This is a genomic window from Streptomyces yangpuensis (genome assembly GCF_024666385.1).
Taxonomy (GTDB): Bacteria; Actinomycetota; Actinomycetes; order Streptomycetales; family Streptomycetaceae; genus Streptomyces; species Streptomyces yangpuensis.
Window position 1 is genome coordinate 169950 of sequence record NZ_CP102515.1, and the last position, 55632, is coordinate 225581.

Below are 55632 nucleotides of genomic sequence, written 5' to 3' on the forward strand. Positions count from 1 at the left end.
CGCCCGGCGTTCTTCACCCACATCCACAACGGCGGCCACCAGATCGAGCCGCACATCCACCTCCCGGCCCCGGCTACCGCGGCCGCGCCGGACGACGAAGACGACGCCCCGGACAACGTCCACCCCCTCCAGAAGCGCTGACCCGCAGCTCGTCACCGAACCCGAGAGGCACCCCGATGAAGCTGGACAAGAACGAGCTCTGGGCCGGCACCTTCCACGGACGCCACGACGGCGCCCCGGCGAAGGTCACCGCCACCCTCGACGACACCCGGCCCGAGCCGTACGCCTGGACCTGCACCTGCGGCGCGAGCCGGTCCTTCCCGACCCAGGACGACGTGTTCGACACCGCCTGGCGGCACACCCACCCCACCCGCCTCGACCGGCTGCGGGGCTGGGCCGCCCGCCTGCTCCGCACCCGCGCCGCCCGCTGACCCGACGCCCTGCCTGGCCCTCGCCCACCCGCCCCGCGGGCGGCGAGGACCGGACAGGCCGCCCGGACGCCCACGGCCCACAGCCTCGCCGCATGACCGAACTGCCTGCTGCGCCCCGCCGACACCAGCACGACGTCGGCGGGGCGCAGCGCTGACCGGATCCGGAGACCTGATCCGAGCACCGCCCCACTGACGACTGGAGGAACTGTTCGTGCTCATCCCCCGCCCGTGCCGCCGGATCGGCCGGCCCCGTCCGCAGCGCCCCGGCCCCGCTACCCGCACCGCCCCGACCGTCTGCCCACCGCCTGGAGCAGGTGATGCCGCGCCCGCGGAGGAAGCGCCGCTGCCGCGAGGTGAACCGGGTGCCGCGCTGTGACGCGTCGCTGCCCGAGTACGACCGCAGCACGGTGCCCGACGGGCTCGTCACCCGCAGGCAGTTACGGGAGATGGGCCTGAGCCCCGGCGGTAACTGCGGCCCGGTCGCGATCCTGCGCTGCAAGCTGTGCGCCACCCGGCCGCAGTGGTCCTGCACCCACCCAACCCGCGGCTACCTGCTCCGCGTTGACCTCGCCAAGCCCAAACCTCACCCACCCCGACGGACTTCCGGAGAAGGAGCGACTGAAGCTGAAGTCCGTCCTGGCCGGCTGCCCCGAGCTGGACGCCCTCGCCGGGCACGTCCGCTCCTTCGGGCAGATGCTCACCCAGCTCCAGGGAGAACGGCTCCCCAAGTGGATGGCGGCGGTCCGGGCCGACGACCTGCCCAGCATGCACACCTTCATCAACGGCCTCGAACGCGACCTCGCGGCCGTCACAGCTGGCCTGACCCTGCCCTGGAGCTCAGGCGTCGTAGAAGGCCACGTCAATCGCATCAAGATGATCAAGCGGCAGATGTACGGACGCGCTGGCTTCAAGCTCCTGCGCAAGCGGGTGCTGCTTGCTTCGTGACCTCGTTGTCGGTGGCCAATGCGACGATCCCCAGACGGCCACGCAAGGAGAGACATGGGCACCTGGGATACCGGCCCCTTCGACAACGACACCGCCGCCGACTTCGGGGGTGATCTGGACGAGGCAGCGCGGGAAGAACGCAAACCCCTGATCCGCGGCGTGCTCGTACTAAATTTGGATCATGGGTTGGCGGGGCAGCGGGATGGGTGCGCCATGCGGGTGATGGGGGATCATGTCTGACCGGGCAGTGGGCCTCGTTGAGACGCATCGGCGATCCAGACTCGGCGGCCGCGACCTGCTGGACGGCCAGTATCGCAGGGACGACGCCCGCCCCACACCCGGTGATGTAGAGCGACTGGATGCCTTCCTGAGGGCCCGAACGGAGCGGCTCGCACAGGCCGACCGTGGGACCGATGAGCGGCAAATGGCACAAGCCGTGCAGAACGCACTAGTTTTCCCTGAACCCGTCGGCAACGATCTGGCGCATCTGCCGGTCGCTCATGCCTGCCTTGCGGGCTTCGAAGAGGCGCTGTGCGTAGTACGGGGGAGGTGGACGGTCAGGCGCGGAACCGGCCGTCGTCGGTCGTGCCGACCGGGGCGGTGTAGCCGAACCGGGCGCGGGTCTCGACGGTGATGCCGGCGGTGGTGGCGGCGTGCTTGCGGCGGCGGCCGCGGACCATGAGCTGCCAGCGGGCGCGGACGGCGTCGTCGATGCGGTCGGTGATCTCCTTCGGCGGGGTCTTCCGGTTGCCTTTGCGGTAGCGCTCCACGGAACGCTGGCTGATCCCCAGCTCGGCGGCGACCGCGCGGGTGGACTTGAGCTTCTTGACCAGGAAGTTGATGCGGCCCTTGAGGGTCTTGGGGGGCTCCTGGGTGAACCCTTCCCGGTCGGCCCGCTCGATCGCGTCCTCGATCTCTCCCACGGTGGGACTCCTCTCTCAGCAGGGTGTGCCCTCCCCCGCTGCGGCAGGGCGGGGGAGGGCCGGGCGTCGGGGTACGCGCGTCTCGCGCGGACCGGGATCCGCCACGAGCGGCTGTGACGGGGTAGGGAACAACGCAGAGCGGCCGCTAGCGGCACAACCACTCTCGTTCGTAGGGGACGGGATGGTGGTACCTCCGCTGCCGCCGGCAGGGCTGCGGAGGGCGCTGTCGTCGGTGAGGGCTACTTGCCGTCGTCGAGAACGGCGTCGCCGCCCTTGATATGACGGGCGGGGTTGAGGCCCTTCTCCATCAGGTCCACCGCCCACGCCATCTCCCGTACGCCTTCGAGTTTGGCCAGGCCGGGGGTGGGGCCGAGGCGGAAGCCGCCCATGAGCGGCTTGCCGGACTCCGCGTACGGCAGGAAGTCCAGCGGGGACGCGCCCGGGGAGGGGTAGACGACGCAGTCGGAGAGCACGGCGAGGGGGTACAGGCCGGTCAGCTTCACCATGTTGTTCAGCTTGCGGTGCATGTTGACGCGGGCCTTGGAGATGACGGCGGCGCGGATGTCGGGGCGCCAGGTCGGACGCTGCATCGCGGGCCACGGATCCCCGGGCCGGTAGTTGCGGCCCTGGGGGTTCTCGAAGAGCTTGCCGATGCCGCCCTTGACGGTGGCCTTGATCGCGGCGAGGACGGCGGCCATGGCCGGGTCCGTCTGCTGGTGGTGCTCCATCGCGGCCAGGTACTCGGCGTCGGTCAGGTCCTTGGTGACGCCGAGGTCGGCGAGGGTGTCCAGGTAGGCGGTCTTCAACCGGTCGTGCCAGGGGTCGAGGTAGGCGCCGGTCTCACGACGCAGGTAGGCCTCGATCGGGTGGACGTCGTGGCCGAGTTCCTGGGCGTAGGCCAGGGTGTGGGTCTGGTACCAGGCAGGTCCCGTCGGCCGGGTGCCGTCCGGCGTGAACGGGGAGGGCAGGCGGGGGTCGAGGTCGATGTGGGAGAGGTCGGCGAGCCAGGAGCCGGGGATCTTCTTGCTGAACACCGGTGCGTGGAAGTGGTCCGGGGCGGACAGGCCCACCATCAGGCGCGCGGCGGCCGCGAGGAACGCGGTGTTCAGGTCCAGGCCGACCGCGTACGGCAGCAGGCACTCGGCGTCGGAGAGCAGGGCGGGGTCGCGGACCCATTGGTAGGCCTCCTCGTTCAGGAAGCCGCCCTTCCAGCCGGAGCGGAAGACCGCGGGGTGTTCGGGCTGGCCCTCCGGCGGCGCCGGGTCCATCGGCTCCGTCCCCAGCGAGCCGGGGTTGTGGCCGGAGACCCAGTTCCCGCTCTCCTGGTCCTGGACGGCCCGGGTCGGCGGCCGCAGCGCGGTCATCAGCTCCAGCCCGGTCACCGCCGTCGACCCGCGCGGGGTCATCACCCGCTGGGCGTAGACGCCTAGCACGTGGGCGATGTCGGCCGGGTGCATCGAGGCGACCCCGGGCCAGGAACGCGTGTCGAGGGCATCCCAGGACAGAATGGCGAGCTGCACGCACTGCCGCGCGCCGCCCTCGGTCTTGCGGTAGACGCGCGGCCACGGGCCGAAGCCGCGCTGGGTGAGCTTCCACCTTGCGCGCGCGATCTGCTTCACGACCGTATGGTCGTCGGCAAGGCGCAGCGCCCGGCGTTCCTGAGTGCCCTCCAGGCGCTCCGGCAGTCCCAGCTTCACGGCCGCCGCCGCAGTGAGCACGATGAGGGGGTCGGAGTCCTTACCGTTGCGGTTCAGGCGCGGGGCACCCAGACCGGACTCCTTCAGCGTCCACTCCACCAGCTCCACCACGGTGGTGGCGGGGCAGTCCAGCACGATCCCGTCGACGCCGTACGCGGATCCGTCACCGTCCAGGACGGCCAGCGGACCGTGCTGGAACGGCGCGGCAGCAATGTTCGGCACCACGCGCTTACGGGCCGGAGGACGCGACGAGGCCCGCGCCGGCGAAGACGACGGCGCGTCCACCGGGGCGGGCTGTGCGGCGGGCGCGGAAGGGGGTGGGGCGGCGAGGGCGGCCGCGACGCTCTGTTCCGGCGCTGCGGCAGCCGGGCCGGTGGACGTCCGCCTGACGGGCGTGGTCTTCGGCGCGTGTGTCGGCGCCGGAGCGGAGGTGGCTGGGGCCGGGGTCGGGGCGGGGTACTTCGCGGCCCAGCCGTCCAGCAGCCGCAGGTAGGCCTGCAGCCGCGGCGGACGCGGCTGCGAGCGGCCGTTCTCCCAGTTCTTCACCGTCTGCGTCGTCGACTTCAGCGCCTGCGCCAGCCTCGCCTGCGACACCCCGGCCGCCTCCCGAAGCCGCGCCCGCTCCGCCGGCGGCGGCAGCTCGGGCTCCCCCTCCAACAGAGCGTCGACCAGCTCGAACAGCTCTTCCTGACTTGTCATCACATCCACCTCCACTCCCTCACACTAGCATTATTTAACCTCAGAATTAGCCCTAGATTTAACCCGTACGGGCGACTCGGGAAGGTGAGCGTTGACCGTAGAAACGCCGACCTGACACGGACCCGTGATTGATTGTTCAACTTGGCCCGGGTGAGCCGGCCTCCTGCGGGGCCGAACCGACGCACCGACACTCGCCGCGTGGGTGTGCGGCGTTCGTATGCTCCAGGCATGAAATTCTTTCGGCGCAACCGAGACGAAGCCGGTCGGACCCCTTTGGCCCAGGCCACGGCCCTGTACCAGGCGGGGCGTTATGCGGAGGCCGAGGCCGAGGCACGCTCCGTGGCTGCAGCCCGGTCACGGTCGCGCGGCGACACGTACGCGCCGCTGGCCCTGGGTATCGCCGCGCTCGCCGCGGGCGCTCAAGGCCGCCATGCCGATGCCGTCTCCACATACGACGCACTGCTGCCGGTCGCCGGCAGGATCTTCGGCGCCGAACACCCGCAGACCCTCAAACTGCGCTCGGACCGCGCCCAGGCGCTGAGCTCACTCGCCCAGTACGCGGAATCCGAGGCGGAGTGCGCGGCCGTCGCCCGGATCGCCGCCCGCGGCACAGGGCCGGACATGCCCCTCATAGCAACGGCCGCCCGCAACGGGCAGATCTACGCCCTCACCGCGCTGGGACGCCACCCGGAGGCGGAGGCGCTGGCACGCGAAGCACTTTCCGCCCGACGCGCACCGGACCGCTTCACCCTGGTCCTGCGGCTCGGTCTGGCCCGCAGCCTCAACGGCCAGAACCGCCACGAGGAGGCCCTCGCGGAGTCGGAGCGCGCCGAGGAGCTGCACCGTCGTCTGCCCCAGGAGCAGCGCCGCCCTGAAACCGGCGCCCTCGAGCTGGCCACGGCCACCGCCCTCCTCGGCCTGGGGCGTGGCACCGAGGCCCGCCCCCTGGCCGCAGCCGCCCACGACGCCTGCCTTACCGCCTTCGGACCGGACCACCGCCGCACCGCCGAGGCCCAGGCCCTGCTCGCCCGCATCGACAGCGCCTGAACAGCCGCGCCGCGGCCCGCAGGTGTGGCTCCTCAGCGACCTCGTCCTGTCGCCGAGTCCGTTCGGCTCGGTCGACGGCCTCGCCCCAGGCTTCACGGGAGACAGTCGCGGCCGCCGCCTGACCCATGCCAAGCTCACCTCGCCCACCTGGCGAAATTGGCCTGCGGCTCACAGACCTCACAGGCTGACGGGTGGGTCGGCCGCATGGCCTCCGCTGCGCTCTTCCCGGTGGCTGGTCGGGATATCGAGCGCCTGCCCCAACACGGCGAAGCCCACATCAACTGGACACTCATCACCCTCATGACCAGGCGACTTACCCGCAAGGGCCCCCGCACCGACGGCTGGGCAAGGAAACCCGCGGCGAGCTCGGCCGAGCCCCCGACTCAGCCCGCCGCCGGGGCCGACGCCAGCTGACGTTCAGCCTTCTCAAGCCACGCCAGATACCAGTGCGTGAAGGTCATCGGTGCGCCGGTCTCATCAAGAAGCGGTTTCAGGTCCTCGTCATCTGCCCTGTTGTCGAACCAGATTCGCCCACGCTCGGGGCCGCTGATGATCAGCCACTCGCGGGCGGCGCAGCCCAGCGTTGAGATCACGATCGCGCCGACCGTGCGGTCCGCCGACCACATCAGGGGTTCCCAGCGCTCTTCCCAGGCCTCAATGGCGTCATCGAAGTCCTCGATCTCCTCGAAGTCCTCCTCCTCCGGATGCTCGGACAGCAGCAGCTGGACAGCTTCGGGATCGGCGCCTTCACGCGGGAACGGCTCGGCCAATCGGGACAGGTCAGCCAGCTCGGCTCCGTCTCCCTCCCACCGCCAGCGCCCCTGAATGAGTCGAACCGGATACACGCCATATGAGGGCCCGGCGCCACCGGCGCCGACAAGGAGGAGGAAGCCGCGGTACTCCCCAGGCAGCGACACACCCGTCTGACCTTCGAGATCGGCCAGCTCTGCCGGAGTCAAGGGGTCCGCAAGGAAGAACTTGTGCCCTATCGCGCCGAAGACGCGGTCACCACCTGGCGCGGCGATGAGGGCCTGCACCCGCTCGCGCACCCCCACCCATATCGAGTCATCCATGCGCCGAGCCTATGCGCGACGAGCCTGGCCAACCGGGGCGGGGTTGGGCTACGAAGAACGGCAGGTCAGCCATCAAAAAACAGGCACTGAGGATGCCGAGCATGACCAGGCGCCGGTGAAGCAGGATGCGCACGGCACGGGCTGGCAGACCGAGGCCGGCCTGGGCGGCCGATGGCGTGGGGCGGCAGGTGGGGTTGGGGCGGCCCGGTGGTACTGCTTGCCCCCAGAGCGCTCTGGGCACCGGGCCTCACCCGGCGCGCCACATCGGCACGGGCTACCCGGACCATAGCTTGATCCGCAGCTCGCCGAGGGGACCGTCGATCTTTTGCCCCGGCCACCCGATGCCGCCACGCGCGGCCGCGCCCAGGTCAGCCCGACGGGGGGACGGAGCACATACAGGCGGCCAGGGCCTGGGCCCGCTCCGGCCAAGGGCAACGTGGTGGGATTCGAACCCACGACCTCCGACCGGCGCCGAAAAGCGCCAGCCGTGCGAGCAGGTCCTACTCCTCTGGATCACTGCGCGTAGGAGACCAACTGCAGGGGCACCCCCAAAGCGAGGCGGGCCTCCTTGAAGGCCTCCTCGGCGGGGTCCGGCAGCCGGTAGGCGTGGCGGAGGGCCACCTGCCTCTCCTCCAGCCCGTCGAAATTCTCGTGCAGCGAGGCCTTGTCGGGGACGGCCGTCCGGGCCGCCCACCCCCGCAGCGCACGCAACGCGGTCTCGGCTTCGGCCGCGGTCGTGTTCGCCGCGTACACAGAGCAGCCCTCGCCCGCGAGGAACTCACCCGCCTCGGACTCGGGACACCGACACCCCTGCCGGCCTGTCCGTACCCACGAACAATCCGTGTCCGCCGCCGCGGGCGAGGAAGACCACGACATGGGAACGGTCCTGCCCGGCCGCGACGTCCTTGGCCGCGGGGACAGACGCACCGCTTTGATGGTCCACAGCGGTGTGTGTGGGGCGGAAACGGTCAGACGTCTTCCGCCCGTGCACGCAGCTCAGTCAGGCGCATGGGCCCCTCGGTGTCGCTCAGTGATCGTCCCGTCAGCTCCGTCAGGGCCTGGCAGGGTGACAGTCCCCGATCGGATGCGGAGCGCGGGCGGTCCAGCCACGTGAGCGCGGTCCGGTAACGCTCGTCGTCATCGAGGTCACGGGGCTCGAAGCTCGCCGCGGGCTCGGACTCGGAGGCCCAGAAGTATCCGAGCACCCCGCGGTCGTCGGTCACCGGCACGTAGCGGACCTCGCCCGACACCGAGCGTCGGTATCCGATGTGCCCGAAGCCGGGGGCGTGGGTGAACTCCTCGTACCGCCGGGGGATCTCGAACCGGGCCCAGGAATCGGACGGAGTTCCGTCCGGGTCGACATGGGGAACGACACCCGTCGCGGTCGGCGTGCCGAAGTAGGTGGGGTCCTCGGGGTCCATGTCGGATCCCAGTACCTCGGTGAGCTCCTCGAGCACGGACGCGAGGCGGGGCGCGTTCGCCTCGTACACGGCGGACTGGGCCCGGCCTCGGAGGTCGTACGGCATCCAGGTATCGGAGTAGGTGATCAGATCAACTGTGGCGAAGCCGGTGTCCACAAAGGCGGCCAGGTCGAACACGCCTTCCGTCCGGATCTCCTGCGCACCGGTGGACAGCGAGCCGGCCACGGTGCATCGGGCATCCACCGATCCGATGGGACCGGGGCGCATGGCAGACCTGATCGCGCCGGCCAGCTCCTCAGCGGATCCGGCAGCGGAGAGCTCGCTTTGGAACAGCATGTCGGCCTCTGTGCCGGCCTCGGAGATGGCGAGACGGAAGGTCGGCTCGCCGAGTGCGAGCCGGTGCGAGGCCAGCACGGACCGAGCCGCCATCAGGTCTCCGAGGCACCGGAACAGGGGGTCCACGTCCTCGACGAACTCGCCCCACGTCCATCGGGCAACTGGCGTACTGGCGATCACGGTGCCACCTCCGGCAGGAGTTCGTCGGCCTCCAGAAGGTGGGTAAGCGATTCGACGGTCGTGAGCGCGGCCTGGACCACCATGGTCAGATCGGTGGGCCAGTAGATGTGGGCGAGACGTAGCGCTTCACGTCGGTACTTCAGTGGCACCGAGGCAAGCCGACCGGTCAGCGGTCCGTGCGTCGGCAGCCTGGCCGCCGAGGGGAGGTGCCGTTCGTCGTCAGCCTCGATCGTTTCGCGGCTCAGGCGCTCTGCTACTGCGGCGCCGGTTGCATGGTGGGCTGACCATGGCATGCGGGCAAGCGTCGCGGGGGGGTCCTGAAGGTCAGGAACGCCTCCCTGCGCTGCCAGCCGGTCGAGGACCGCCCTGCCGACGTCCCGGTGCAGAGAGACCAGCAGGGCTTCCAAAGTGCCGCTGTGCGCGCCGGCACCGCTGCGGGGTGCATCGCTGCTCATGATTCTCCCTTCGGCGCTTCGTCGTCTTGGTATTCGCTGTAAAGCTGGAACTTCGCCTTCAGCGCCGTGCGGGCGCGTGAGAGGTTCTGGCGAACAGCCACCTGCGCGGTGCCCATGGCCCGCGCGCTCTCCTCGGTGGTGAAGCCGTCGAGGTTCCACGCCAAGGCAGCGCGGGGAGGGCAGTTTGAGGAGCTGAGCCATCACCTGCCGTCCTTCCTCCCCGATCTCGGCCGCCTGTGCTGGCGTGTGCCATCGCAGGCTGACCTCGGGTTCGGGTAGCTCCGCGAAGGCGTCTTCCGGCCTGACCTTCTGGCTGACCCAGGACCGCCAGGCGACGGTACGCAGCCAGGCTATGGGACGGCTGATGGTCAGGCCCGGCGTACACATCTTCGTGAACGCGTCTTGCGCGGCATCCTGGGCTTCCGGCCAGGACGCCCCGGCGAACAGCAGGAAGCGGACGAGCGCGGGGTACTGATCATGATGCAACGCCTCGGCCAGCTCGCGGCCCGGCAGCGCTATGGCCGGTGCTTCCAAGGGCTGCACATCGGGCATCCCGTCCACGAGCAGTTCAGGGCTGGCGGCATCCTCCATCACAGCCACCCCCGATCCCGTGCGACTCAGGAGCGAACCAAATGCGCCGGTTCCTGGCCGGCTCCTGCATCGCTCCCCGCGGCGCCGCATACCGGATCCTCGCTGTGATCCCCTCACCCGCGATACGCGCGAGTTCCACCTCCGTCCTCAACCAGCGGTGCGCGATCTTCACCGCGCCACTCACCAAGCTGACGAGAACGGTCACCGCCGCTCCTGTCACAATCGGATCCACCCTGCTCCCCTTCGCTTTTGCCGTTGCCGTAAGCCACATGTGCAGCAACAGAGCGCAGAATCTCGACAGTTGCGACACTGCGCAGGTCAGAGAGACGGGTCTGATCTCGTCAGCGTCCGGTCCAACCTCGTGACGGACCGTCGCTGGGCGCCCTGCGGGTCTCCCGTCCGCACGGAATCCCCCGACGCGAGCCGTCCGTCCTGAGCGGCCAGGAGCAGAACCAGAGCCCTGGAGTGGGTGGTGCCGAGCGCGGTGGCCACCGCTTCGGCCAGCCTGCATACCGTCGTCGCACAGCGCGCCGGCGGCCTTCGGCTCACCGGGCGGCGCTCCGCTCCAGCCCTCCGGCAGCACGCAGCGCGGCCAGCTGCGTTTCCGCAGCCGTGGCGGTCAGCTGCCCGGCGATCTCGAGACCAATAGTGCGGCTAGCGGCTCGGGCAGCGGCTAGCACCGCAGCCCCTTCGATGGTCAGCGCCGAAACCGCACCGCCCTAAGCGCTGGGTACGGCATCTTGCGTCCTACAGTGTCCGGGCTGAGAGCTGGATCGAACCTCCCCAGGCTTACTCACGACGGCTTGACATCAGCGGTTGACAGCGCGTATTGACACATTTACGCTGTTCAGAGCGAAGCGTTGTTTCGACGGATCGGGATGCGATGAATACTCCGGCTCCCCACGTACAGGCGTGGCCAGTGGTGCGCTGGCGAGACATCGTGCACGCCTTCCGGCCTGATCACCCTGCGCGCGAGGCACAGGTCAGGACGTTGCGTAGCAACGAGGTCCTCTCCCCGGGGATCCGTTTCACGCGGCGCAACAATCACCGTCTCGCTGGCGTTGGCACCCTGTACAGCAGCCTGAATGTGCGTGCCGCAGTCATGTACCGGAGGGACGACAAGGACGCTGCCCGTGCCTACTGCTCAGCAGCACAGAGGATTGAGGAGGAACTCATGACGCTGTTGAAGAACCAGCAGCTTGACGCCTCCGAGCTGGAGCCGCTGGCCGCCCCCTCAGAAGGGGCTTGGAAGGTGCTGCGGCCACTGTGCGAACTCACCCGTTCCGCCTTGGCGAGCCTGCCTGGTGTGCCGGAGGAGGAGAGCATCGCCGGCATCCTGCAGAGCACGGACGGCAAGAAGGTCCGATTTACCGAATCTGGCCTTGCAGGACTGGACCACGAGCTGCCCTACGCGATGATGGAAGCAGCAGGCCTCTCGATTGGTGACCCTGCACTCCTGCTGAGCGAGTTCACCGGCGCCACCATCATCACGCGCTTGCAGCCCGGACTCCTGTTCGAGAACTGCGGGGGCGACCCCGCACCCGCAGTTACTGACCCCCAGGCAGAGGACGCCAGGGTCCAACGGCCGCTGGACGATGCGTTCCGCTCCGCGCTCTTCGCCAGGCTCCATTCGGAGTAGCTGATCACCCGTAAGATTCAAGGGTGGAACGAGTCTCCTGGTCGTTGGGCACCAAGGCCAATCGGATAGAGCTGCAAAATTTCGACTGCTGTCCCGGGTGCCGGATGGATATCGTCCGGCACCCGAACGACAGTCGCCGCTGTCTGACCGAGTGGGCGCACTCCGTTCAGAAGTACATCCATCAACATGCCATCTCAGCGACCAATGGTCGCGCTCGTACTCACGACCAGCGCTTGATCCTCCTGCGCGATGGAGACGTGCTTGTGGGGGTCGGCGTCCACTATTCGGAGGAGCTGCCTGCCGAGTCAGGGGCAGTCTTCGAGCGACGCATCGACGCCTACGCAACAGCTCTCGAAGTCCATGGACAGAAGCTGTCCAATGGTGAGTACGCGTCAAAAGCTCTCCTGAGAGCGATCGTCAGCGACATCACCACACGCCACAGCTCACGCGACCGCGTCTTCCTTACCGCCCTCGTCCTTCCCGAGAACGGTGCCTCGCGGAAGTGCTTGGAACGCTACGGATTCCGTGAGGGGGGCCAGGATGGCCCGTACCTGGTCTACGCAGCCACACTGCTGAACGCCCAGAACCATCTCGGCGTGGAACCAACCGCGGATATCGACGCCTTCCAGGATCCTGAACCCTAGGAGGGAGCGCACCGCACAACGCGCATGCGCAAGGACGAAGGTCACCCGGGCGCGGGAGCGGGCCGCAGCCGCCGCCGACGGCCCCGCAAACGCCCGATCGGGAGCGACCCTGTCGGCTCGCTCCCCGCCGCAGTGGGCTCCACTCCGCGAAGGCGGGCAGCCACTCCACCTATCCCGACGCCAGCCAGCAGTGCGCCAGCCTATCTCCGCGCCCACAGGGTGCAGTTGCGGTGGGCCACCGGGGCCTCCGAGCTGGAACTCGGGCAGGGGGACGGATCTGGCGGGTGTGAGGAATGGCGTTCCCATCGCTGCGGCTCTGCCGGAGCACCTGCCGGGTCCTCCAGGTACAGGGTGGCCGCGCCACCGACCAGGACCAACCCTGCCCAACCACCCCACAACCACCGTCGCTTCGGCGTTGCCACCGTACGCCTCCCTACTGCCGCCTGCGGCGTCTCTTTCAGTCACGTTGCTGGGCTGTTTAAGCCTCAGCAACCACACACCACCCCAAATGCACGAAATGACCGTTCGTTCGTTCGCCGGCGTCCATGACTTGTACGCGTGCAAGTTCTCCAGGGACCGGCGCCTGACCAGCGAAAATGCGCGGGCCGGACCCGTGCCCTACCCGCACGCACCCCCAGAGCGACCCACGATCGGAACGCTGCTGTCGCCATTCGTCCACAACCGTCCAAGCTCCGGTTGTGTTTCGGTCCGCCGGCAGGGCACCGTGGGGGTGCAGAACCGACCGGGCGACCGGCGGAACCCCCTCGAATGCTGATGGCTTCGCAGACAGGGACAAGAGCAGCACCGCGTTGCAGCGCGAGTGCTGCACGCGACAGGGCCGACCCGCACACGCCGGGCCGGCCCTGTCCGCATTCCCGGCCGCGCACCCGCACCGCTCCGTAAGTCCCTGTTTCGGATCCCCCGCGCGAGTTAGCTTTGAGTTCTAGGCCGGGCTGGTGTTGAAGGACGCGAGCAAGGCCTCGGAGAGGGCTTGTCGGTCTTGCGGTGACCAGCTTCGGCCGGGTGCCAGACCGGACGCGGTGTTCTGCTCGGCTGCATGTCGTTCCAGGCAGTGGCGGGTTGAGCGGCGGCTGCGCCGGCTCCTGGCCGCGGACCCCGGTCCGCACCCGGTGCAGGATCCCATCGATCACCTGCCGGTGATCGCGCCACCGCCCGCACCGGCCGTTGCTCACCGGCAGGCACGGCCGCAGCCTCTCCCACTCCGCGTCCGACAGATCACCGCGTTCTGCCCGCCCCATGTAAGGGATAACGATCCGACCGGACGACAGTCGCATGATCGGACGGACAGCATACACCCAGCGAACTACCGGACACCCGACGTAGTATCTGCGGCGCCGGGGCATCCGGCACACTGAGTTCCGGCAGCATCGAGGGCGCCGTGAACCGCATCAAGAAGATCAAGCGGCAGCTCTACGGCCGAGCCGGATTCGGACAACTCCGCAAGATGATCCTGCTCCAGTGACACTCCAAGACGCTCTGCCCGTCATCGGTCCGACCAGTGTCCGACGGGGCGGTGGGGAGAGGTGCGGCACTCAAAGACGTAGACGTTGATGCCGCAGGTGTCCAGGAGGGTGGGGTTGAACGCCTCGGATTCCCACAGCCAGCGGGTCTCGGTGCTCTCGGCCGTCCGGTCTTCCTCGGGAAGCCACGTACGCCAGGACTCACTGTCGAATTCTCCCTCTGTCACGGTCAGAAGGTGCTCCATCCGGCCACCGCACGTTTTGCAGTCCGGCCAGCAGGGCTCCTGTCTCCATCCCGGGTAGCCGCCCAGCTTGATTCCCGGTGCGTCGGCAAGATGCGACGAGTACCGAAGCCCGGTCTCGGCCAGCAGTGCCTCGACACGGTCTTCGAGTGCGTCCTCGAGATCCCGGGGACAGTCGTTCCTTGGGTATTCGGTCACCTGCTCGGGGTGAACGACGCAGGGGGCCGGGTACCAGCCTTCGGGAAGCCCGCCCGCCGACGGTGCAGGTGTTGCCTCCACGTCCCCGATCGATCGGGAGTCTCGCCAGTACACCTGGGGCAGCGGGTAACAGTAGGTACCGTGCGCGTAGGGACACCAGAGGACTTGAAGCAGATCGGTGCCCTCCGGAAAGGGCAGGGTGGGTACGTCCTCCTGGCGGATCTGCACGATGGGGGCCAAGGGCGCAGCAGGTTCGAGGAAGCTCGTGGTCTCCGGGTCGTAGTGTTCCGCGTCGCACACCGGCCATGCTTCACCGGCGGGCCACATCAGAGGACCTCCGACAGAGCTGTCCCGGAACGTCGGAGAACCGGGGCGCGGATGCAAGCGGACGGACTCAACGCGGAGGGGAAGCAGCTCGGGGAAGAGGCTCTCCACGTTGACCGGCCGGGCAGGTGTGTGACGGGGCATGTGCCGAACTCTAGAACCTGAGTACGACAGCCAGCCGCACCAGCCTTGTCGTGCTCTGGATCAGGGCACTGGATCCCTCGCAAGAAGATCGAGCTCTACGCTCGATCCGGATTCGAACTACGCCGCAAGGTGTCCCTGCCTCTGTAACGCTCCGTGGCAGCTCCCCAAGATCTGTGCCAGAACCTCGTTTTCACCTACGCAGCCAGAGGGCCGACGCATGAAGGATGGATCTCTCCTGGCCAATGTCAAGACGGCACTGGCGATCCTCGCACCCCACCTGGCCTTTGCCCTTCGCACGTCTGTAGTTGGTTGCTCCGTTCAGCTTTTCGGCCATCCGCTGTCCGTGCCCGATGGAGCGAGATCTTCCGGCATATGTTCGATTTTGTGCACACCTCGGGGCTGGTGCATCGCTGCCCTCTGCCCCTGGGGCATCGGACGCGGGAGGGATCAGTGAAGGTCAATTTTCAACGCGCTGCCAGCGTCATGGCTGGCGTGACACTGCTGTGCGTTGCCGCCGTGACCCCGGCGCACGCCGAGGGGTCCTTCAACACCTACATTTCCAACTGGTACGTGAGCAACGAGTCGCGTCACTGGAAGGACAGCAACGCCGACGGCGCCTGGACCGGTGTCTATTTCGAGGGCTGCTCGACCAATGGCGCTTTCAACCAGGCGGGGCTCATGCTCCGCAAGGCCGTGGATTGGCAGCCGGACCCGAGCAAGGGGTCTCGCACCAATTACTGCGGTTGGGTCGACTGGAAGGACCCCGACGATGTCGGCGTCCATTACTTCCGGCTGGACAGCCTCCTCAACGGCGGCTACCTGTGGGTCGACTACGTGAAGATCGGCTGGTAGCAGCAGACCTGGCACGACGGGTGTCCCGGCGATCTCAGCGCCGGGACACCCGCGCTCACCATAGTCCCACTACTTGCCGCCCCCAGGGCGGCGGATTGCGCGCTGTGAACATGGCTTTGGTATTCGATGACATCGCCTTCCGGTACGGGAGGCAGGCCTCGGGGTTCACCGGGTTAGCCCTGACGGTCGACGCCCCCGCAACGGTGCTCCTCGGCCCGAACGGAGCGGGCAAGTCGACCCTGATGGCCATAGCGGCCTCGCAGCTGACTCCAGCGAATGGGAGCGTGAGCTTCAACGGGGCGCGCCCCGATCGCCGCAGGCAGGCCGCCTACCGCAAGCGCGTCGCGTGGATACCCCAGCACATCACACCGGTTCCCGGCCTTACCGTGCGCGAGCAGGTCGCCTACGCGGGTTGGCTGAAGGGGATGAGCCGCGGCGCGGCCTGGGAGGCCTCGGCCGGGGCGGTCGAGCGGGTCGGGCTGGGCAAGCTGGCGGACCGCAAGAGCCATCAGGTCAGCGGCGGGCAGCTCAGGCGCATGGGCATTGCCGGAGCTTTGACCCATCGCAGCGAGCTGATCCTCATGGATGAGCCGACCGCCGGACTCGACCCGCAGCAGCGCCAGATGTTCCGCCAGCTGGTGGCAGAGCTCTCCCAGAGGGTGCAGGTCCTGGTCTCCACCCACCAGACCGAGGACCTCGCCGACCTTTACCACCAGGTCGTTGTCCTGGACCAGGGTGCGGTCCGCTTCCAGGGAAGCCCGGCAGACTTCCATGCCCTCGCCCCTGCTTCCGGTGGGAGCCGCGAACGGGCGGAGGCCGCCTACGCGCTGCTCGTCGGGCAGGAGATCTAAAGCGATGCTGACCCGCACTCTCGTACGATCGTCCTCCGCGACGGTCATGTTCTTCCTGCTCGCCGCGTTCGTGGCCTTCCTGCTCAACGACACGCTGACCAGCTTCGTGACCCGCGGCTACGGCCCCTCGGCCTTGGGCAAGGCGTCCATGGCGCTGCCGTTCGCGGCCGCGGCATGCGCGGGGAGTGCCGCGTGGGAAGCCGCCCGTCTCAAGCGCGGCCGGATCTTCGACCAGGCCCCTGTACGCAGCCGGCTGGGCGTTGCCCTACCTGTCCTCGTTCCGGTCTGGCTCATGGGCGTCGGCGGCATGGCAGTGGCACTGGCCATCTCCTCCACCGCCGTCGGCGCGGCCCCGTCCCCTTCGCATCTGGGCATGCTTGGCGCACAGGGGCTGCTGCTGGCAGCCAACACCCTCGCCGGATACCTTCTGGGCTCCTACCTGCCTGGCCTGGCCGCTGCGCCCCTCGGCCTCGTCGCTGGCTTCTTCCTCATGGCCTTCCCCGCCTCCTGGGAAAGCTCGTGGCCTCGCCAGCTCGTCGCCGGCGGCTTCGGAAGCTGCTGCTCAGTCGGGACCGTCATCAGCCCGCGGGCCGTCGGTGTGGCAGTGCTCTTCGCAACGGCAGTGTGTGCCGCTGCCCTGGCCGTCATCCACCGCGCGACGCGGGGCACGGCTGCGCTCGCGCTGGCCCTGGTCGCCGGCGCCGTTGCCGTCGCCATACCGGTGGCCAAGCCCCTCGGCTACGACCCGGTCGTCGTCCGAGATGCCTCCGATCTGGTCTGCGACACACGGCAACAACCTCAGATCTGCCTCTGGCCCGAGACCGCCGATCACAACAAGGTCGTACAGCAGACCCGTACCTACGCAGCCCGCATGATCGAGGCCGGATTGCCCGTCCCTGCCACCCTCACTCAGAACCGCAGGCCCAAGCCCGGGGAGACCACCCTCGGCATCAACGAGGTCCCACGCCTTGAAGACCTCGCAGCCAACATGGCGAACGCCGTCCTGCCCCCGCTTCCGGAGTGTGCCCGCACCACGGGCAAGTTCGCCGCCTACCCCGCTCGTGGACCCCTGGTGGCCTGGATCACGGCCGTCGCGACCCAGTCCCCGCCCCAGCCGGGCCGGTTCAGGCCCGATGAGGCTGCCCTCGCCCAGAAGGTGCTGCAACAGCCTCGCGATGCGCAGCTGGCTTGGTACGAAGCCAACCGCCAGGCCCTGACCACCTGCGATCAGCCGCCACGTCTCGACCCGACGGGGCCAGCCCGGTGATCTGGTGGCTCCGCTCACGCGCCGCGGCGGTACTGATCGTCAGCACCCTGTTGACAGCCCTTGCCAGCCTCGTCATCGGCAACGTCGAGCTCCCCATACCCGTTCTGGCCGGCCAGGCAGGAAAGTTCCTCCTGGCCGACCTGATCACGGTCCTTCCCGCAGTGCTGTGGATCAACGGAACCGGCCGCGCCACCACATCGACCGAGATCACCGCCGTGCGTCCGGTGCACCGCTGGGACACCGCCCTCGCCATCGGACTCGCCACAGCGGCCCTCGCCATCACCGGCCTCGCGCACGTCCTGGGCTTCACCGGCATCGCGGTCGCGGTCGGCCGCAACACTGCCGTCTACCTGGGCATCGCCCTGCTGCTCAACCCGATCGTCGGCCACCGCATCACAGCACCCCTCACCGCGGTGTTTCCACTCGTCTGCGCCGCCGCCGGATGGCGCGCCGGCGGCGGCGCCGAACCATGGGCCCTCATCTTGCACCGCCCGAACTCAGGCCCGGCGCTCGCTGCCGGTGCCGCCCTCCTGGCCGCAGGATGTGCCCTCAGCTACGTGAAACCACCCGCAACAGGTCCGGTTCGGTTCCGACGCGGCTGACCGCTCCGTACCGGTACCCCCGCCCAATCGAATGCCAGGCGGGGGCGGAATCAGTCGTTTACGTCCCCGCCTGGCATTCGCCCGGAGGCAGTGCAGAGGCGCCCATCGCGCTCCACCTCCGGCACGGCGCGCTCCAGCTGCGCCACGGGCACAAAGTGTGAGGACATCCCGATGCTGCCCCCGGACGGATCTGCCCTCAGCTCAGAAGCGGCTGCTCACGAAGTGGGCGGTGTACCGGCCATCGCCTTCTCGTACCAGGCCCAGAAGTCGATCAGGCTGCCATGGTCTGCCTCAAGTTGAGGCACGATCTTCGAGTCGTGGCCTGGCAAGAACTTTCCGCCAGCGGGAACGCCCCCGCACCGGCAGCCACACGGGCGGCTCTCGTTCGTCGTCATGGCCAGCATCCTCCCGCGTGACTATCCGGTCGCGCCACTGGCCAGCATCATGCACCCCGCCCTACCGCTCGTACGGGGCGGCGGACCGCTTGCGGGTCAGCGCGCGGAGCACGCCTGGTCCTTGTGTCGTGCGGGTACAGGGCGCGCAGGTCGGCGCTCGCTGGCTGGCCGGATGGGGGTAGCCACCGAGCGCCGCCTGGACCATCTCCTCGTCCAGGCCAGGTCGATGGGGTTGCCGACGGACATAGGCGAGGTGGCGGCGGGCTTCGGCGAGGAGGTGGTGGTGCTTGCACCCGCCGCGCATCCCGGACACCACGGCGGCGACGTTGACCGACGCCAGCGCTATGTCGACGGCTGGGCGCGCCCGCGCCCATGTCGCCGCGGCGGCTGCTCGGGCGCGCTCCGCCAGCCGGCGACTATGTCGGCTCCGTACGCCCGGGCCACCGAATCCCGCCAAGCGGCGCGAAGCTCGGAGGACGAGCGCAGCTCTGCGCGCTTGGGCGAGCGTGTCTGTTTGGCGGCCTGGCAGGCCAGCCTGTAGGCGGCCCGCTCCCCCGGCTGGTGCCTCTGCTGCTGCTCGTACGTGGCGCTGAGCACGGGCAGCTCGTCCTTACGGGCTTCTCTCAGTGCTTCAGAGGGTCGTTCTTCGTGCTTCGGTCGCTCGGAAGAACCTGCATTTCAGAGCCCCATAGTGGGAGATTCAGCGACTGAAGCGACCGAACACTAGACATCGGTTCTCGATTTCCGAGTCCAGCTCAATGCTAGACGTCGACTGCCTGCACAGGCCCAGAAGACGCGGCGGCGGAAGGTTCCACTGGAGCGGGAGGGTTTCGCTTGGGGTCCCAGTGCGCGTACCCGACCAGGCGTCCGTCTCGGTGGTAGGCGGGTTTGCCGCGGCGGGTGGGGAGTCGGTCCAGGGATTGGCGGACGTAGTCGAGTGCGGTGACGTCTTCGAGCCAGACGAGGCCGACTTCGTGGTGGATCTCGTCGTCGGAGATGAGCGAACTCATGCGTTCTCCTCCTCTGCGAGCAGTCCGATGCCGGGGTAGTACTTTTTCGAGCTGGACAAGATCATTTCTTTGGGTGAGGCGAGGCCTACGAGCTCTCGTCCGGGTCCCAGCCCGTGCCCGGCCCTCGCACAGTGTGCTCGTCCAGCAGTGCGCGGCCCTGCCCGTAGGAACGGCGGCCATGCCCGGTGTCCGGGCAGATGTCGCGCGAGCTGAACCACCTTTCCGCGACCGAGACGGCGGTGGGTCACGAACACGGGCCCGCGAGTGCGGCCCCTGAGCAGCCGGGGCAGCAGTCGGGCGGTCCCGGCGTCCCAGGACACCGCCTTCAACAGGTAGTCCTTGCGGGGCGCCACGGCGGCGGCCTTCAGCTGAGCACCCTTCTCCCTCACCGGGCAGCGGCGGCCAGCCAAGGGCAGGTCCTCGATATTGATGTCCAAGACCTCCGCACGTCTCGTAGGCATGCACGACCGTCCTGTGCGAACTCAGCCCAGGCTCCCGTCGCCGCGTAGTCCGGCTGCTCGAAACAGGGAGGCGGCGGATATACTCAAGCCACCGTTTGTTACTCAGGCAAAGAGGGCCCCGCCACGAAGGTGGCGGGGCCCTCTTTTCTGGCCGAGTTCAGGCGACCTGCAGCTTCGGCCGGCCGGTAGGGGCCGGCGGCGTTTGGTGGTAGGTCGGTAGCTTCAGATTCGCAAGATCCCCGGCCTGGATCCGGACGAGTGCGTCCCTGAACGCGGCCTCCATGGCCTCGTGAGTCTCGTACTTGGCTGCGAGAGGGTGGAGGCGGTAGGAATTGCCGTTCCGCTCCTCGCTACGCGGGCGCAGCACGATGTTCAAGGCACAGAGAGGCGCCATGAGTCCGCTGACGGCCTGCGGCGTGACGCCGTATTCCGTCGCCATGTCCCTCTGGCGTACAGGGAGTGCCCCTCCGAAGTCACTTCGGTAGAGGAGGTACTGGAGGAACTTGACGGCCGACCCGGACAGGGGCAGGGCCCAGATGCGCTCCGCGACGATCGGAGACATGACGTTAGCCATGGGGTTGCCTTCCTCGTGTTCGGTTGCCGAGAGTCGGACCTTGTAGCGCTATCACCCGGTTCGTTTCCTTCCCCGTACCCTCGTATCGGCTCCGAAGTCGAGGTCGAGTTCCTCCTGGTGGGCGCCTTCGGGCCCTACTGCATAGGGGAAAGCCTCGGGACTGCGGTCGTGCCGTTCAGCGATCTCTGCGAGGACCTCGTGCTGTGCGGTGCTGTTTCCGTGGAACCACAGACGTACGTTGATCTGGATCCGGCCGTTGCCGGCCTTCTCCACCCAGTTGTAGCCGCAAAGTGCCTGGACTGCGCGATTCACGGTGGAACGTGTGATCATCTTGCCGCCCTTCTGCGCGGCAACCTTGTTCAGTCCGTCGGTGATCTCCTGCTGTGTGTACTGCGCGATTCCGGTACCAGGTACTTGGCCGCCAGCCACGAACAGGAAGACGCACAGCTGCGACTTGGTGATGCTGTTGGCAACAGCGAGCTGGGCGAGGAGCTGGGTGAACCAGTTGCTCGCGAGGCTGTAGCCGGCGCCGCCCGCCATGTCGTGGACGGCTCGGGGATCCGCTGCGTACTCGAAGTGGACGCCCTTGAGCCGACGGCGGCCGCTGGGATCGGCGGCCTGGGCCACCTTTTCCCCGAGCTGCTGGCCGAGCACGGCCAGGATGTCTCCGAACTCGGCTTCGTTTCCTGCTGCTTCGGGTACAGGCCGGGGCCCGCGCGTTCGACGACGGGCGGGCGGATCAGTTGTCACAGGACCTCCCTCGTTACTCAGGCAGCCTGAGACTATCCAAAAATCCACGCCTGGTTGTCTTTTGGCTCATCGGCGCGCCGCTGAGATCTGCAGGCGCGCCCGCGCACGACTGGAAGCCCTAAAGTCCACGCATGCTGAAGTTTCTGCGTCTCCGCGCAGCATAAGTCCACGACTCGTTGACTTTACGTGTCGCAATGAGGACACATCTCCATCACGAGCGACAGGCGCAATCCGCCCTACCCATGCTTGACGGCAACGCTCTGACCTGCGGTGATCCGAGGCGGCGCCGCGAGGCTAGAAAGTACACGCCTCCTGGACTTTCTAGCCAAATGTGCTCTGCAGGTTCACATTTCAGATCTCTGACTGTGCTGTAGGCAGCACACTGGGAGGCCCATCGTTGCAGGTCACAGGCTTGGGAAAGCTCCGGCCTCTTCTACAAAGAACCACCGGCCCTCGTACTTGCTGTCCAGCAGGTACGACTGACGCACGCCCAATGGGCACACCGGTCTGACAGTGACGACGTGTCGTTCAGGGGCACAGGGGTGACAAAGCTGGACCAGTGGGACAGCTACTGGGGGCACGGTCAGCCGCGTTTTCGAGGCAGCCGATCTGCGGTCGGCATCCGCTGTTGATGTTCCTTGGTGCTGGGTGCCCAGCCTGTCGCTGCACGATAGCCCGCTCGAACCCGCACCACCGAAAGTCAGCCACCGTGTTCGGAACGCCGAACTCTCAGGGTCAGTGGTCACCCGCACCTCCCCCAGCATCAGCCAAGCCTCTGCCTTCCCAAGCGAGTCCGGCCCGCGGTCGCCAGTGAAGGCTGGCTGACCCGGCGGGGCACCGCAAGCCCGCCAGGGCTGAGGAGCTACCGACCCTTGCGCGTCAGCATGAAGAAAGGCAAGAGCTGCTTGAGTTTTAGGGCGAGATGATGGATCAGGCAGTCAACCCAGCATGGGACACCTGCTACGTACCCTCGGGATCGGCGGCATTGGCGCGCATGGCGACTGCCGCGTCAAGCAAGGGCCAACCGTCGATCTCCACCGGCCGCCGCTCCTTTGGCCTCCACCCGTGAATCAACGCGACTTCGAGTAGGGCTCGAACTGCACCGGGTTCATGAAGGTTCAGGTCCGAACCGGAGATGAAACCCACGTCGCCGGAGCCGGAGTACCCCCCGCCCGGAACGTACCGTCCAGGCCCCTCTGGAAAGACGATGCGCAGCGAGCCACCGGTGCCGGCAGGCTGAGGGGTCAGGGTGAGGATCTGGCGGCACCCCACGCCGCGGCCGGTTTCGTCTTTGCGGTGGGCGTGACGCATCGTCCACATGTATATGCGTCCGTCGGCGACCAGTCGGCGGGGCTTTTTTGAATGGCGAGGCACGCAACCAAGGGTACGGAGTCCGACACACAGGCCCCTAAGTGCAATTGAGAGGCGGGTCCGGGAGGGGCATCAGGAGACCACTTTTTGCACATTAGGAACTTAGCGAGCAAAACCGACGCTCTCCAAGGGTGTCCCAACCGCCGACCGCAACAGCCCCTGTGTGATCAGGCCTTCCCTGTACCGGCAGGCGCTCAGAGAGCCGTACAGCCGTTTTCTCCGCGGGGGTGGCCGCTTTAAAATGGCCCAACTGGGTGAGTTCACCCGAGTGTGACTGAGCTTTTCAGTTGGCCCATGAGCGGTCGAGTTGGCCCGTGAGCGTCTGGGGTGGCCCGCAGGGTAGCGGTCGCCGCTCTCACCTACGGGGTTTCCGCAGCGGCTTTGAGCGAGGTCCTCGACATCCGCGACCGCGGTGACCGAACTGCCATGGCCGTCTACCAGCCCAAGTACGACATCCTCGCCGAGGGCAGCCTGGACGGCTGGCAGGAGACCGACTCCGCAGCCGAGATTACGTCGGCCGAGTTCGAACGCGTCTGGGCACCAGCACGCGAGGCCATCACGAACTGGCCCGCCTGAGCTCTAGGCGCTGCGCAGCAAGGCCGGCCAGCATGTGGGTGCCGACAGGTTGCACCGAAGCCGAGCACTAGGCTCCCGTCATGACCACTGATCTCGGATTCGCCTGCTCGTGCTGCGGCGCGCACCACCCTGAGCTGCCCATGAACTACACGGCCGAGGCCCCAGCTGTCTGGGATCCGACCTTCGCTGACGCCGACGACTGCCTGCTCTCGTCAGACCAGTGCGTGATCCAGGCGCAGCACTACTTCGTCAAAGGCCTGATCGAGATACCGGTGATCGGTAGCGACGAGGTGTTCTCCTGGGGTGCCTGGGTGTCTCTCAGCCGCGAGAACTTCTCCCGCGCGGCGGACGTGTGGGACACGCCAGGCCGGGAGTCCGAGAAACCTTACTTCGGCTGGCTCACAACCGACCTGCCGGTCTACTCGCCCACAACCCTCAACCTCAAGACCAACGTCCACACCCGCCCGATCGGCCAGCGCCCCTTCATCGAGCTCGAACCTACCGACCATCCTCTCGCCGTTGAGCAGCGCACGGGGATCACCCAGGACCGCGTACGGGAGATCGCCGCGGCAGTGCTGCACCCCTCCCGTGGCAGGAGGCAGCAGTGACGGGAGACGCACGAGTGCCGCTGACCCCTCGGGTGCCAGAAGGCCTGAGCCGCCGAGCCCGATATTTCGTCGAGGGGCATGGGCTGCGGGTTCCCCGCCGCGACCTCACGCTCTGTCGGGAGGTATGGCTCAAAGAAGGGATACCGGCTGCCGAGATCGACCGGGCCGTGGCCTTCCAAGAGTGCTGGGGCGGCATCGCTCTGCCCCCGGCCCCCGCATACGAGGGTGGCCCGCGCGTTCTGGAAGCCGATGTTCCCGAAGGCTCGGCCGCGGACGGATGGCGGTTCCCGGCCGGCGGCTGTCGCGTCTCCATGGCTCACGGATTCATGATCGGGCCGGGAGGAGAGTTCGGGATCGACGCTGCCCACTGGACCCCGCTCCACGCCAGCACAGAGGGATGGGTGGAAGCCCTGGCGCTGGCCCACCACGCGGGCTACTGGGCCAAGACCATCACGAAGATCAAAGGCAGTGCCGTCGATGAGCTGGACCTTGGCGGATTCGAGCCGGTACCTGAAGTCCAGGGCCTCGCTGACACCTGGTGGCGAGGCAAGGATTCGCTGATCGCCGTCTACCGCGGCGAAGCCTCAGGCTTTGACGCCCCCCACTGCCTGAGGGCCCATATCTACGGCGGACTCGATGCATGGGGCCTCAACGGCAGTTAACACGCGGATGACCAAGACTCTCCGGCCCGGCGCCGTCAGCTGAGCAGCTACCTGGCCGAAGGGGCCAACTGAAGTACCAAGTCACACGAGGCGAGCATCTCTTTGCTCCCCTCCCGTCGAGGCAGGCACGGAACACATTCCACGCGCGTGGCCGAGCCGGCGTCACACCGCCTCGTGTCACATGACCCGGCCCGATCCCCTCCTCACTGCGCTGAGCTGGGAGCTACTCGTCGAGCACGCACACCAACTGGCTCGGGACATCGACCCTCAGAAGCTCGGCTCCCGGGGTGGCCGGCCACCACGCTTCGACCCGGTCGACTACCGCGAGCGTCACGCGGTCGAGTGCGGGACCAACCGCCTAAGAGTCACCGTACCGTCGCCACCAGGTACGACAGGCTCGCGGTCCGATACGAGGCGACGGTCCTGATCGCAGTGATCAACGAGTGGTTGTGACGTCCTGGTTTCACCGGGGCGCGACGCCGGTGGGGAGGAGTTCTCGCAGGAGTTCCACGATGAGGTCAGGCTGCCCCACGAACGGCGGGTGGCCTGTCTGCCATTCGCGTAGGTCGGTGCGGCGCGAGGCCATGGTCCGCTGGAGGCCAGGGTCGATGGCCTGGTCCTGTGCGCAGATGACGTAGGTGGAGGGAGTTTTCTTCCAGCTGTGCTGGGGGGCTCATCGTCCACAGCCCGGGGCTTGAGTACGCAGCAGGCCGACCGCCCGCGCGGCGAGGGGTTCAGGGCAGTCGCCGTAGAGGGTGTCGTTGGCAGGCCGGGGTGCAGGGTGGTCGAGCCATCCAGCTCAGCGACGATGGCGTCCTTGAGCTGTTGGGACGCGCCGCCCAGCGTAGGAGTGGCCGAGGACGACCGGAGGCTCGAGCAACGCGTCGATGACGGCCTGGACGGCGGCGGTGTCAGCAGCCACGCAGCCGTGCTGATGCTCCGAGCCAACGCCGCGGCGGGCCCGGCCGTGCTGAGCACCGGCCTGCGGCGGGTGCTCACCTGCTACGACCTCACCGGGCACCGGTTCCACGAGCTCGGCCCTGCTGACTGTCCCGGCTGGACGCAGTCGGAGCCCAGGTCCTTGGCGTCCTCCCCGCCGCCCGCCGCGAACTCGCCCCACCAGGCGACCGCTGCCGAGGGCGAACTCCGCTGGGGAGCGCAGGGCCGGCCGAGGCGGCCGCGGCCTCGCTCGCGGTTGCCCTGGCTGTCTAGGGGGCCAAGGAGGTACGCCCGATGCCTCGCTTCCGGACAGATGACCGCCGGTCTCTCCCCGACGCCGACCCGGCAGGTGACCGAAGCACTGAATGACCGCCCGGCACCATCTGCCCCGCCCCCGCGGCCCCGTCGTTGCAGGCTCAGAAGCGGCCGGAGGGCATCGACGCCCGACCGCTGAGCGCCAGAAAAGCTCAGTCGCCCGGGGCCAATTTCCGGTTGGTGCCGGTCCGGCCGATGTCCAGGTCGAGAAGCGTCGACAGGGCTGTTCCGCTGTTCCAGAAGCCGAGCAGGTCGACGTCGACGAGGACCAGGGCGTGACGGGCTGCGAATGCTCGGGCCTGTTTGGTGAACTTGCACGAAGTGACGAAGAGCGGGATGTCCGCTCCGTGTTCGCTGCGGGCGGTGCCGTTGGACTTCTGGAGGTCCGGGCTGCCGACGGTGCGGTGCTTCGCGTAGCGCTGGCACTGCACCACGAGCTTGCGGCCGTCCGGCAACCGGCCGATTACGTCGGCGCCCAAGTCCTTTGCCGCACCCACACGGCGGACCTCTGTACAGCCGTCCCGGCGGCACAGGCCCGCGACGTACTCTTCGAACTCCATAGGGCTCATGGCCCATACCGCTTCCAGCGACCGCTGCGCCTGGATCCGCGCCTGCTCCGCGAGCCGAACCTTCTCCGCAGCGGCCTCACGGCGCCCCGCGCGTACCAGCGTCCCGGTCATACCCCCTGCTGGCAGGACCGCTAAAACCACCAACAGCACCGTTCCCGTTCCCGTTCCCATCTTGCCCCTCGCTGAGGCCCGTGCTTCCCCGTTCCACACCGCCCCCTACGCTGTGTAGATTCACCCAAAAAGAGAGGCCGGGCCCGCTACCGGGTCCGGCCTCCGCAGGGAATCCCCCTGCTCTGGGCGTTCAGAGCACGCGCAGGTCTGCCGCTACCGCTGCCAAAATCGCGGCGAGCTGGAGGCGTCCCTCCTTGGGGAGACCCCGGGCGAAGTCAGCGACCAGTGCCTCCTTGTTACCGCTGCGCTCGATGTAGCGGTGCAGGAAACGAGTTCGCTGCTCATCATTCAAAGCTGCGATAGCGAGGTCCATGACCGCGTTTCCGTCATGCCACGGCAGTGGAGGAAGCTGTGCAGAGAGGCCGTGCTCGGCTGTAACCGCGTCATCGGTCGGGCGGGCCTCAGCGCTCCGCTCGTCGGACTGAGTGGTGATGGCGGCGATATGGGCCGGCTCCGGTTCACCACTGGCAGCGTGCGGGGTGCTAACGGCGTTAGCACCCCGCAGGGTCTGCTTACGACGTTTCGCGTCAGCCCGCTTCGCGAGTGCTTCCTGTGCCGCACTCTGCTGCTGCTGTGCGGGCAGCTGGCCGATGTTGCGCGCGATCTCGACCGGGAGCCTTCGATCTTCGACGGCGTCCTGGAGCTCCGGGGTGAGCTTGAGGAGGGCGATGCGCTGGGTGACCCAGGGGCTGGACTTACCCAGCGCGCGGGCAACTGCGCGTTGGGAGCCATGGACGTGGACCAGGCGCTGGAGGGCTTTCGCCTCCTCGAGGGGGTCGAGGTTCTCGTGTTGGACGGCCGCTGTGAGCGCTGTCTCCAGGAGGGTGTCGGCGTCCTGGGCGAGGGAGTCGTCGACGTGGATGGGGAGGTCGTCCAGGCCGGCGAGGTTGGATGCGGCCAGTCGACGGTTGCCATCGACCACGACGTACGTGGCTTGGCCGATCCGGTCCTCGTGGCCGGGGTGGGCTGCGAGGAATGCCTGCCGTGTAACGACTGCGAGGGGCTGGATGACGCCTCGAGAGGTGAGGCTGTCGGCGAGGTCATCGACCGACTTGAGTTCCTCGCGCGGGTTGTAGGGGTTGTGGGCCAGGGCGTCCAGCGGTACGCGGAGTGTCCCGGTCGGCGCGGCGGTCGGATCGGGGGCGGGGCCGTCCTGCCCGGCGAAGCGTGCGAAGGAGGCCGCACGGCTGCTCATCGGCTGTGCCACGGCGTTGAACGTGGGGGAGTCCCCCAGCATGTCCGCCTTACTCATGCGGTCTTCACTCCTCGCGCGATCTGCCGCATCCGGTGGGCCTGCTCGCAGTCGGGCGCGTAGTCCAGCAGCGGGCGCTGCTTTCGGACGGCCTCGCGCTGCTCCTTGACGTCGGGGACCACAGCCAGGACCGGGGGAGAACCGAGCGACTTCCACTTCTCGAGGGACGAGGTCGCGATGTAGCCGCGCCGGCTGTCGAACTTGTTGACGACGAGTCCGAGCTGCTCGATGGCGAGGTCGTAGTCACGGGAGAGGGAGTCGATCTGCTGGATCAGCATCCCGTAAGCCTGTGCTGAGGTGTCCTCTGCTTCTACGGGAATGACGAGACCGGATGAGCCTGGCTTCTCGTCGTCGCGCTGGCGGCCGTAGTTGAGGGCCGCGTCCATGGCGAGTCCAAGACTGGGCGGTGAGTCCACGACGATGACGTCGAAGTGCTCCTCGAGCGGGGCAAGCGCCCGCTCGAGGGTGGCCTCGCGTGGACCGCGGAACATGGTGAGCCCTGAGTCGAGGAGGAACGCGTCGAACGCGGCGGGCAGGATCCGCAGGCGTCCGCCGAACCGGTCACCGCTTATGACAACAGTCAGGTCGAGAAGCGGCTGCTTGGCTTGCTCACGGTGGAGCATGTGCGTGATGAGGCTTTCCTCGCCCGCTGGAATGGCGGTGAGGCCGAGCTGATGGGTGAGGTGTCCCTGCGGGTCGTAGTCGACGAGAAGGACTCTCAAGCCACCGACCGCGGCATCGGCGGCCGCACCGACAACGGACGGATCTTCGGCGAAGGCCTGGGCGAGGCCTGCGGATACGGCGGTCTTGCCGACGCCGCCCTTCTGGTTGCAGACGACGATTCTGCGGGTGGTCCGCTGTACGCCGGCGGGGTTGTCGGCGAGCCAGAGAACCACGGACTGCGCCAGCCCCTGGATGTAGGAGACGCCGCGTTCGCGGCAGTCGACCTTGAAGTCCTCGTACAGGCCTTCGGGGAGGTAGGTGCCGAACGAGTCCGCTCCGGCGGTGTTGACGGTGGGGAGGTCGTCACTGCAGTTCCGCCACGCCTGAATGCCGTTCGTAACGGCGTCCTGCATGTCGATCTGGAGCTGCGCTGCACGAACCTTGAGTGCTTGCTGGAGGTGGGCGGGCAGCTTGGACACGAGCTTCTCCCGCTCACCTCCCGAGTTGGGAGATGACATGGACGGCAGCATACTGCCGTCATGTGAGGTGGCGGTGATCCCATAGGACCGTTTTGCTGAAATCTCGCGACAGTTGCTCCGTGAGTGCTAACGCCGTTAGCACTCACAGGCAAGCTAGGTCCCGGTCGAGCTGGTCCCAGACGCCGATCTGGTGCAGGGCGCCGACGGGCACGTGGACACGGTCCCCTCGGCGAGCTCGCGGGCAGCGGCCAGGTACGGCGCTTCTCCGGCGTCGACGTGTCCCCTGGGCTGTGCCCAGGCACCCTCGGAGGGCGGCCAGCCGTGCTCGATCAGCAGGACGTGGCGGCTCGGGGTCACGGTGACCGCGTCGGCCGAGTTTCTCAATGGCCCCGGTCTTGGGCTCAGTCATGTTCGCCTCTCGGTCAGGGGTGGGTGATGTCGGTGACGACGAGGAACTGGTCGCTGGCGAGGTTCACGAGGACGTGGGCGTCGGTGCCTTGGGCGAGCTGGGCGGCGGCGTATTCGTCGGCGGGCCAGGAGCCGCGGGGGTGGCCGGCGGGGAACCGCTCCAGCACGGTGCGGGTCTGTGTGGTGATGGCGCTCATCAGGCGTCGCCGCCGTTCACGCGCTCGTGGATGTCGATGAGGCGGGTGATGGCGTCGGGGTTGTCCGCCGGGCCGACCCATGTTCCGTGCGCGGTGAAGACGGGGACCGGGTCGCGGCCGGCGTCGAAGATGACGACGTAGTCGCCGTACCGGTCGAGCACCATGTCGCGCAGGACCGGATGAGGGCGGTGCCCAGGACCTGGAAGGCGTCGACGGTGAACCCGGCGGGCTCGCCGGGCGTGAACCGCGGTGCCAGGGTGCGCTGGTCGCGCGGAGCAAGTCGCCGGGCTATGTGGCGGTCAGCAGCGCGTGGGTGATCCGCGGGCCGCTGGTGCAGGTGATAACCGTGTCGGGGGCGTCCTCGTCGGCGGTGTCGAAGTCAGCGGGCCGGACGACCAGGCCGAAAGCGGCGGTGCCGTGCGGGCCGGGGACGGGGTCGCGTCGACCCACCCGTCGACGGCGCAGTGCTTGGTGTCCATCAGCTGGCCTCCGCCAGGAGCTCGGTCGGGCGAGGAGAGCGGGGTCGGGGGGTGTACTGCGCGAGCAGCAGCAGCTCACGGTTGCGCTTCTTCTCCGCCTCGGTGAGGGGCCGGGCCTGCACGCGGCCGTGGCGGTGCCACGGCGGGGAGGCGGGCGGCTCGGCGTAGGCGAGAGCTGGTCGACGTGACGGTCGGTGCTGCTCACGGGGGCCTCCGGTGGGAGGGGGCAGGCATGGGTGGCGCGCTGGCTGCTCTTGGACTGGGTGTCAGAGGCGAACCGGCCGAGGCGAGCCTCAACCGGGGTGGCGGCGATCCAGGCCTCTGCACACGCCTTGTGTACTCCCCGGTATGGGAGCGCATCGGCGTGGGCTTGTCGCACAGCACGCAGGGGCGGTCCTGCCAGCAGTAGAAGTGCTGGCTGTCGCGCCACTCGAGGAGCGCGCCGGAAGGCGGGACCAGGCCCGGCTCGAAGGACGTCTTCTTTCCTCAGGTGCGGGTCAAGGCCGGGGGTCGGGCCGCGGCTGAAGTACGCGGTCGAGCAGGGCTGGCGGCGGGGTCGGGGGCTCATGCGGCCTGTCCCCACACGCCGGTTCCGGGACGGCGGGCTCGGCGGCCGTTGATGGACGGCACCATGAGGTGCCGGCGGGTCGCGACGATCGCCCGGCCGGAGTGCCTGCCGTCGTACAAGGCGGCGTCAGCGGCCCGCTGCAGCAGCCTCAGGTCGTGCGAGCCGACCCGCGCGGGACCGCGGCCCCGACCGAAGCGCCGACGTCGACGGCACGGCCGTCGTCAAGGACGACCGGGGGTGCAGCATCCGGACCGGCTGCGCCAGGCGCTGCCCCGGGCTGTCGGCGGGGAGCGGGACAATGACGGCGCACTCGTCGCCGCCCAGCCGCGCAACGACGCCGCGGGGCCCGTCCAGGCGGTGAGCCGGGCGGCGACGGCGGCCAGGACAGCGTCCCCAGCCGCGTGGCAGCGTGTCGTTGATGGACTTGAAGCGGTCCTGGACTTCGACGACGGCGACGAACTCACCCGGCGACCACCCTGACAGGCTGCTCTGTACGATCACCGAATACTGGACGCTGGTCCGCCTGTCCTGTGCGGAGATCAGCAAGTGGTGCCTAGTCCGGATAGTTGAGGGAGTTGGCGGGTGTCCGCTGTGGACTTCTACGCTCACGTCGCCGTTTGCGGTGAGGTCCTGGGAGTTGGCCTCGGTGCCGACCCCGAAGCCTGGGAAGCCGCCCTGGGGGCGACATGCCTCGATGTTCCCGGTGGTGGCCTTCTGCGGCGGGACTACGGGCTCGTGGAAATCAACTTCTCGCCGGACCAGCCAGGGCGGCAAGGGCAGATGTCGTGCTTTGGCTTCGGCGTGAAGATCCAACGACTGCTGTACGACCAGTCCCCGACCCCCGACCACCGTGCCGTCCCCGCTCTCGCGGGAATACGGGGGATTCGCACCCAGAGTCCCCTTCAAGGAACTGCAGACCGCCATCCTGGCCCTGGGCCACACGATCGAACTCGACAAGCACAACACGTCGAGTGACATGGACTGCTACCGCGTATCCGCGTCCGCCGCCCGCATCCACGTCGTCGCTGACCCTGACCCGTACGGGTCAGGCGACCCGGATCCAGACGGACATCAGAGGGGCGACGTCTGGTCCGTCGACGTGTGGTGACGAGCCGGCGACCTCCCAGCAGCGCCCGTGACATCTCTTCGCTTCGAGGAGCGCCGGGCAAGGATCACCTGCGCGGCGGGAAACGCTCTGAAGAGCGCGCGCCACAGGGGAGCACAGACCCCAACAGCGCGGGCTGCGTGATCACAACAATCGCTGCCAACCAGGAGGCACAGAATGCTGTTGCGCAATGTGGTGCTTGATGACGTCGACGCTTACATCCGGATGCGATGCGATCCCGACATGATGAAAGATCTCGGGGGTCCACTGCCGCGAGAAGGCATGGATGAGAAGGTGCAGCGCGATGTCCGCCGAGCTGCCGAGGACACCGCCTGGACCAAAATGATCATCCCCGAAGCGGCTGCCCCCTCGGCGGTCGCAGGAACTGTGTCGCTGTGGTCCCACGAAGCCGACAACCATCACATCTCCGAGATCGGTTGGATGGTCCTGCCCGCCTTCCAAGGCCAGGGCTACGGCAAGCGAGCCGTGCGGACGCTGCTTGAGATGGCCAGGGAGGACGGCCGCTGGGAACTCATCCACGCCTTCCCCGCAACCAGCAACCTGCCTTCCAATGGCATCTGCCGCGCTGTCGGCTTCACGTTCGTCGAAGAACAGAGCCTGGAGTTCGCCGGTCGAGTTCTGGACACCAATCACTGGATCATCGACCCACGCACTGATTTGACCTGACCATCACCGAGCAGTGGGTGCAGAGAAGATCGGTCGGATACATACCGTTCATCCCCGCCGCCTTCAGCTACGGGAAGCCCTTGGACCCGACGTGCCCAAGAAGCCAGCGGACCGGCCAGCGGCGGTCAAAGAACGCGTGCGTCACCGCGGAGACGGCGAACCCTGCCGCCAGGCCGGTGAAGGACATCTGAAGCGGGAGGACGGCCCGGACCAGGGCCAGCATCATGGTCATCACCAGGTGGTACTGGGCGACGTGTCCCAGGCACGCGCCCCAGCGCCGCCTCGGGCTCACGCCGTCAGCGACCTCGGCCCGCCGACGGCGCAGCCTTCCCTCCTACCTGGTGGTCGGTCTGCCCGATCACGTGATCGGCAAGGTTGTGACCGACCGCGAGGGCCCCCACACCGCGCCGAACGTCGCCAAAAGTCGCGACCTGCTCGATGCTCGTCATCGGGCACCCACCAGAAGTCCGTGAGGTGAGCGCTCGGTAATGTCCTGCGTCGAACCCGCCGCCGTTAGTCCAGCGGTCAGCCACAGGAGAGCAATCATGCCGTTCGGTGACTTCGACGCATGGCGGCGAGAACTGCTGTTCACCGGCGGCTTCGTCCAGGACGGTGACGCCTTCGAGTACGGGCCCGAGGCCCAGGCCCGTTTCGACCGCTACATCGAGCTGGCGGACATGGTCGACGGCACCGAAGGGCCCACAACGGTTAAAGCCCTGATCGCCTCGCTTCACGCAGAGGACGACCACGGTGCCCACGAGGCTGTCTACGGCGCGCTGGAACGCTTCTCCGGTCGAGACCTTGTCAGAGGCGCCGCCATGGCAGTGATCAACCTCTTGGAGATCCCCCGAGACAACAGCGGCCACGTCCTTCAGCTCGTGACCGTGCTGGCCAGCGATGAGGACCTTCAGGCATTTGGTGCCGCCTTCGGTCGGCTGCAGCCCGAGATCCGAGCCGACCTGGCGACACTCATCGCGCACCATGAAGCCGATGAGTGGCTTGCAGACAAGCGCTCCATCGGACGGCTTCGGCTTACGCAGGACTAACCTCTCGCGTCAGCGTTCAGCACCCTCCGAGTTGCTGCAGAGAAGGTCCAGCTCCGTCAGCGCGTCAGCGTCTCCTCGGTCGCCCGTGCCGCCGGCGTTCACCGCAGCCTGATTCACCGCCACGGTGATCTGCACGCCGCCGTCATCGCCCGCGCGGGCCAGCCCCTGCCCAGCACGACTGCCGGAACGCAGGTCAGCCGCAAGTCGCTGCTGGCCGACGTCGCGAACCTCACGGCCCGCATTGGGAAGCATCCGGCCTCGGCGCCCCGGCCGACGTCGAGACGCTCACACGCCGCGCCACCGAGCTGGAACAGCAGATTCTCGACCTCCGCGGCGAACTTGCGGAACGGGACGAAGACCTCGAAGCCGCCCGCGCCGCGAACCGTGAGCTGATGGCCCAGCTCAACCGCTGACCGCATCATCGCCGTCAGCGGTCACCCGACGACGGTGTCCCAGACGACCGACCTCTGATGGACTCACGCCATGACGACACTGCTGCCCCGCATCCTTCGAGCACTCGAACAGTTCCATGCCACCCATCCCTGGGACCACAACGCCCACTACCACCAGTGGATCCTGCGCCAGCTCCCGAGACGCTTCAACAGCGCCCTGGACGTCGGATCGGGCAGCGGTGACCTTGCCAGGCTCCTGGCCGCACGGGCAGGAGTGGTGCACGGCGTCGACGTGGACCACGACATCGTCGCTCGCGCGCGGGAGCTCACAGTCCCGCCCGCCCCGGTGACCTTCACCGTCGGAGACGCACTGAACGAGATACCCCCTGGCCCCTACGACGTCATCACATGTGTCGCCACCATCCATCACCTGCCGTTTAGCGACGCCCTCACCCGCTTTCGACAGCACCTGGCGCCCGGCGGAAACCTGGTCGTCGTCGGTCTCTACCGCCCACAGTCTCGGAGCGACTACCTGATTGACGCCGTCGCCATTCCGTCGAATGTCGCCATGGCATGGATCAAGAACAAGGGCCGCAAGTCACCGCGACCGACCTCGATGACTGCCCCTACCCGACCGGCGACCATGAATTTCGCAGACATCGTGCGCGAGGCTCGCCATGAACTACCCGGCGCACGGCTGCGCCGGCGACTGTTTTGGCGCTACACGCTGGTCTGGCACCAGCGCTGAACAGCCAACGCGCCACGGTCTGGCATCGGAACGAGCCTGTATCCACGACACCTGTCGCGCACACGGCACCGAACGAGTCATGCCACTGAGCTGGGGAAACGTGGCGCCCGTCGCGTCCACCCGGCTTCAAGCCCGAGAGAAAGGCAGTGGTGCAGGCACGCCTTGCAGCCGTCGGCCGTGCCGTGGGTGGTCTTCTCCTTCGTGGCCGGGTCCTCGTAGGTGACCGGGTGGTCGTCGGAGGCGCCCTTCAGCCGGGCGTAGAAGTTGTTCTGCACCCAGAATTCACCGATCGCGCTCCCGGCGCGGGCCAGTCCGAGCAGGGCGGCGAAGACTGCGGGGCGGTGCGTCATGCTGGGTGTCTCCTGATCGCGAAACGGGGGAGGGAGCGGGCGGCCGGCCTTTGCCGGTGCTGCGGCCGCCCGTGTGGTGCGGGCGCCGTCCCGGCCGGTGCGGTCGGGACGGCGCGCGGCTCACGCGGCCAACCGGTGGACGGCCGGGGCCGGGAGCGTCATGAGGCTGCTGGGTCGACGGGGCTGCCATCGAAGCACTCAAGGCAGCAGCCGAGCTTCTTCGAGAGGCAGATGTAGAACCGCCTCCGGCCTGGGCACCGCCAGGTCGATGCGGAGCAGGTAGCCGCGGGTGGGGTGGCGGCTGGACCACTGCGGGAGACTCGCGCACAGCTTGCACCGCAGGATCGCGACCGGGCCCTCATTGCCGCCGAGGCTCACCTGCATGTCCCGTAACTGCATACGCGTGACGAGCCCGGTCTTCTCCGCGCGAGCGGAGGTGCTCCGGTGGCGTGGAATATGTCGGCCGGGCCGGAGGCGTCTTCTCCCGCACGAGCGGAAGTACTCCAGACCCTTTGCCGACCGGGCGGTTCGCCGGGCGAGCGGGTCCGCGGACCGCCTCGGACTGCTGATCGTGCTAATGACGGGCTCGCATGCTGGCTCCAAATGTGCGCCAGCAGGTGCGATCTCACACAGGGCGAAGTGAACGGTCTCGATGGTGGTGTTGCGCTCGGCCGTGTCGGTCGCGGAGGGGCCACTCGGCGGGCGGGACGGTGGCCCCGCCGGTCAGGTCGCGTACGGCGTCAGTGCCGCAGGGGAGCAGATGGGGAGCCGTCGGTCGACGGTGAGGCGGGAGCGGGTGGCAGTCCATCGGAGAAGGGGCTGGGTGCAGCGGGGGTAGGTGGTGGTCGTGGCGGTGGCCATGGGCTATCTGATCTTTAACCTGTGCGGCGGATCCAGCGGAGTCGCCTCTTGAGCAGCCTCGATGCACCGATGTTCCGGGGGTGTGCTGAGATGGGCTCTTCGACCAGGGAGGAGGATGGACAGCAGCATGCACGAAGGTTGTGGGCCGGTGCAGGGTCTCTCCCCTGATGATCACGTGTTTGTGTCCAGCGCGTGTTCCGCGGGCAGCCGGTCATGCGGGTGCACCTTGATCAGGATGGAGACTGGCAGAACGAGCGGGACTGTCAGATCCCGGCGCGGTGTGAGCGTGCCACGGGCAGGCGTGCTGGATGGATCGAGGGCCCAGCTCGAAGTGGCAATCAACCCCCTGCTATTGCAGGCCACCGCAAGCCCGCGAGGAACCCGACCTGGGGAGGGCGGCGGCCGTCTGGTGCAGCGCGGCTCTGAGCCGCTGCTGCTCCAGGCTGTATAGGGTGCAGGGCTCGGATGGCACACAGCTCCTCTGTAACAAGGCTGGCCAAGCCACTTCGGTGAGCTCGCCGGGCATGCGTCCATGCTCGCTTACCTGACCCTGGTCGGGAGGAGCTGGGCCGACCAGGCCGCATTCGCGCGCCTCGGAGGGAGTGCTCACGCGACGCAAACGCTCGCTATCTCGCAGAGAAACCCAGCGCCGCCGAAGGTCACCCGAAAATCAGCGACTGAAGCGACCGGACTGCGGACACATTCTCGTCTTCGAGTCTCAGCGGAAAGCGTTAGACGTCAGCACCTTGCACCGGCCGCTCCGACCGTTGAGTCTTCCGGCCCTTGCTCCCGGCAGTCAGCGTGGTCGGGTCGACTGCTTCGGCGGGGGCGCCGGAGGCGTAGAGGCCGTCCGGGACCGTGTCGCGGTCGTGGGGCAGGAGCCAGAAGACACGGCGGCGGAAGGTCCCGCTGGAACGGGAGGCCTTTGCCTGCGGCCCCAGCTGGGCATAGCCGACAAGGCGCCCGTCGCGATGGTAGGCGGGTTTGCCTCTGCGGGTGGGGAGCCGGTCGAGGGACTGGCGGACGTAGTCGAGTTCGGTGACGTCCTCGAGCCAGACCAGGTCGACTTCGTGGTGGATCTCGTCGTCGGAGATGAGCGAGCTCATGCGTTCTCCTCCTCAGCGAGCAGTCCGATGCCGGGGTAGTACTTCTTCGAGTTGGACAAGATCATTTCTTTGGGTGAGGCGAGGCCTACGAGCTCTCGAGCCCGGGCCGCGAAGGCTCGGGACGAGATGGTGGGCGCGCCTTCATTCTGGCACCAGGTGCGGTAGACGCTGTAGAGGCGGGCTTGTTCGGCCCGGTGGTCGGCGTGGAAGACGCAGCATTCGTCGAAGAAGCGGCCGGTGTGGTCTTCGGTTTCCGCGTACGCGGTGGTCGCGATCCGGACCGGGGCGGGGCCGGTGAGGTCCTTCTCGCCTGCGAGGTAGCGGCGTGCGCCGTCGATGAGCCAGGCGAGGATGCCGGGGCCTTCCTCGGTGACGAGGATGTCGGCGAGGTTGTCGATCTTCCGGTCGTCGGAGACGACCTTCTCGAAGGGGACGAGCCTCATGCGGCGCCAGAAGGCGAAGCCTCCGGTGCCGACCTCGGGGCGGTGGTTACCGATGAGCCAGAGCTTGTGAGTGGGGGCGAAGGAAAAAAAGTCCTGCCTCATTCGGCGGGCCTTGATCCGGTCGCCACCGGTGAGGAGCTTGACGCGGGCTTCGTCGAACTTGTCGCCTGGCTTGACCTCCGAGCAGACGATCACGCGCCGGCCGTGGAGCTCGGCGAGTTCCGTGGGGTGACCGTCGAAGGTGCGAGCCATCAGGAAGCCAGGTGGCGCGGCGTCGGCGTAGTCGCCAAGAAGCTTCATGAGGACGTCGAGGAGAACGGACTTGCCGTTCTTGCCGGCTCCGAAGAGGAACGGCATGACCTGGGCACCGACATCTCCGGTGATGGAGTAGCCCAGCATCAGATGCAGGAAGTCGATCATCTCCCGGCCTTCGGTGTCAGCGCCGAAGGTGTCGGTGAGGAAGCGTTCCCAGCGGGGGGTCGGTTGCTGCTTGGGGCCGGTGGAGGTCGAGCGGGAGTGGAAATCCTTGTCGGGCTGGGGCGCGCGGATGAGTCCGGTGTACAGGTCAACGATGCCCGCTGGGGTGCACAGAGCGTACGGGTCGGCGTCGAGGAGCTCGGCCCGCAGGACCATGCCGGGGGCCGACTTGGCCTGGGTGAGCATCGCGTTCATACCGGAGGTGCTCAGAGCCCGGCGGCGGTGCTTCTGCAGCGACTGGTTGCTGTGGATTCCGCGGGGGTCGGTCGTTGCGATGGCCTCGGCAAGGTCCCCGGCGGCCCAGACGACGGTGTCGTCCTCGTCGGCCTGCCAACGAGTGGTGTCCCATCGGTACCAGCCCAGGCCAGGGACGTGGCGATAGTCCCCGGCGTACAAACGGACGAAGAGCTTGGCGTTGCCGCGGTCGCTGAGGGTGTCGGGCAGAAGCCCGGCAGCAGTCGCGTGATCCCCGTGCACCCTTTCGCCGCCCTGGGCAGGCAGCGCCGGCGGGGCCTGGGCAAGGATCTGCGCGGCCACGGCGTCAGGGTCGAAGGCGAAGAGAAAACCGTCGGTTTCGGGCGTGGGGCTCACCGGCGGCCTCCAAGGTACAGGGGGCGCTTTGCGCCGGCGGACATGCCGCTGCGGATGATCTGAGCCGAGCGCTGCTCCTGGCCGGGACGGGCTGCGCCTGCAGCTTCCCTCAAGGCTTCCTGGGCGGCGGAGTCGGTGAGATGGCCTGCGGCAACAAGCCCGCCCAAGCTGTACGCCGCCCTGTTGAGCTTCTCGGTGAAGCCGGCCCCTTCAGAAAACTGGGCGCACGCCGTGACCTCGGCAAGGAGGGCGCTCAGAAGACGTGCAGTTCGGTCCTGCCCTCCGCCGGCTGCGAGGACAGCCTGGCGGGCACGCGGTGGAACAGGGCGCGGCGCGGGAATGTGCGGAGCCGGCAGATGACCGGTGCGCTGGAGTTCCTGGGCCAGCCATGCGGGCAGTGGGGCCGGCTGCCGGACCTGCCCCAGCGGCCTGTACATCCCGGCGGATGTACTCGTCCCCGGGGCAACGATGTAGCCGCCGTGCGCACGGACATCAACCTGCCAGGCGAGAGCCCTCTTCCCGGATCCGGTGGAGCACTGCCACTGACGGCCGTCGGTGGCCCGATACCAAACGTGCATGCCGCCCGACGGGGTCCGTACACGCAGGGTCGAGTCGTCTTCGGCGGGAGAGGTCTCGCCGCGGAGAGCCGCCAGCACGGCCAGGGAGTGAAAGCCCGTCCGCAGGCCACGCAGATCGACAGCGTCCCCGACCGGGATTCCCGGAAGGAGCCGGTCACGGGACGGCAGTTCACCTGCGTGCGCATCGATGTCGATGACGACCAGGTCCGCGGGCCCGCAGGCAACACCGACACCCAGAGCGGGGGTGCCGGTCCACCAGTTCTCAATGCGGGAGTAGTCCAGGGTCGCGGCATGGAAACCGTGACACCAGCGGCCGCCCTGCAGGCACGTGCAGTCGGCGTGAGTGTGACCCGGTTCGGCACAATCTCGGCAGTTGGCGGGGGGCGTCTTGCGACCAGGAGCAAGCGGGTGAACGGGCCAGCCGTTACTGGCGCACCACCGAGCCAGTCTCAGACCAGCGACGGAGCGCTCAGAGGTCGACCGCCCTGAGTCGCTGCGAGAAAAACGCAGCTCAGAAGGCATGTACTTCCCCTAACAGCGACCGAAGCGACTCAACGACGAACACAGACTAGCGAAGTCGGCCAGGAACAGTGTGCAGCGTGTCTGGGCTATCTGGCCCGGCGTGTCGCTTCCTGGCTGCCTGTGGGTCGGAAGCGACTGACGAGAAGACCAGAGCGACGGAAACGCTTCAGTCGCTGTGTGTCGTTCCGAGAGAACCTGCAGGTCAAGCCGCCTTTAGCCTTCCATGCAGCGACTGAAGCGACTCAAGCTGCCTATATATGACGCACACGCACACACAGGAATGCTCTCATATACCGGAAGTTGAGTCGCTTCAGTCGCTGCATGGGCTCCCTGAAGCCCTCTGACCTGCGGTTTCATGGAGCGACTCAAGAAAGCGACTCAACGCGGCAAGCTCGCTTGTCGGCCTCTAGACCCGAGTCTCGCTGGTACCACGGTTAGCCCGAGCACCATGAACCGGTGGGAGCGGGTCACGCGGCGAATAGGAGGTCGGAACGGTTGACGTCGTTACGTGAACCCGCTGCGAAGTTGAGTCGCTTCAGTCGCTGAAGTGCGGTTCAGTGAGGGTCTGGTGCAGATTCGGGTGACAGGTTGAGTCACGCGGCCCGAAGGGACGGTGTGGTTCCACGCAGCCGGGCACGTGTCGATGCCGCTGAAGCCGGGATGCGGTGTGTACACGGCCAGGCTCCGGTCCGCCTGGAGCTCGAGTGTTCCGTGCTCGGGATTCCCGACGATCGTGATCTCCAGCGCGGGTGGTGTACGAGGCGGGCACGGGGAGGCCGGCCGAACACAGCACGGCGCCAAGCGGCCAGGAACGGGGGCCGACTGCGCTCCCCGCTCGACGAGCGCGCCCGCGTCTTCCTCGCCCACCACCTCCGAGCAACGCCCCGCCCGGCCGAACACCGGGCGGATGTGGAGCGAGAGTTCCAGACCTCGTTCATCGCCGCGCTCAGAGAACCGCCGCGGACTCCGCGTACCGCTTGGCATGGTTCAGGGTCGCCGTGCTGTTGCGGCCGAGTGCCTCTCGTACGTATGACCGGGCCCAGGCGAGGTCCGTGCCCGCCCCCAGTACCCGCTCCACCGCCTCCTCCCGCAGTACGACGTTGTGTCGCGAGGTGGCGATCGTGGTCCCGGCCGGGCCGGGGGCCACCGTCCAGGCTCCTGTGTGGGCCGACATGAGGACGGGGGTGACGGTCTGCTTGTAGACGATCCGTGCGGCGTCGGGGAAGCAGACCCGTACGGACTCGGTGGTGTGGGCGGCGCCGTCGGCGGTGAGTGTGTCCATGGACATGACCTGGACGCCCGCGGTCTCTTCGGTGAGGTCGAGGCGTGAGACGTGCGGCAGCCGGTCGGGCCACCGGCCCGCGTCCTCGAGGAACGCGTAGACCAGCTGCGGCGGGGCGTCGATCCGGACCGAGTCCTCGAAGGACAGCACCAGTTCGTCCAGCCGCGCCCACTGCCCGGCCAGGGCGGCGAGGCCGGCCAGCTCGGCGCGGCTGTTGGTGTCCGTGGCACGCTCCACCCAGGCCGCGTCGGCGGCCCGGTCGCCGGCCACCGAGAACGCGTGGAGCAGGGTGAGCTTCGACCTCTCCGCTCCCAGCGCTTCGACGATCCAGGTGCCGGACATCGCCGTCAGTGGCGCCGACGGGATCTCCTGTCGGAACTCGATGCGCCGGGCCGCCGCGTCCAGCACGCGGCGGGAGGTCCAGGACTTCACCTGGCCGTTCGCCGTCGCCCACATGCGCAGGCGCTCGTTCGCCCCGTCGAACTCGAGTCGGTCCACGTGCACGTTGGGCAGGAAGAGCAGCGGCCACCGGGCCGCGTCCGCGATCATCCCGTAGACCACGCCCGCGGGGGCGGCCACCTCGGTCTCGTGCACCGTGCGGTGCACCTGCTCGCCGTCCGCCATCGTCAGCCCCTCGGTCATCAGAAGTTGCCCAGCCCACCGCAGACGTTGAGCGCCTGGGCGGTGATCGATGCGGCGAGGTCGGTCGTCAGATAGCCGACGAGACCCGCCACCTCCTGCGGAGTCGAGTAGCGCCCGAGCGGGATCTTCGACTCGAACCGCTCCCGTACGTCTTCCTGCGTGGTGTTCCAGGCAGCCGCGTAGCCGGAGCGCACCCGTTCGGCCATCGGAGTCTCGACGTAGCCGGGGCAGACCGCGTTGACGGTGATCCCGGCGGGGGCGAGCTCCTTGCCCAGGGCCTTGGTGAAGCCGACGACCGCGTGCTTGGAGGCGGAGTAGGGGGCGCCCAGGAGGACGCCCTGCTTGCCGGCCGTGGAAGCGATGTTGATGATCCGGCCGTAGCCTCCGGCGGCCGCGGCCTGCGTCATCCCGCCCTGCTTGAGTACTTCCCGGGTGAGCAGGAAGACGCTGTTGAGGTTGGTGTCGATGACGTCGTACCAGAGTTCGTCACTGATCTCGGCGGTGGGGCCGCCACCGCTGCGGCCGGCGTTGTTGACCAGGACCGTGATCGGCCCGTACGTCGCGACGGCCGCGGCGACCAGCGCCCGCACCTGCTCCTTGGAGCGTACGTCGGCGGTGGTGCCGGCCGCCTGGAGGCCTTCGGCCCGCAGCTTCGCCACGGTCTCCTCGACCGCGTCGGCGTTACGGGCGCACAGGAACACCCGGTGTCCGCGGGTGGCCAGGTCTCGCGCCACGGCCAGGCCGATGCCGCTCGTGGCTCCGGTGACCAGCGCCACCGGATTCTCGGGTGCCGCCGTCGATGCCGTCATCCTTGTGCCTCCAGTTCGGGGGTCGGAACCTCGACCGTGTCCGGAACGGCTCGAGGAACGCCTGACGGGTACTGGAGGGTGGGCCGTGGGCGGCCGGAGCCGAGCGGGGACAGGGCCCGGTCCAGGTCGTGCCGGGTCAGCCGGGAGCCGCCGCTCGCGACGTAACCGTCGGGGCGGATCAGCAGCCAGCCGCCGGCGGCCAGGCCGAGCGCGCGTCGCAGGCAGCCGCGCGGGTCCTCCATCGGGTCCGGGCCGGTGGCGTCACCGGGGGCGCGGATCGTGCGTACGGAGAGCCAGGACGCGTGGTCGGCGGCGGTGTCGGCCGCGACCGAGACCGCCGCTTCTCCCCCGCCCGCCGCGTGCAGCAGGGTCCAGCGGGTGTCGCGCAGTTCGGTGCGCAGCTCTTCCGCCCCGAGTGTGCCGGGCCGGCCCGCCGCCGCGACGGCGGCTGCGGCGCGGCTGCCCGGGGAGATTCCGGCGCCGGATCCGGTGGCGGTGGTGAGGGTGCTCTGCGGATAGCCGAGGCGCAGTCCGGACAGCCCGCCCAGTACTTTGCGCTGGATGGTCCGGCGCAGGGCCGGCACCCGGCGCACGATGCCGAAGACGACCGGCAGCATGACGCCGGCGAGGGAGTTCTTGAACTGGACCAGAAAGGTCGCCCTGCGGGTGGAGCCGAGCAGCGCCCTGCCGACGGGGACGCGTTCCTCGCCGTAGGTGGTGAGCAGGTCGCGGCCGGCGTGGCCCTGGGCGACCATGGCGAGTTTCCAGGCCAGGTTGTACGCCTCCTGGATGCCGGTGTTCATGCCTTGCCCGGAGGCGGGGCTGTGCACGTGGGCGGCGTCTCCGGCGACGAAGCAGCGGCCGTCGTGCATCCGGGGCACCATGCGCTGCTGGAAGGTGAAGACGGAGGACCAGGTGGGTTCGCCGACGTGTACGCGGTGGCCGAGGCCGGCGCTGAGTTTGGCGCTCAGGCGGGCGGCCGCCCCGGCGGGGTCGGCGCCGGGGCGCGGTGCGGTGTCGAGGAGTCGCCAGCGGCCCTCGTCCTGGTAGGGGACCATCATGAGGGCCTGCCCGCCGGTGTGTATCCAGTGGATGCTGTCCTGCGGGAGCTGTGTGGTGACCGTGGCGTCGGCGAGTTCCCAGGTCTCGCTGGACTGGCCGATGAGGGGCAGCTTCAGCTGTTTGCGTACGGTGCTGTGGCCGCCGTCGCAGCCGATGAGCCACGGGACCTCGTACTCCTCCGTGCTGCCGGCGTGGTGTTCGAGGACGGCACGGACGCCGTGGCGGTCCTGGGTGAGGCCGGTGAGCTTCACTCCCCATTCGACGGTGACGCCGAGCCGGGCGACCGCCTCGCGCAGCACTTCCTCGGTGCGGGTCTGCTCGATGATGACGGTGTACGGGTAGCGGGTCGGCATCGTCGAGTAGTCGGCGTCCAGCCGGACCAGGCGACGGCCCCCGGCGTGCATCGTGAAAGCCCGGTTGTGGCGACCGCGTTCCAGTACGGGGTCCACCACGCCCATCTGGTCGAAGGTCTCCAGGGTGCGCGGGTGGACCGCGACCGCGCGGCTGGTGGGCGCGGGCCCGGGGGCCGCGTCGATCAGCCGTACGCGCAGGCCGCGGCGGGCCAGTTCGTGGGCGGCGGTCAGGCCCACGGGGCCGGCGCCGACGACGAGGACGAGGTCGTCGTGGGCGGCGTCCGGGGTGTGGTTCATGCGGCGGCCTCCTGGGCGGCGCGGGTGCTGATCTGCCGGCGCACGGTGCGCCGTTCCGGTTTGCCGACGGGGGTGCGGGGGACGGCGTCGAGGACCTCGACGCGGCGGATCCGCTCGTACGGCGCGAGGCGTTCGTTGGCGCGTTCGACGATCGAGTCGACGACGTCGAGGAGGCCCGGCGCGGCCGGGTCGCGCAGCACGATGCCGGTCCAGACGACCGCGCCGTGGACGGGGTCCGGCCAGCCGGCCGCGACGCAGTCGGCGACCTGCGGGTCCTCCCCGACGATCGCCTCGACGGCGCTGGGCGAGACGAGTTCGTTGTCGTACTTGAAGACGTCGCCGAGCCGGTCGACGAGGAACAACAGCCCGTCCTCGTTGCGGTAGCCGACGTCGCCGGTCGAGAACCAGCCGTCGGCGTCCACGGGCGAGGGGCCTGGGTCGTTCAGGTACCCGGCCATCACCTGCGGTCCGCGGACCTGCACCTCTCCCGTGGCGTAGGTGTCCAGGGGTGTGCGGGTCTCGAGGTCGACGATCCGGCACTCGGTTCCGGGTACGGCCGCTCCGACCGATCCGGTCCTGGCGCCGCGCCACTCGTACGGGCTCTGGCAGTGGGAGAGCGGGGAGAGTTCGGCCATCCCGTAGCCCTGGAGGACGGGTACTCCGATGCGGTCGCGCAGGACCCGGGCCGCGGAGGGCGCGAGGGTGGTGCCTCCGGACAGTACGGCCGTCAGCCGCGGGCCGCCGGGAGCGCGGCCCGGAACGGCGGTGAGCCGCTCGTCCTGGGCGAGGCGGTGCAGGCGTGCGGGCAGCCCGTAGTAGTGGGTGGCGCCGGCGTCCGCCGCGTGCCGGAGCGAGGCCCACGGGTCGGGGTCGGTGCACAGGACCTGCTCGGCGCCCGCGTACACCGCCGAGTTGAGGTGCATGACGTGGTAGAGCGGCAGGTGGTTGAGGGTGACCGAGTCGCTGCCGAGGTGGTGGGCGGCGGCGGTCTGGGCGGCGTTGGCGACCAGGTTGCGGTGGCTGAGGCGGACGCCCTTGGGCCGGCCGGTGGTGCCGGTGGTGAACTGGATGCAGGCGTCCGCGTCGAGGTCGTCGACGCGGACGGGCAGCCCGGGCACGTCCGGTACGGAGTCCAGGGCGCGGGCGAGCGGCACGGTGTCGGAGGGCACGATGCCGTCGGCCGCGTCGGTGACGACGACGGTGTGCAGGGCGGGCAGCCGGTCGGCGATCTTCACCAGCAGTTCGGCGGTGGTGGTGGGCACGAATGCCACCTCGACGGCCGCCGTGGTGAAGACGTGCTCCAGGCCGTCTGCCGTCAGGAGCGGGTTGACCAGCACGACGGTGTTCCCGCTGCGCACCGTCCCGTAGTACGCGGCGGGGAAGACGGCGTCGAGGGTGTTGGCCAGGCCGACGCGGGCGCCGCGCCGGCCGCGGGTGTGTTCGAGGTAGGCTGCGACGCGGTCGGCCTGTGCGTCGAGTTCCGCGAAGGTGACCGGGCCGGCGGCCGTGCGCAGGGCGCAGCCGGCGGGGTCGCGTACCGCTGCCTGACGCAGCAGTCCGTCCAGTGGGAGTTTCGGGTACACGAACGTCATGGTGCTGTCCTCCTGGCTCCCGAAGAGAACGGCCGCGGTTGCGGCGGGGCTCACACACCTTCGGCGGGGGCGCTTGAGGAATCTTCGAAGGCGGCTCGATCTCGAAGGCGGAAGCTGTCCTGAACCGAGGGAACGGAGTCAGCCCATGACCGCGCTTGCCGCTGAGAGCCATGACGTGAGCCGTACGGAGCAGGAGCCCGGCCGGTTCGGTCTGCTGTATGCGGAGGTCCAGCAGTTCTACGCGCACCAGATGCAGTTGTTCGACTCCTTCGAGGCCGAGGCGTGGGCGGGCACGTTCTCGCCGGACGCCGTGTTCGACGTGCCGACGCTGCCGCGGCCGGTCCGTGGCCGGGAGGAGCTGGCCGCCAACGTGCGGCGCAACGAGGAGGCGCAGGGCCGTACGGGTGAGCAGCTGCGCCACTGGCTGGGCATGGTGGACGTGCAGCCCCAGCCCGACGGGACGCTGCGTACGCGCGCGTACGCGCTGGTGTATCTGACCCCGCGGGGCGGGGAGGCGCGGGTGCACCGGGTGTGCGTGATGGAGGACTCACTCGCGCGCTGCCGCGGGCAGTGGCGGGTCGTCCACCGGCTCGTGACGCGCGACGACCTGGCGTGACGCGCCGCGGGCGCGGGGGTCCGGGCGGTGGGCTCAGTGCCGGTGGGCCGGGACCGGGTGGAACAGGTCCTGGCGGACGCCGGCGGGCCCGCTGCCGTAGGCGACCTTCCGGGTGATCTTCGCGCCGAGGCGGGTGCGGGTGACCACGGTCGCCGCGCGGGCGCGGAGGTGGTCGGCGAGGGGGCCGCCGCCGCCGAACATGGCCTTCGCCTGCATGCGCTGCATCCGGTGGACCGCGGCGGCGGCGGGGGCTCGCAGCCGGGCATAGGGTGCCAGTCGCTCGCGGGTCGGCTGCCCGGCGGCCAGCGCGTCGACGAGGACGGGGTGCAGGGCGGCCGCGTCCTGGAGGGCGAGGTTGATGCCCTGGGCCCCGATGGGGCCATGGGTGTGGGCGGCGTCCCCGATGAGGACGAGCCCGTCGCGTACCCATTCGCGGGCCTGTGAAGCGAAGACGTCGAGGAGGTTCAGGTCGGCCATCGATCTGACCTGCTGGTGCAGGAGGTCCTCGAACTGGGGCAGGACGTCGGCCAGTTCCGCACGGATGTCGTCGATGCCGCGCCGTACGGCGCGGCGCCAGCTGCCGTGCGGCAGGGTCCATCCGATGCGCAGCCGGTCGGGGTGGGTGTCGTGGACGAGGATGGCGCCGCCGGCCGCGCGGTGGACGCGTACCCGCCCGGTCGCCCGGCCGGGTGCGTGGAGCGAGAACCAGGCGACGTCGTGCGCGAAGGACTCGGAGCGGCCGGGTGCGATCCCGGCGAGCGCCCGTGTCTTGGAGAACCGCCCGTCGGCCCCGACGACGACGCGTGCGTGGACGGTGAGGGGTGCGCGGTCCGGGCCGTTGGCGATCAGGCCGGTGCAGGGGCTGCCCGGGCGGCGTTCCAGGAGGGCGGCGACCCGGTGGCCCTCCAGAAGGGTGAATCCGGGCAGCTCGCGGCAGGCGGAGAGCAGCTCGGTCAGCAGGTGCGGCTGGGGCAGCGCCAGCAGGCTGCCGTACGGGGCGGGCAGCCGGGAGTAGTCGATGTCGAGGAGTACACGGTCGCGTTCCAGTACCTGGAAGCCGGCCAGCTGTGCGGCTCCGCGTGCTCGCGCGGAGCCCAGCACTCCGAGCTCGTCGAGGATGCGTTGCCCGCCAGGCTGCAGGATCTCGCCGTGGAAGGCGCGGTGGAGGGCGGTGGAGCGCTCGACCAGCGCCACCCGGATCCCGGAGCGAAGCAGCATGAGGGCCAGGGCGAGCCCGGCGGGCCCCGCCCCGACGATGCAGACGTCCGTCTCGGTCGATTCCATCGGTTCGCCGTCCGTGCCGATCAGGCGGTGACGCGGGCGGCGAGCACGTCGTTGACCATCGTCAGGAAGCGGCGCGGGGTGTCGGCCTCGTCCAGGGTCTCCTCGTCGAGGAGAACGCGGTACTCGCGCTCGATGTGGCCGATGGTCTGCAGCACGGCGAGCGAGTCGTAGCCGAGTTCCATCCAGTGCAGGTCGAGGACGTCGCCGTCGAGGTCGACGCCTTCCTCCTCGCCCGCGCACTCGCGCAGGATCCGGGTCAGGTCGCTGAGTTCGAGCCGGTCCATGGGTATCTCTTCTCCTCGGTGTGGCGGTCGGTCAGGCGATGGTTTCGGGACCTCGGACGACGACGGCGGAGTTGAAGCCGCCGTGGCCGCGGGCGAGCACGAGTGCGGTGCGCAGCGGCAGCCCCATGCTCGGGCTGGGGGCTCCGGTGACCAGGTCGAGCGGGCAGTCCTCGGCCGGCAGCGCGGTGCCGACGGTCGGCGGGATCATCTGGTCCCGCAGGGTGAGCAGGGCGGCGGCGACGTCGAGGGACGCGCCGCCGGCGGCGAGCCGCCCGGTCATCGACTTGGGAGCGGTGACGGGCACGCCGTAGGGGCCGAAGAGCGCGCTGATCGCCTCCGCTTCGGCCCGGTCGGCCGTACGCTCGCCGGCGGCGTCGGCGAAGACGACGTCGACCTCGTCGGGGTGCAGGCCCGCGTCGGCGAGGGCGAGTTCGGCGGCGGCGCCGAGCCGGCAGGCTCCGTCGGCGTCGAAGGTGGCCGCGTGCCCGGCGATGGTTCCGTACACCTGGGCTCCGCGCTGCCGCGCCTCCTCCTCGCTCTCGAGGACGATGAGCGCGCCGCCCTCGCCGGCGACGTGGCCGCTCGCGTCCTCGTCGAAGGGCAGGTAGGCGCGTGCCGGGTCCTCGCGGTCGGTGAGTCCCCCACCGGCCAGGTAGGCGGCCCAGCCCCAGGGGCACAGGGCGGAGTCGATGCCTCCGCTGACGACGAGCCGGGCGCCCTTGCGAATCTGGCGGCGGGCGTGCGCGAGGGCGTCGAGGCCGCCCGCCTGCTCGGAGACGATCACGCCGGAGGCTCCGCGCAGGCCGTGCCGGATGGAGATCTGGCCGCTGTTGACGGCGTAGAACCAGGCGAAGGACTGGTACGCCGAGACGTGCCGGCCGCCCTTGCTCCACAGGGCTTGCAGTTCCCGCTGACCGAACTCGAAGCCGCCGAAGGAGTTGGCGGTGACCACGCCGGCGGCGTGGTCGGGCAGTTGTGCCGGGTCGGCGCCGGTGTCGTCGAGCGCCTCCTTCGCTGCGGCGAGCGAGAGCCGGGTGACGCGGTCGGTCTGGGGCAGCAGCCGGCTGGAGACGTGGTCGGCGTCGACGAACCCGGGCACCTCGCCCGCGAGCGTGGCGGGGTAGCCGCCGGCGTCGAAGAGGGTCACGGGGCGGATGCCGCTCTCACCGCGGAGGGTCGCGGCCCACCACGCCTCGGTGCCGAGGCCGTTGGGTGCGGCGACGCCGATGCCGGTGACGACGGCGGTCGTGGCGCGGGTGTGCGGAGCCGGGGCGGCAGCGGCCGGGGCTGTCGTGGCGCGGCTGTGCGGCGCCAGGGCGGTCGTGGTGGTCATCGGTCCGCCTTCGGGCTCGGGCTGGTCAGGATCATCGCGCTCTGGAAGCCGCCGAAGCCGCTTCCGACGGTCAGGACGGCGTCGGTGCGCTGCCGGCGAGCGGTGAGCGGGGTGTAGTCGAGGTCGCAGGCGGGGTCGGGCTCGTGCAGGTTCGCCGTCGGCGGGACGGTGTCGTGCTCGATGGCGAGGGCGCAGGCGGCGACCTCGAGGGCTCCGATCGCACCGAGCGAGTGCCCGATCATCGACTTGATGGAGCTGACGGGGACCTCGTGGGCCCGCTGTCCGAGGCTGCGTTTGAACGCCTCGGTCTCGTGCTTGTCGTTCTGCTTGGTGCCGGAGCCGTGCGCGTTGATGTAGTCGATGTGTTCGGGCAGCAGTCGCGCCTCGTCGAGGGCGGCGGTGATGGCGGCGGCCATCTCGGCACCGTCGGGCCGCAGTCCGGTCATGTGGTACGCGTTGCTGCGTGAGGCGAATCCGGAGATCTCTGCATAGATGTGCGCACCGCGCCTGCGGGCGTGCTCGTACTCCTCGATGACGAGGACGGCCGACCCCTCCCCCAGGACGAACCCGTTGCGGGTGCGGTCGAAGGGCCGGGACGCGGTCTCCGGTGCGTCGTTGTGCGTCGAGGTGGCGCGGATGGCGTCGAAGCAGGCGAGGGTGATCGGGGTGATGGGCGCCTCGGCCGCTCCGGTGACCATGACGTCGGCGCTGCCCTCGCGGACCAGGTCGACGGCGTGCCCGATGGCGTCGAGGCCTGAGGTGCAGCCGGTGGACACGAGCGCCACGGGCCCTTGGGCGCCGACGGTACGGGCCACCTCGGCGGCCATGGAGCTGGGCACGAAGTAGTCGTACAGGTGGGGCACGGCCTTGGTGTGGTCGACGAGCGCGAGGGTGCCCTGTTCGCTGACGACGCCGTACTCGGTGTCGAGTCCGGTGGTGCAGCCGAGTGCGCTGCCGAGGGTGACGCCGGTGCGTGTGGTGTCGTACGTGCCGGCCAGGCCGCTGTCCGCGAGGGCCTCGCGGGCGCTGACGACGGCGAACTGGGCGGCGCGGTCCAGGCGCTCGGCTTCCTCGGCGGTGAGCCCGGACTCCTGCGGGTCGAAGTCCGCCTCGGCGGCGATCCGGGAGCGGAAGGCGGAGGCGTCGAACCGCGTGATCGCACGGGTGGCCGTGCGGCCGTCGGTCAGCAGCGTCCAGAATTCCTTGGTGCCCGGGCGGCCGGGGGCCACGACCCCGATGCCTGTGATGACGACTCGTCTCATCGTCCTACCCTCTGTCCTGTCCGGTCGCGGTGGCCGCGCAGCACGATGCGGGCGGCCCTGCCGAGCATCCGGGGCAGTTCGCCGCCCCGTACGAAGAAGTGGTCGCCGGGTACGGTCCGGCGTACGAACGGTCCGGTGGTCCAGTGGTCCCAGCCCGCCGTGGCTGCGGGGCCGGCGAGGGGGTCCTCGCTGCCGGCGACCGCGAGCAGGGGTACGGGGAGGGGGCCGGGCGCGGTCGGCCCGGTGGCGGCCGTGCGCAGGGTGGCCGCGAGCCGCAGGTCGGCGCGGAGCACGGGGAAGACGACGCGGAACCACACGTCTCCGGGCCGTACGCCGGGCGGGAGTGCGTCGAACGCGTCGAGGACCCTGAGCAGTTCCGCGTCCGTCAGCTCTGCGGCCCCGGCGAGGGGGGCCGGGGAGTCGGGCGGCGGGCAGGCGCCGACGGCCAGCAGCGCGGGCGGCGTGAGCCCCCGTTCCAGGACGGCCTGGGCGACGGTGAGAGCCACCATCGCGCCGAGGCTGTGACCGTAGAGCACGTACGGGGCTTCCGGCTCGTCGGCGATCTGCTCGAAGAGGGGTTTCAGGTCGGCGAGCAGCTCGTCGTGTCCGGTGAGCCGGGGTTCGCGGCGCCGCTGGTCCCGTCCGGGCAGCAGCCAGGGCGTGGTCCGCACACCGCGCCCGGCTGCCGTGTCCCATCGGTGGAACGAGGACACTCCGGCCCCCGCGTGTGCGAAACAGTGCAGTCGCACGGTCTGCCTGTCGCCCATCGCCGCCCTCCCGGAAACGCACCCCCGTGGAGTTCGACCCTCACCGAACCTGCTCGAGACAGGCTCGAATCGGCGTGCAGGGTCGCGGGGTCGCGCGTCCGCGGGGCTCAGGCGAGGCACTCCGGGGGCCGGCCGTGGTAGGCCGTCATCTCCGCGAAGAGGGCGCCGACGTCCAGCGGGCACCCCTCGGGGAGGCCCTGTTCCTCGGCGTACCCGCGGTGCAGGTTGGGGAGCAGCCGTTCGGTGTCCAGCAGGTCGGCGTACGGTCCAAGGTCCGTGGCGCGGGCCAGGTCGAGCGGGGTCGCCCCGGCCGCGGTGCCTTCCGCGGCGAGCTGTTGGATCCAGCGCAGGTAGGACTCGTTGGCGTCGAGGAGTTCGGGGCCGCCGACCGGCCCGTGGCCGGGTACGACGGTGTCGGCGCCCAGGGCGCGCAGCTGGTCCAGGGCGCGCAGGGAGCCGGCGACGGACCCCATGACGCAGAAGGGGGTGACGCCGTTCATCACCAGGTCGCCGGTGAACAGCACGCCGTGTTCGGGCAGCCAGACGATGGTGTCGTCGGTGGTGTGGGCCGCCGCGCCGATGTGGATGAGTTCGGCGCGGACCGAGCCCACGTGGAGCGTCGTGCGGTCGCGGAAGGTCAGCTCGGGCGGGGTGATGTCGATGTGGCCCCAGTCGACGTCCGGCCACAGGCCGGCCATGTGCAGCCCGGCCGCGCGGACCATGGTGCGCGTCCGCTCGTGGCCGATGGTCAGTGCCTCGGGGAAGACGGAGTTGCCGTAGGTGTGGTCCCCGTGGAAGTGGGTGTTGACGAGGGCGCGCGGTGGGTGTGGCGCCAGCGCGAGGACGGTCCGGCGCAGGTGCCGGGCCCGGCTCCCGGTGGCGGCGGTGTCGACGAGGGCGCTGTGACCGCCGTCGGTGAGGATGCCGGCGTTGTTGAGGCACCAGCCGCCCGGGGGCTGGACGTACGCGTGGACGCCGTCGGCGACCTCGATGACGGTGGCGGCCTGCCCCTGGGCGGTGGCGGTGGGCACGGGGTACCTCTTTTCGTTTCCGGCTCGTGAACGGTGTGCGCGGTGTACGTACGGCGGGAGCGTCGCCCGTCACACTCCGGCGGTCTCCGGCAGCACCAGGCGGCGTGGTGCGGCGCGGCCCCACGGGAATCCGTGGTGCAGATGGACGGCGGGCGGGTGCCCGGCGTCGACCTCGACCGCGACGGCCGCCAGTACCTCGGCCGCCGGTTCGATCTCCAGGAAACGCCAGCGGGCGGCCAGGTCGTCGGTGGGTGGCCGGAAGGCGAGGACGCCGCGGTCCTCGGCCAGGGTGAACGCGAAGGAGTCGAAGGGCAGGCCGAGTCCCAGTCCGCGCGCCTTGGAGTACGCCTCTTTCAGCGTCCACAGGCGCAGCGCGCGCCGGCTCCGCGGTCGTCCGGGGGCCGCTTCGCCGATCCAGTGCTGCTCCTCGGGGGAGAACGTCGCGATGATGTTGTCCAGTCCGCGCTCGCCGCGGTCCAGGCGCTCGACGTCGACGCCGATGCGCAAGCCGCGGGAGACGCCGAGAAGGTTGTACGCGTTGGCGTGCGAGAGGTTGAAGTCGAGGGTGTCGGTGCCGCGCGGCAGGCCGCCGGCGGGCGTCTGGAGGAACGGGCGGCCGCGCGAGGAGCGCCAGATCACCGCCTCGGCCTCGGGGATGCCGGTCTCCAGCGCCAGCACCCGGCGTACCAGGGCGTGGGCGACCAGGTACTGCCGGCGGTCGCGCTCGAAGAGGAAGCGCCCGGCGACTTCCTGCTCGTTCTCGTCCAGCCAGTAGGAGGCGAGTGTGGCGGCGATCTCGGGCGCGAGGTCGTCGTTGGGGCAGAACCACAGGTTCACCGGGTCCGGCCGGGACCTGCCGGGCCCCGCCGTGTCGGGGTGGACCACCGTCATGCCTGTGTCTCCTCCTTGCCGCCCAGCCAGAGCGGGACGCGCAGGAAGGCGGAGGGGGGCAGTGGTACGGCCACGGCGCCGGACCCGTGGGTGCGTTCGAGTGCGGCCCAGTCGACGTCGAGCCCGGACAGCCACAGCGCGCGCAACTGACGCAGGTGTCCGCCCTGCCACAGGGCGGCGAGATAGTCGTCCGTCTCGGGTATGCCGCCGAGCCCGAGGGGGTCGGGGTCCGTGTCCCGCAGATCGGCGCAGGGTGCCCCGTCACGGACGAACTGTTCCAGGATCCGTACCAGTTCGCCCGTGTCGCCGACGACGGCCGCGAAGCGGCAGTCCATGGCGGCGCGTCCGGTGCGCAGGGTGCGGGTGAGCGCCGCGAGCGTCGGGACCGCCCCGGGGCCGCCGAGCAGATCGGCGAACCTCCGGGCGGTGGCGGCCAGATGCGCCGGGGTGGGTGCGGACAGCAGGAACAGCTCCCCGGTGGTGGAGGCCGGGTCCTGGGGTGCCTGGGCGGTGGCGGGTACGTACTCCTCGAGGATCACGTGCGCGTCCGCTCCCCCGTGACCGCGCGCGCCGACGCAGATCCGGCGGGGCGCGCTTGCCGCGCCCTCGCCGTTCGCCCCGGTCTCCCAGGTCTGTGCCCCGGCCCGGCCGGCTCCGGGCGCCAGGACCCGGTGGCGCAGTTGGAGGACGCCCCGGGTCAGGACCGCGGCTCCGGTGGCGGCGCCCGCGTCTCCGACGAGCGCGCGTACGGAGTCCGCGTCGTCCCGGACGGCGACGGCCGACGCGTCCACGCCGGCGGCGCGCAGGGCCTCGCGCAGCACCCGCTGTCCGGGGGCGTCTTCGCGCCCGGCCTCGGAGAGGTGCGCCGAGCCGGTGGTCCGGGGCCTGCGGCCGGGTCCGGCCGCCGTGCCGTGGGAGGGGTGGGGCGCGGTGTGGCCGACGGCGCTGCCGCGTACCAGGCAGTGGACGGTGTCCCCGTCGGCCAGGGCCCGTTCCAGGGGCTTGAGCAGCAGTGCGCCGACTCCTTCGCCCGCGCCGGGGCGGCGGCTCGACGGGTGGAGCAGCAGTCGGACGCCGCCGACGAGGGCGGCGGCGCACTCGCCGCGGTGCAGGGCGGCGAGTGCGTGGTGGACGGCGACCAGGACGGAGGACTGCGCGGTGTCGATGGACTGGCTGGGGCCGGTCAGGCCGAGCAGGGCCGAGAGCCGGTTGGGCAGGCTCCACTGGCCGCTGAGGGGCATCAGTACGGGCCGTTCGCGCGTCCATGTCCGGGCCGCGAGCAGCGCGTAGTCACCGCTGCCGGCGCCGGTGAACACGCCGACACTGCGCCGTGTCCCGTCCGGGGCGGTCAGCTCGTCCAGGCGGCCTCCGGTGCACCCGGCGTCCTCCAGGGCCTCCCACGCGGTCTCCAGGAACAGCCGTTCCTGGGGGTCCATCAGGGCGGCCTCGTGCGCGTCGATCCCGAAGAACTCCGCGTCGAAGTCCTGTACCCGCTCGAGGTAGTGGCCCGTGTCGGCACCGGGTCGCCCGGGCGGCGGCGCCGATGCGCTGCCGTGTCCGGAGCGCGTCCGGTGCCAGAAGGCGTCGATGTCGGGTGCGCCGGGGTAGCGCCCGGCCATCCCGACGACGGCGATCGGCGCGGCGGTGGCACGGTCGGGCGCCGGGTGTCCCGGGTGCGCCGGGGACGGGGCCGGCCGGTCGGTGAGGGCCGGCCCGTTGGTGAGAGCCGGCCCGTCGGTGGCTCGGTCCGGCCAGGTGTCCGGCAGGTGGAAGACGACGGGCTCCGGACCGGTGGCAGTGCGCGCGGCGCGGGGCGCGCCGGCGGCACCGCTCAGCAGCGCAGCCGCCTGGGCCCGGCCCAGACCGCCGTTCTTGAACCGGGTCAGGACTTCCTTCTCGTCCATCTGGACGGGCTCCTTCTGAGGGTGGAACAGCTTCAGCCGCGGCGGCCGAGCAGGACGAGTGCCTCGTCCACGGTGAGCCGGTCGTCACGGATCGCGTCCAGCAGGACGTCGAGGTCGCGGCCGGGGAGCGGCCGCGCGGCGGGGGCCGGACGAGCGGCCGTACGGGAGGCGGCGGGGGCGGACGCCTGGGCCAGTGCAAGGGCGGGGGCGGAGGCGGGGGCCGGCGCTGGCTCGCCCGTACGGATCGCGATGTACGCCGCCATGGCCACGAGGTTGGGGTGCTCGTAGAGCATGACGGCCCGCTCCCGGAGGCCGAAAGTCTGGTTGACGGCCGCGATGAACTCGGCGCCCACGATGGAGTCCACCCCGAGCAGGTTGAACGGGGCGGTGGTGTTGATGTCGCCGGGGTCGCAGCACAGGATCGCCGCGAGCTGTTGCCGCAGCACTTCCGCGATCCGCGCCGCCGGCGAGGGTCCCTGCGCCACGCCCGCGGGAGCCGGGGTGGGGACGGGAGCGGCGGCGGGGGCGGAGGCGGGGCGGCTCCTCGACCGTGTGATCTCCTGGGCGAAGGACGTCGGGGTCGGGTAGTCGTACAGGTCGGCGGCGCGTACCTGCACGCCGTACCGCCTGCGGACGACGGCGACGAACTCCACGACGAGGAGCGAGTCGAGACCCAGGGCCGGAAAGGTCTGGTCGGGGTCGATCTTCGCCGGCTCCACCCGCAGGATGTCGCCGAGCACCTCGATGAGGTCTGTCAGTACAGCCGCGGGATGTTCATTCGTCATCGCTGGCTCCTCCAAGCCGTCGGCGGCAGGTGCTCACCGGGTG

Annotated in this window: 55 protein-coding genes and 7 pseudogenes (2 of these 62 running past the window's edge); 20 read left to right on the forward strand and 42 right to left on the reverse strand. The window is 69.4% G+C overall.

What is annotated here, in order from left to right:
• From NRK68_RS34605 to NRK68_RS37020, 4 genes and pseudogenes are all read left to right on the forward strand, one after another.
• Positions 1–141, forward strand: partial view of a hypothetical protein gene (locus tag NRK68_RS34605; protein ID WP_257858146.1) — the end only. Its footprint begins 687 nt before the window's first position; only the last 141 of its 828 coding nucleotides appear in the window; the start codon falls outside the window, past its left edge; its stop codon occupies positions 139–141.
• Positions 142–176: 35 nt separating this feature from the next.
• Positions 177–431 (forward strand): hypothetical protein, encoded by a 255-nt coding sequence (locus tag NRK68_RS34610; protein WP_257858147.1) that lies wholly within the window; start codon positions 177–179, stop codon positions 429–431.
• A 588-nt stretch (positions 432–1019) separates the two neighbouring features.
• A pseudogene (locus NRK68_RS34615) lies at positions 1020–1376 on the forward strand (ISL3 family transposase); the annotation flags it as partial.
• A gap of 54 nt (positions 1377–1430) precedes the next feature.
• A complete protein-coding gene (locus NRK68_RS37020) occupies positions 1431–1616 on the forward strand; it encodes a DUF4259 domain-containing protein (protein ID WP_373024687.1) in 186 nt (61 codons plus the stop codon).
• 214 nt (positions 1617–1830) lie between these two features.
• On the opposite strand, the pseudogene tpg reads toward NRK68_RS37020, so the two are convergent.
• Positions 1831–2299 (reverse strand): annotated as a pseudogene (gene tpg / locus NRK68_RS34625) (telomere-protecting terminal protein Tpg); the annotation flags it as partial.
• Positions 2300–2538: 239 nt separating this feature from the next.
• Positions 2539–4695 (reverse strand): telomere-associated protein Tap, encoded by a 2157-nt coding sequence (tap, locus tag NRK68_RS34630; protein WP_257858149.1) that lies wholly within the window; start codon positions 4693–4695, stop codon positions 2539–2541.
• A 339-nt stretch (positions 4696–5034) separates the two neighbouring features.
• Between tap and NRK68_RS34635 the strand changes: the two genes are divergently transcribed.
• Positions 5035–5742 carry a tetratricopeptide repeat protein gene (locus NRK68_RS34635; protein ID WP_308296351.1) on the forward strand — a complete coding sequence of 236 codons (708 nt, stop codon included), beginning with the start codon at positions 5035–5037 and terminating at the stop codon, positions 5740–5742.
• 383 nt (positions 5743–6125) lie between these two features.
• Here NRK68_RS34635 and NRK68_RS34640 read toward each other — a convergent pair whose 3' ends face one another.
• The 4 genes from NRK68_RS34640 to NRK68_RS34655 all read right to left on the reverse strand — a co-directional run bounded on the left by NRK68_RS34640 (position 6126) and on the right by NRK68_RS34655 (position 9798).
• A complete protein-coding gene (locus NRK68_RS34640) occupies positions 6126–6815 on the reverse strand; it encodes an SMI1/KNR4 family protein (RefSeq protein ID WP_257858151.1) in 690 nt (229 codons plus the stop codon).
• 513 nt (positions 6816–7328) lie between these two features.
• Positions 7329–7568 (reverse strand): hypothetical protein, encoded by a 240-nt coding sequence (locus NRK68_RS34645; RefSeq protein WP_257858152.1) that lies wholly within the window; start codon positions 7566–7568, stop codon positions 7329–7331.
• A gap of 215 nt (positions 7569–7783) precedes the next feature.
• Entirely contained in the window at positions 7784–8752 is a 969-nt protein-coding gene (locus NRK68_RS34650; RefSeq protein WP_257858153.1) for a hypothetical protein, read from the reverse strand.
• Positions 8749–9798 carry an RNA polymerase sigma factor gene (locus NRK68_RS34655; protein ID WP_257858154.1) on the reverse strand — a complete coding sequence of 350 codons (1050 nt, stop codon included), beginning with the start codon at positions 9796–9798 and terminating at the stop codon, positions 8749–8751. The genes NRK68_RS34650 and NRK68_RS34655 overlap by 4 nt, the downstream gene beginning before the upstream one ends.
• A 1174-nt stretch (positions 9799–10972) precedes the next feature.
• Here NRK68_RS34655 and NRK68_RS34660 point away from each other — a divergent pair.
• Complete coding sequence (locus NRK68_RS34660; protein WP_257858155.1) at positions 10973–11437, forward strand: hypothetical protein; 465 nt, start codon at positions 10973–10975, stop codon at positions 11435–11437.
• 23 nt (positions 11438–11460) lie between these two features.
• Entirely contained in the window at positions 11461–12081 is a 621-nt protein-coding gene (locus NRK68_RS34665) for a hypothetical protein (RefSeq protein WP_257858156.1), read from the forward strand.
• Positions 12082–13196: 1115 nt separating this feature from the next.
• On the opposite strand, the pseudogene NRK68_RS34670 reads toward NRK68_RS34665, so the two are convergent.
• Both NRK68_RS34670 and NRK68_RS34675 read right to left on the reverse strand, forming a co-directional pair.
• Positions 13197–13340: pseudogene (locus NRK68_RS34670) on the reverse strand (transposase); the annotation flags it as partial.
• Positions 13341–13585: 245 nt separating this feature from the next.
• On the reverse strand, positions 13586–13789 hold the full coding sequence (locus tag NRK68_RS34675; protein ID WP_257858157.1) for a hypothetical protein: 204 nt from the start codon (positions 13787–13789) through the stop codon (positions 13586–13588).
• A 1053-nt stretch (positions 13790–14842) separates the two neighbouring features.
• Here NRK68_RS34675 and NRK68_RS34680 point away from each other — a divergent pair.
• From NRK68_RS34680 to NRK68_RS34695, 4 genes are all read left to right on the forward strand, one after another.
• Positions 14843–15322 (forward strand): hypothetical protein, encoded by a 480-nt coding sequence (locus NRK68_RS34680; protein ID WP_257858158.1) that lies wholly within the window; start codon positions 14843–14845, stop codon positions 15320–15322.
• A gap of 110 nt (positions 15323–15432) precedes the next feature.
• The gene (locus NRK68_RS34685) at positions 15433–16173 is read left to right on the forward strand and encodes an ATP-binding cassette domain-containing protein (protein WP_257858159.1); all 741 of its coding nucleotides are present in this window, start codon (positions 15433–15435) and stop codon (positions 16171–16173) included.
• Between the two features lie 4 nt (positions 16174–16177).
• Entirely contained in the window at positions 16178–17440 is a 1263-nt protein-coding gene (locus NRK68_RS34690; RefSeq protein ID WP_257858160.1) for a DUF7224 domain-containing protein, read from the forward strand.
• Positions 17437–18042: a hypothetical protein gene (locus tag NRK68_RS34695; RefSeq protein WP_257858161.1), complete on the forward strand. Its 606-nt coding sequence runs from the start codon at positions 17437–17439 to the stop codon at positions 18040–18042. The genes NRK68_RS34690 and NRK68_RS34695 overlap by 4 nt, the downstream gene beginning before the upstream one ends.
• Positions 18043–19223: 1181 nt before the next feature.
• Here the strand turns inward: NRK68_RS34695 and NRK68_RS34700 are convergent.
• The 5 genes and pseudogenes from NRK68_RS34700 to NRK68_RS34720 all read right to left on the reverse strand — a co-directional run.
• Positions 19224–19447: pseudogene (locus NRK68_RS34700) on the reverse strand (DUF6009 family protein); the annotation flags it as partial.
• Positions 19448–19541: 94 nt separating this feature from the next.
• Positions 19542–19899, reverse strand: a pseudogene (locus NRK68_RS34705) (site-specific integrase); the annotation flags it as partial.
• Positions 19900–20065: 166 nt separating this feature from the next.
• Positions 20066–20482 (reverse strand): hypothetical protein, encoded by a 417-nt coding sequence (locus NRK68_RS34710; RefSeq protein ID WP_257858162.1) that lies wholly within the window; start codon positions 20480–20482, stop codon positions 20066–20068.
• Positions 20483–20533: 51 nt separating this feature from the next.
• The gene (locus tag NRK68_RS34715; RefSeq protein WP_257858163.1) at positions 20534–21232 is read right to left on the reverse strand and encodes a hypothetical protein; all 699 of its coding nucleotides are present in this window, start codon (positions 21230–21232) and stop codon (positions 20534–20536) included.
• A 960-nt stretch (positions 21233–22192) separates the two neighbouring features.
• Positions 22193–22543, reverse strand: a complete 351-nt coding sequence (locus NRK68_RS34720) for a hypothetical protein (protein WP_373024696.1) — start codon at positions 22541–22543, stop codon at positions 22193–22195.
• Between the two features lie 387 nt (positions 22544–22930).
• Between NRK68_RS34720 and NRK68_RS34725 the strand changes: the two genes are divergently transcribed.
• The 4 genes and pseudogenes from NRK68_RS34725 to NRK68_RS34740 form a co-directional block, all read left to right on the forward strand.
• A complete protein-coding gene (locus NRK68_RS34725; RefSeq protein WP_257858164.1) occupies positions 22931–23179 on the forward strand; it encodes a hypothetical protein in 249 nt (82 codons plus the stop codon).
• An 80-nt stretch (positions 23180–23259) separates the two neighbouring features.
• Complete coding sequence (locus tag NRK68_RS34730; RefSeq protein WP_257858165.1) at positions 23260–23787, forward strand: DUF2199 domain-containing protein; 528 nt, start codon at positions 23260–23262, stop codon at positions 23785–23787.
• Positions 23784–24449 (forward strand): hypothetical protein, encoded by a 666-nt coding sequence (locus NRK68_RS34735; RefSeq protein ID WP_257858166.1) that lies wholly within the window; start codon positions 23784–23786, stop codon positions 24447–24449. The genes NRK68_RS34730 and NRK68_RS34735 overlap by 4 nt, the downstream gene beginning before the upstream one ends.
• A gap of 268 nt (positions 24450–24717) precedes the next feature.
• Positions 24718–24902, forward strand: a pseudogene (locus NRK68_RS34740) (IS5 family transposase); the annotation flags it as partial.
• A gap of 10 nt (positions 24903–24912) precedes the next feature.
• Here the strand turns inward: NRK68_RS34740 and NRK68_RS34745 are convergent.
• The 9 genes and pseudogenes from NRK68_RS34745 to NRK68_RS34785 form a co-directional block, all read right to left on the reverse strand.
• A pseudogene (locus NRK68_RS34745) lies at positions 24913–25371 on the reverse strand (alpha/beta fold hydrolase).
• A gap of 484 nt (positions 25372–25855) precedes the next feature.
• Entirely contained in the window at positions 25856–26383 is a 528-nt protein-coding gene (locus NRK68_RS34750; RefSeq protein ID WP_257858167.1) for a restriction endonuclease, read from the reverse strand.
• Positions 26384–26573: 190 nt separating this feature from the next.
• The gene (locus NRK68_RS34755) at positions 26574–27695 is read right to left on the reverse strand and encodes a ParB/RepB/Spo0J family partition protein (RefSeq protein ID WP_257858168.1); all 1122 of its coding nucleotides are present in this window, start codon (positions 27693–27695) and stop codon (positions 26574–26576) included.
• A complete protein-coding gene (locus tag NRK68_RS34760) occupies positions 27692–28876 on the reverse strand; it encodes a ParA family protein (RefSeq protein ID WP_257858169.1) in 1185 nt (394 codons plus the stop codon). Before NRK68_RS34760 ends, NRK68_RS34755 begins: the two co-directional genes overlap by 4 nt.
• A 114-nt stretch (positions 28877–28990) precedes the next feature.
• Positions 28991–29221 (reverse strand): NUDIX hydrolase, encoded by a 231-nt coding sequence (locus tag NRK68_RS34765; RefSeq protein ID WP_373024701.1) that lies wholly within the window; start codon positions 29219–29221, stop codon positions 28991–28993.
• A 38-nt stretch (positions 29222–29259) separates the two neighbouring features.
• Positions 29260–29442: a DUF8839 family protein gene (locus NRK68_RS34770; RefSeq protein ID WP_257858171.1), complete on the reverse strand. Its 183-nt coding sequence runs from the start codon at positions 29440–29442 to the stop codon at positions 29260–29262.
• Positions 29442–29606 (reverse strand): hypothetical protein, encoded by a 165-nt coding sequence (locus NRK68_RS34775; RefSeq protein ID WP_257858172.1) that lies wholly within the window; start codon positions 29604–29606, stop codon positions 29442–29444. The genes NRK68_RS34770 and NRK68_RS34775 overlap by 1 nt, the downstream gene beginning before the upstream one ends.
• Before the next feature lie 124 nt (positions 29607–29730).
• Positions 29731–29892: a hypothetical protein gene (locus tag NRK68_RS34780; protein WP_257858173.1), complete on the reverse strand. Its 162-nt coding sequence runs from the start codon at positions 29890–29892 to the stop codon at positions 29731–29733.
• Positions 29893–29920: 28 nt separating this feature from the next.
• On the reverse strand, positions 29921–30043 hold the full coding sequence (locus NRK68_RS34785; protein WP_257858174.1) for a hypothetical protein: 123 nt from the start codon (positions 30041–30043) through the stop codon (positions 29921–29923).
• A 683-nt stretch (positions 30044–30726) separates the two neighbouring features.
• Here NRK68_RS34785 and NRK68_RS34790 point away from each other — a divergent pair.
• Both NRK68_RS34790 and NRK68_RS34795 read left to right on the forward strand, forming a co-directional pair.
• Positions 30727–30969: a hypothetical protein gene (locus NRK68_RS34790; RefSeq protein WP_257858175.1), complete on the forward strand. Its 243-nt coding sequence runs from the start codon at positions 30727–30729 to the stop codon at positions 30967–30969.
• 802 nt (positions 30970–31771) lie between these two features.
• A complete protein-coding gene (locus tag NRK68_RS34795; RefSeq protein WP_257858176.1) occupies positions 31772–32281 on the forward strand; it encodes a GNAT family N-acetyltransferase in 510 nt (169 codons plus the stop codon).
• A gap of 67 nt (positions 32282–32348) precedes the next feature.
• On the opposite strand, the gene NRK68_RS34800 is transcribed toward NRK68_RS34795, so the two are convergent.
• A complete protein-coding gene (locus NRK68_RS34800; protein ID WP_257858177.1) occupies positions 32349–32573 on the reverse strand; it encodes a hypothetical protein in 225 nt (74 codons plus the stop codon).
• Between the two features lie 253 nt (positions 32574–32826).
• Between NRK68_RS34800 and NRK68_RS34805 the strand changes: the two genes are divergently transcribed.
• Positions 32827–33327, forward strand: a complete 501-nt coding sequence (locus NRK68_RS34805; protein ID WP_257858178.1) for a hypothetical protein — start codon at positions 32827–32829, stop codon at positions 33325–33327.
• Between the two features lie 9 nt (positions 33328–33336).
• Here the strand turns inward: NRK68_RS34805 and NRK68_RS34810 are convergent, their stop codons facing one another.
• Positions 33337–33579: a hypothetical protein gene (locus NRK68_RS34810; RefSeq protein ID WP_257858179.1), complete on the reverse strand. Its 243-nt coding sequence runs from the start codon at positions 33577–33579 to the stop codon at positions 33337–33339.
• Between the two features lie 231 nt (positions 33580–33810).
• Between NRK68_RS34810 and NRK68_RS34815 the strand changes: the two genes are divergently transcribed.
• Complete coding sequence (locus tag NRK68_RS34815; protein WP_257858180.1) at positions 33811–34467, forward strand: class I SAM-dependent methyltransferase; 657 nt, start codon at positions 33811–33813, stop codon at positions 34465–34467.
• A gap of 77 nt (positions 34468–34544) precedes the next feature.
• Here the strand turns inward: NRK68_RS34815 and NRK68_RS34820 are convergent, their stop codons facing one another.
• The 8 genes from NRK68_RS34820 to NRK68_RS34855 all read right to left on the reverse strand — a co-directional run bounded on the left by NRK68_RS34820 (position 34545) and on the right by NRK68_RS34855 (position 45432).
• Complete coding sequence (locus tag NRK68_RS34820; RefSeq protein ID WP_257858181.1) at positions 34545–34817, reverse strand: hypothetical protein; 273 nt, start codon at positions 34815–34817, stop codon at positions 34545–34547.
• Between the two features lie 1592 nt (positions 34818–36409).
• Positions 36410–36784, reverse strand: a complete 375-nt coding sequence (locus NRK68_RS34825; protein ID WP_257858182.1) for a DUF6009 family protein — start codon at positions 36782–36784, stop codon at positions 36410–36412.
• Entirely contained in the window at positions 36781–38295 is a 1515-nt protein-coding gene (locus NRK68_RS34830; RefSeq protein ID WP_257858183.1) for a DNA primase family protein, read from the reverse strand. The genes NRK68_RS34825 and NRK68_RS34830 overlap by 4 nt, the downstream gene beginning before the upstream one ends.
• Positions 38292–39395 carry a bifunctional DNA primase/polymerase gene (locus tag NRK68_RS34835; RefSeq protein WP_257858184.1) on the reverse strand — a complete coding sequence of 368 codons (1104 nt, stop codon included), beginning with the start codon at positions 39393–39395 and terminating at the stop codon, positions 38292–38294. The genes NRK68_RS34830 and NRK68_RS34835 overlap by 4 nt, the downstream gene beginning before the upstream one ends.
• A 946-nt stretch (positions 39396–40341) precedes the next feature.
• A complete protein-coding gene (locus NRK68_RS34840) occupies positions 40342–41319 on the reverse strand; it encodes an aromatase/cyclase (protein WP_257858185.1) in 978 nt (325 codons plus the stop codon).
• Complete coding sequence (fabG, locus tag NRK68_RS34845; RefSeq protein WP_257858186.1) at positions 41319–42128, reverse strand: 3-oxoacyl-ACP reductase FabG; 810 nt, start codon at positions 42126–42128, stop codon at positions 41319–41321. The genes NRK68_RS34840 and fabG overlap by 1 nt, the downstream gene beginning before the upstream one ends.
• Positions 42125–43840 (reverse strand): FAD-dependent oxidoreductase, encoded by a 1716-nt coding sequence (locus NRK68_RS34850; protein WP_257858187.1) that lies wholly within the window; start codon positions 43838–43840, stop codon positions 42125–42127. Before NRK68_RS34850 ends, fabG begins: the two co-directional genes overlap by 4 nt.
• The gene (locus NRK68_RS34855; protein ID WP_257858188.1) at positions 43837–45432 is read right to left on the reverse strand and encodes a class I adenylate-forming enzyme family protein; all 1596 of its coding nucleotides are present in this window, start codon (positions 45430–45432) and stop codon (positions 43837–43839) included. Before NRK68_RS34855 ends, NRK68_RS34850 begins: the two co-directional genes overlap by 4 nt.
• A 145-nt stretch (positions 45433–45577) precedes the next feature.
• Between NRK68_RS34855 and NRK68_RS34860 the strand changes: the two genes are divergently transcribed.
• On the forward strand, positions 45578–46048 hold the full coding sequence (locus NRK68_RS34860) for a nuclear transport factor 2 family protein (protein WP_257858189.1): 471 nt from the start codon (positions 45578–45580) through the stop codon (positions 46046–46048).
• A 33-nt stretch (positions 46049–46081) separates the two neighbouring features.
• Here NRK68_RS34860 and NRK68_RS34865 read toward each other — a convergent pair whose 3' ends face one another.
• From NRK68_RS34865 to NRK68_RS34910, 10 genes are all read right to left on the reverse strand, one after another.
• Complete coding sequence (locus tag NRK68_RS34865) at positions 46082–47332, reverse strand: FAD-dependent monooxygenase (RefSeq protein WP_257858190.1); 1251 nt, start codon at positions 47330–47332, stop codon at positions 46082–46084.
• Between the two features lie 20 nt (positions 47333–47352).
• On the reverse strand, positions 47353–47616 hold the full coding sequence (locus tag NRK68_RS34870; RefSeq protein WP_257858191.1) for an acyl carrier protein: 264 nt from the start codon (positions 47614–47616) through the stop codon (positions 47353–47355).
• A gap of 31 nt (positions 47617–47647) precedes the next feature.
• Positions 47648–48949, reverse strand: a complete 1302-nt coding sequence (locus NRK68_RS34875) for a ketosynthase chain-length factor (RefSeq protein ID WP_257858192.1) — start codon at positions 48947–48949, stop codon at positions 47648–47650.
• Positions 48946–50211: a beta-ketoacyl-[acyl-carrier-protein] synthase family protein gene (locus tag NRK68_RS34880; protein ID WP_257858193.1), complete on the reverse strand. Its 1266-nt coding sequence runs from the start codon at positions 50209–50211 to the stop codon at positions 48946–48948. Before NRK68_RS34880 ends, NRK68_RS34875 begins: the two co-directional genes overlap by 4 nt.
• Positions 50208–50978 (reverse strand): thioesterase II family protein, encoded by a 771-nt coding sequence (locus tag NRK68_RS34885; protein ID WP_257858194.1) that lies wholly within the window; start codon positions 50976–50978, stop codon positions 50208–50210. The genes NRK68_RS34880 and NRK68_RS34885 overlap by 4 nt, the downstream gene beginning before the upstream one ends.
• Positions 50979–51085: 107 nt before the next feature.
• A complete protein-coding gene (locus tag NRK68_RS34890) occupies positions 51086–52009 on the reverse strand; it encodes an MBL fold metallo-hydrolase (RefSeq protein ID WP_257858195.1) in 924 nt (307 codons plus the stop codon).
• 69 nt (positions 52010–52078) lie between these two features.
• On the reverse strand, positions 52079–52900 hold the full coding sequence (locus NRK68_RS34895; RefSeq protein WP_257858196.1) for a 4'-phosphopantetheinyl transferase family protein: 822 nt from the start codon (positions 52898–52900) through the stop codon (positions 52079–52081).
• On the reverse strand, positions 52897–54804 hold the full coding sequence (locus NRK68_RS34900) for a beta-ketoacyl [acyl carrier protein] synthase domain-containing protein (RefSeq protein ID WP_257858197.1): 1908 nt from the start codon (positions 54802–54804) through the stop codon (positions 52897–52899). Before NRK68_RS34900 ends, NRK68_RS34895 begins: the two co-directional genes overlap by 4 nt.
• Positions 54805–54836: 32 nt before the next feature.
• Entirely contained in the window at positions 54837–55589 is a 753-nt protein-coding gene (locus tag NRK68_RS34905) for a phosphopantetheine-binding protein (protein WP_308296352.1), read from the reverse strand.
• A 33-nt stretch (positions 55590–55622) separates the two neighbouring features.
• A protein-coding gene (locus NRK68_RS34910) for a ScbR family autoregulator-binding transcription factor (RefSeq protein ID WP_257858198.1) crosses the window boundary here: on the reverse strand, positions 55623–55632 show its end. 692 nt of this gene lie beyond the right edge of the window; 10 of the gene's 702 nt are visible here — the last part of the coding sequence; the start codon falls outside the window, past its right edge; its stop codon occupies positions 55623–55625.

Coding starts and splice junctions, on each gene's coding strand:
- NRK68_RS34610 (WP_257858147.1), top strand. CDS start 177: ATGAAGCTGGACAAGAACGAGCTCTGGGCCGGCACCTTCCACGGACGC.
- NRK68_RS37020 (WP_373024687.1), top strand. CDS start 1,431: ATGGGCACCTGGGATACCGGCCCCTTCGACAACGACACCGCCGCCGAC.
- tap (WP_257858149.1), bottom strand. CDS start 4,695: ATGACAAGTCAGGAAGAGCTGTTCGAGCTGGTCGACGCTCTGTTGGAG.
- NRK68_RS34640 (WP_257858151.1), bottom strand. CDS start 6,815: ATGGATGACTCGATATGGGTGGGGGTGCGCGAGCGGGTGCAGGCCCTC.
- NRK68_RS34655 (WP_257858154.1), bottom strand. CDS start 9,798: ATGGAGGATGCCGCCAGCCCTGAACTGCTCGTGGACGGGATGCCCGAT.
- NRK68_RS34660 (WP_257858155.1), top strand. CDS start 10,973: ATGACGCTGTTGAAGAACCAGCAGCTTGACGCCTCCGAGCTGGAGCCG.
- NRK68_RS34680 (WP_257858158.1), top strand. CDS start 14,843: ATGTTCGATTTTGTGCACACCTCGGGGCTGGTGCATCGCTGCCCTCTG.
- NRK68_RS34685 (WP_257858159.1), top strand. CDS start 15,433: ATGGCTTTGGTATTCGATGACATCGCCTTCCGGTACGGGAGGCAGGCC.
- NRK68_RS34690 (WP_257858160.1), top strand. CDS start 16,178: ATGCTGACCCGCACTCTCGTACGATCGTCCTCCGCGACGGTCATGTTC.
- NRK68_RS34710 (WP_257858162.1), bottom strand. CDS start 20,482: ATGGCTAACGTCATGTCTCCGATCGTCGCGGAGCGCATCTGGGCCCTG.
- NRK68_RS34720 (WP_373024696.1), bottom strand. CDS start 22,543: ATGCGTCACGCCCACCGCAAAGACGAAACCGGCCGCGGCGTGGGGTGC.
- NRK68_RS34730 (WP_257858165.1), top strand. CDS start 23,260: ATGACCACTGATCTCGGATTCGCCTGCTCGTGCTGCGGCGCGCACCAC.
- NRK68_RS34750 (WP_257858167.1), bottom strand. CDS start 26,383: ATGACCGGGACGCTGGTACGCGCGGGGCGCCGTGAGGCCGCTGCGGAG.
- NRK68_RS34755 (WP_257858168.1), bottom strand. CDS start 27,695: ATGAGTAAGGCGGACATGCTGGGGGACTCCCCCACGTTCAACGCCGTG.
- NRK68_RS34760 (WP_257858169.1), bottom strand. CDS start 28,876: ATGTCATCTCCCAACTCGGGAGGTGAGCGGGAGAAGCTCGTGTCCAAG.
- NRK68_RS34770 (WP_257858171.1), bottom strand. CDS start 29,442: ATGAGCGCCATCACCACACAGACCCGCACCGTGCTGGAGCGGTTCCCC.
- NRK68_RS34775 (WP_257858172.1), bottom strand. CDS start 29,606: ATGGTGCTCGACCGGTACGGCGACTACGTCGTCATCTTCGACGCCGGC.
- NRK68_RS34795 (WP_257858176.1), top strand. CDS start 31,772: ATGCTGTTGCGCAATGTGGTGCTTGATGACGTCGACGCTTACATCCGG.
- NRK68_RS34805 (WP_257858178.1), top strand. CDS start 32,827: ATGCCGTTCGGTGACTTCGACGCATGGCGGCGAGAACTGCTGTTCACC.
- NRK68_RS34810 (WP_257858179.1), bottom strand. CDS start 33,579: ATGCTTCCCAATGCGGGCCGTGAGGTTCGCGACGTCGGCCAGCAGCGA.
- NRK68_RS34815 (WP_257858180.1), top strand. CDS start 33,811: ATGACGACACTGCTGCCCCGCATCCTTCGAGCACTCGAACAGTTCCAT.
- NRK68_RS34820 (WP_257858181.1), bottom strand. CDS start 34,817: ATGACGCACCGCCCCGCAGTCTTCGCCGCCCTGCTCGGACTGGCCCGC.
- NRK68_RS34825 (WP_257858182.1), bottom strand. CDS start 36,784: ATGAGCTCGCTCATCTCCGACGACGAGATCCACCACGAAGTCGACCTG.
- NRK68_RS34835 (WP_257858184.1), bottom strand. CDS start 39,395: ATGCCTTCTGAGCTGCGTTTTTCTCGCAGCGACTCAGGGCGGTCGACC.
- NRK68_RS34840 (WP_257858185.1), bottom strand. CDS start 41,319: ATGACCGAGGGGCTGACGATGGCGGACGGCGAGCAGGTGCACCGCACG.
- fabG (WP_257858186.1), bottom strand. CDS start 42,128: ATGACGGCATCGACGGCGGCACCCGAGAATCCGGTGGCGCTGGTCACC.
- NRK68_RS34850 (WP_257858187.1), bottom strand. CDS start 43,840: ATGAACCACACCCCGGACGCCGCCCACGACGACCTCGTCCTCGTCGTC.
- NRK68_RS34855 (WP_257858188.1), bottom strand. CDS start 45,432: ATGACGTTCGTGTACCCGAAACTCCCACTGGACGGACTGCTGCGTCAG.
- NRK68_RS34860 (WP_257858189.1), top strand. CDS start 45,578: ATGACCGCGCTTGCCGCTGAGAGCCATGACGTGAGCCGTACGGAGCAG.
- NRK68_RS34865 (WP_257858190.1), bottom strand. CDS start 47,332: ATGGAATCGACCGAGACGGACGTCTGCATCGTCGGGGCGGGGCCCGCC.
- NRK68_RS34870 (WP_257858191.1), bottom strand. CDS start 47,616: ATGGACCGGCTCGAACTCAGCGACCTGACCCGGATCCTGCGCGAGTGC.
- NRK68_RS34875 (WP_257858192.1), bottom strand. CDS start 48,949: ATGACCACCACGACCGCCCTGGCGCCGCACAGCCGCGCCACGACAGCC.
- NRK68_RS34880 (WP_257858193.1), bottom strand. CDS start 50,211: ATGAGACGAGTCGTCATCACAGGCATCGGGGTCGTGGCCCCCGGCCGC.
- NRK68_RS34885 (WP_257858194.1), bottom strand. CDS start 50,978: ATGGGCGACAGGCAGACCGTGCGACTGCACTGTTTCGCACACGCGGGG.
- NRK68_RS34895 (WP_257858196.1), bottom strand. CDS start 52,900: ATGACGGTGGTCCACCCCGACACGGCGGGGCCCGGCAGGTCCCGGCCG.
- NRK68_RS34900 (WP_257858197.1), bottom strand. CDS start 54,804: ATGGACGAGAAGGAAGTCCTGACCCGGTTCAAGAACGGCGGTCTGGGC.
- NRK68_RS34905 (WP_308296352.1), bottom strand. CDS start 55,589: ATGACGAATGAACATCCCGCGGCTGTACTGACAGACCTCATCGAGGTG.